This window comes from Kitasatospora sp. NPDC015120 (assembly GCF_043080305.1).
GTDB lineage: Bacteria > Actinomycetota > Actinomycetes > Streptomycetales > Streptomycetaceae > Kitasatospora.
On record NZ_JBIBVJ010000001.1, the window covers coordinates 308,996 to 364,642 of the forward strand.

Below are 55,647 nucleotides of genomic sequence, written 5' to 3' on the forward strand. Positions count from 1 at the left end.
GCTGGACGTCCGCGAGGTGCTCAAGGAGACGATGTTCGCCGCCACCGTCACCGGCAGCCCGGTGCAGAACGCCACCCGGGTGATCAAGCGCTACGAGCGCGACGGCCGCGGCTACTACTCCGGCGCGCTCGCCCTGATCGGCCGCTCGGCCAGCGGCGGCCAGCTGCTGGACTCGCCGATCTGCATCCGCACCGCCGACATCGACCCGGCCACCGGCTGGCTCGCCGTCCGGGTCGGCGCGACCCTGGTGCGCCACTCCGACCCGCTCTCCGAGGTCGCCGAGACCCACGCCAAGGCCGCCGGGGTGCTCACCGCGATCGGCGCCCGCCCGGCTCCCGCCCGCCCGGCCGGCCCGAGCGGCCCGCGGCTGGCCGACGACCACCGCGTCCAGGCCGCCCTGGACGCCCGGCGGGCCGGGCTCGCCCCGTTCTGGCTGCGGATGCAGCAGCCGGCCCGGGTCACCGAGGACCTGGAGACCCTGGTCGTCGACGGCGAGGACACCTTCACCGCGATGCTCGCCCACCTGCTGACCTCGCTCGGCCACCGGGTCACCGTGGTCCGCTACGACGCGCCGGGCCTGCGCGAGCGGGTCGCCGCCCACCGGGGCCCGCTGGTGCTCGGCCCCGGCCCGGGCGACCCGGCCGCCGGGGGCGATCCCAAGATGGCGGTGCTGCGCCCGGTCGTGGCCGACGCGCTGGCCGCCGTCCGCGCGGGCCGGCGCACCGCCCCGCTGCTCGCCGTCTGCCTCAGCCACCAGCTGCTGTCCGCCGCGCTCGGGCTGCCGCTGGTCCGCAAGGCGGTGCCGTACCAGGGCGCGCAGGAGGACATCGACCTGTTCGGGACGCGGCGCACGGTCGGCTTCTACAACGCCTTCACCGCCCGCTGCGACGACGCCGACGCCGCCCGGCTGGCCGCCGAGGGCGTCGAGGTGTCCCGCGACCCGCTGACCGGGGACGTCCACGCGCTGCGCGGGCCGGGCTTCGCCGGGCTGCAGTTCCACCCGGAGTCGGTGCTCACCCGGGAGGGCGTGGAGATCGTCGCCGGGCTGCTGCGCGAAGCCGTGGCCGTCCCCCGCTGAACCGCCGCGCCGGGCGGGGCGCCGCCGCGCTCCCCGCCCGGCCGTCAGATCCCGTCGTCCAGCCCCTGTTCGATCGCGTAGCGGACCAGCTCGACCCGGTTGTGCAGCTGGAGCTTGCCCAGGGTGTTCTGCACGTGGTTCTGCACCGTGCGGTGCGACAGCACCAGCCGGTCGGCGATCTGCTTGTAGGACAGGCCCTTGGCGACCATCCGCAGCACCTCGGTCTCCCGGGCGGTCAGCTGCGGGACCACCGGCGCGGCCGGGGCGGGCGGCTCGGCGGCCAGCCGGCGGAACTCGCCGAGCACCAGGCCGGCCAGACCGGGGGTGAACACCGCGTCGCCGACGGCGGTGCGCCGCACCGCGTCCAGCAGTTCCTCCCGCCCCGCCGACTTCACCAGGTAGCCGGTGGCGCCGGACTTCACCGCCTCCAGCACGTCCGCGTGCTCACCGCTGGCGGAGAGCACCAGGACGCGCACCGTCGGGTCGTGCGCGACCACCTGGCGGCAGACCTCGGCGCCGGACAGGGCGGGCAGGTTGAGGTCGAGCACCACGACCTGCGGGGAGCAGGCGCGGGCCCGGCGGACGGCCTCCTCGCCGTCGCCGGCGGTGGCCACCACGTCCAGCCCGGCCTCGGCGAGGTCGCGGGAGACGGCGTCGCGCCACATCGGGTGGTCGTCCACCACCATGACCCGCACCGGCCGCCCGGCGGGCGCCTGCTGGTCGATCGGCTGCTCGATCGGCTGCTCGGTGGTCATGCTCGGGGCCCTTTCAGGGGAGGGGTCGGCACGGAGGGGAGCTCAGCGGAGACCGGCCGGGGCGTCGGAGCCGGCGCGCGGGACCGTCAGTTCCACCTCGACGCCCTCACCGGGCGCCGAGTACAGCTCGGCGGTCCCGCCGAGGTCCCGCAGCCGGCCGCGGATCGACTGGGAGACGCCCAGCCGGCCGGCCCGCTCGGCCTCGCCGAGCCGACCGGGCGCGAAGCCGGGACCGTCGTCGCGGATCGAGACGGTGACCGCCTGCGGCTCGTCCTCCAGCAGGATCCAGGCGCGCGCCGCGGGACCGGCGTGCTTGCGGACGTTGTCCACCGCGGCGCCGACGGCCGCGGCGAGCTCGCCGGCGGCCGGGGCCGGCAGCAGCACCGGGGTGCCGGGGGCGGACAGCGTGACCCGCTCGTCCGCGTACCGGGCGAGCAGGGTGCGCAGGTCCTGCGGCCGCTGCGGCTGCTCCGGCTCACGCCGGCCGGGCAGCGGGCCGCCGCTCATCAGCGCCCGCAGCGCGCGCTCCTGCTCGCCCGCCAGCCGCCCCAGCTCGGCGAGGTCCGCGCCGTCGGCCGGGGCGGCGGCGCCGGGCGGGGCCCCGGCGCCCCGGCGCTGGACCAGGGCGAGCACCTGGAGCACGCCGTCGTGGATGTCGCGGGAGAGCCGCTCGCGCTCCCGGGTGGCCGCCTCGACCTGGAGCGCCCGGGTGAGCGTCGCCTCGCTGGCCCGGGCGAGCTCCATGACGTAGCCGATCGCGCAGCCGGCCAGCATCAGCAGGACGATGTTGTGGACGTTGTCGCCGGTCGGCCCGCCGTGGCCGAGGATGTTGGCCACCCCGATCACCGAGCCGGCGGCCGCCGCCCAGCGCCAGCCGCCCCGCCCGGCGAAGCCGAGCACGGTGCCGGCCGCCCAGATGGTGGGCAGCGTCGGCGCGCCGTGGCTGATCCGGGACGGCGCGTCGATCATGCCGCTCATCACGATGCCGGTGACGGCGAGGACGAGGTCGGCGGCGAGCACGTACCAGGTGCAGCGGTGCGGGCCGGAGAAGGCCCGGGTGGAGGCGAGCGTCCAGAGGGTCAGCGCGCCGAGGTAGATCCAGCCGGCGACCGGGTGGACGAACTGCAGGTAGGAGTCGAAGTACCGGAGCACCGCGTAGCAGAGCGCCAGCACCCGGAAGAAGGAGATGGCCCGCCACAGCGGCAGTTCGACGGACATGCCGCCCGCCGCCACCGCCGCGCCGACCGTGCCGGGCACGGGCCCGGTTCTGCCGCCGTCCGTCATCCCTGCCGTCCTCCCCCCGGCGACCGGCCGGCCCCTGCTCAGGCCTGCCCGGTCCCCTTCTCCTGCTGCTCCTGCTCGGCCTTCGCGGCCTCGGCGGCCCGCTCCGCCTCCGCCTTCTCCTCGGCCTTCTCGGCCTTGGCGGCGGCCTGCTCGGCCTTCTGGACGGCCTTGCGCTCGGCGTCGGCCTTCTTCTTGTCCTCGGAGATCTGGCGCTTGGCGGCCGTCGCGTAGATGTCCACGTACTCCTGGCCGGAGAGCCGCATGATCTCGTACATCACCTCGTCCGTCACCGAACGGAGGATGAAGCGGTCGTTCTCCATGCCGTGGTAGCGGGAGAAGTCCAGCGGGCGGCCGATCCGGATGCCCGGGCGGATGCCGAAGTTCGGGATCACCTGGCCGGGCGGCTGCACCTTCTCGGTGTCGATCATCGCGACCGGGATGACCGGCGCGCCGGTCGCCAGCGCGACGCGGGCCAGGCCGCCGACCTTGCCCCGGTAGAGCTTGCCGTCGGGCGAGCGGGTGCCCTCCGGGTAGACGCCGAACAGCTCGCCGCGGTCCAGCACGGCGATCGCCGAGCGGATCGCCGCCTCGCCGGCGCCGCGCACGCCCGAGCGGTCCACCGGGAGCTGGCCGACGCCCTTGAAGAAGGCCGCGGTCAGCCGGCCCTTGATGCCCGGCGTGGTGAAGTACTCGGCCTTGGCGATGAACGTCACCCGCCGCTTGATCAGCGCGGGGAAGAAGAAGGAGTCCGAGAAGGAGAGGTGGTTGCTCGCGATGATCGCGGCACCCTCGGCGGGGATGTTCTCCTCACCCTCGATCCACGGCCGGAAGAAGATCCGCAGCAGCGGCGCGACGATCATCTTCATCAGTCGGTAGAACAACCCGGGCCTCCTGTATTGCGGACCGGTCGATCCTAATGCCCCGTGGGGTCCGCCCGTGCCCCGCCCCGCCCCGACGGGGTGTCCGGCCCGCGGGTGACGGGGCGTCGGGCCGGGATCCGGGCGGGGGTGTACGGAGCGGGCGGGCCCGTGGGACGATGCGGATTCCGCAGCCTCCCGCACCGGCGCGCCCCGCACGCCCCCGTACGAACCAGCGCCACCCTCCAGCGTCCTCGCCCGCGAAGGAGTCCGCCATGCCGCTGCTGCCCGGCGCCGAACCGTACCGCCACCGCGGCGGACCGGTGGGCGTCCTGCTCTGCCACGGCTTCACCGGCTCGCCGCAGTCGCTGCGGCCGTGGGCGGAGGACCTCGCCGCCGCCGGGTACACCGTCTCGCTGCCGCTGCTGCCGGGCCACGGGACCCGCTGGCAGGACATGCAGCCGACCCGGTGGGAGGACTGGTACGCCGAGGTCGAGCGGGAGCTGCTGGACCTCACGGCGCGGTGCGAGCGGGTGTTCGTCCTCGGGCTGTCGATGGGCGGCGGGCTGGCGCTGCGGCTGGCCGCGGTGCACGGGTCCGCGGTCGCCGGCCTGGTGCTGGTCAACCCGTCGGTGCGCTCGGACAACCCCGCGAGTGTCATTCTGCCGGTGCTGCGGCACCTGCTCCCGAGCCTGCCCGGGGTCGCCAACGACATCGCCCGGCCCGGCGCGGTCGAGCTGGCCTACGACCGGACGCCGCTGCACGCCGCCTGGTCGCTGGCCCGGCTGTGGAAGGACGTCCAGGAGCGGCTGCCGCAGGTGACCCAGCCGGTGCTGCTCTTCCGCAGCCCGCAGGACCACGTGGTCTCCGCGGCCAACTCCGAGCTGGTGCTGGCCCGGATATCCTCGACCGACGTGACGGAGCGGCTGTGCCAGCGCAGCTACCACGTCGCGACGCTGGACCACGACGCGGCGGAAATATTCGCGACCGCCCAGGACTTCATCCGACGGCTGGCCCCCTCGCACGCGGCGGGCGTCACCCCGGCGAAATCCGACCACCACCAAGGCTGAAGGGCCGGAAGTGCACGAGAGCAGCACGGCGGGCGGCGAGGACGAGACGCCCCGCGAGGAGGGTGCGACCACCGGCGGCGCACGGCCGGGCGCCGGGCGGACGGACGGCGAGCAGACGGGCCGCGGGCCGGCGGGCGAGAAGGTGGCGGACGCTCCCGCCGCCGACGACGCCCCGGCGGGCGGCGCGTCCGGAGCTTCCGGGGCGGCGGGGCCGGGCGGGGCGACGGGGACGGCCGGCGAGGGGGCCGCGGGCACCGCGGCCGGACCGTCGTCCCGGGCCCGGCGCGCGCCCGAGCGCAGCCAGGCCGAGCAGGACGAGATCTTCGCGGCGCTGATCGCCCAGTTCGACGACCCGGTCGACCTCAACAACCCGAACTGGCCGGAGATCGAGAACCTCCGGGCGCGCGGCGAGCTCAAGGGCTTCAAGGAGCCCGACGGCCGCCCCGGCGAGCCCGGCGACCTCTCCGACCTGGCACCCCGGCCGCGCCCCCGCTCCGACCGGCCGGTCATGCCGGCCGCCGGTTCCGGCCCGCGCGACTTCGAGCTGGCCGAGGAGACCGACGACGGCCACTTCGAGCCGCCGGAGCCGCCGCCGCTGCCGCCGGCCGACACCACCGCCAAGTTCGCCTGGCTCGCGGTGCTCGGCGGTCCGGCGCTGCTGCTCTTCGACGCGGTCGTCTGGCGCGAGGTCTCCGGCTGGCCCGCCTGGGTCGGGGTGGCCGCCTTCCTCGGCGGCTTCGCCACGCTGGTGGTCCGGATGAAGGAGCGCGACGAGGACGAACCCGAGGACCCGCACGGCGGCGCGGTCGTCTGACCCTGCCGCCGGGGCGCGTCCCGTGGACGGTGTCGGCTCGGGCCGCGGCGTCCGGGGCGTGCATCGCACGGCGGGGGCGGGGGCACCTCCCGGCCGACGGCCGGGGGCGTGCGGGCCGGGCGTCGCGGCCCCGGCAAGGCTCCGGGAGACAGACCCTCAGGGACGGGTCTCGCCGGTGACGGGCAGTTGGAGGACGGCGAGCACCGGGAGGTGGTCGGTGGCGGCCCGCAGGTCGGTCTCGGTGACGCCGGGCAGTCCGTGCGGGACGCCGCAGGCGAGCACCTCGATGCCCGGCGTGGCGAAGACGGCGTCCAGCCGCTGGTAGGGGTTCTCCGGGACGGACGTCATCTCGCCGCCCCAGGGCGCCACCACGTGCCCGTCCTGGAGCCGGCCGGCCAGCGACCGCCAGCCCGGGCCGTCCGGGTGCTCGTTGAAGTCCCCGGCGATCACCCCGAGTTCGGCGTGCCGCAGCTGCCCGGCGAGCAGGTCGAACTGCCGCCGCCGCTCGTCGGTGTCCAGGCTGAGGTGACAGCTGGTGACGGTGAACGGCACCGCGCCGGGCACCTCCACCAGGGCGGTCGCGAAGCCGCGCGCGTGCAGCCCGCGGGTCTTCGGCAGCAGCCGGTCGTGGACGGCCAGCACCCGCACGCCGGGGCGGCCGAGCAGCAGCGGCCCGGCGGCGGCCCGGCCGCCGCCGGCGAGGACCACGGTGCCGGTCCGCCGGGCGAGCCCGCCGGCCTGCCCCTGGGGGCGCCAGTAGCGCGGTGACTCCTGGACGCAGACGAGGTCGGGCGCGCAGGCGCGGATCACCCGGGCCAGCGCGCGGCGGTCGTCGCGCAGCGAGCGGACGTTGTAGCTGAGCAGCCGCAGCCGGCCGGGCGCGGGCGGCGGCAGTTCGGCCGGTGCGGTGGTGGTCATCGCGGTGTCCTCCCCTGGGCGTCCCGGACGTCCTCGGCGTTCTCGGCGCCCTCGGCGTCCTCGGTGACGACCGTACGGCAGGACGGCACGCGACGCGGCCCGCCCCTCCGGGCGGAGGGGCGGGCCGCGGTGGAGCCGGGGCGGGCGGGTCAGACCGTGCGGGCCAGGTCGGCCGCGCCCGCGATGCCGGCGGCCGAGCCGGTCGAGGCGAGCACCACCTCGGCGCGCGGACGGTGCACCCCGCCGGTCAGGTAGTGCTCGAACGCCTTGGCGACCGGGTCGAGCAGCAGCCGGCCGGAGTCGGAGACCCCGCCGCCGAGCACGAAGACGCCCGGGTCGAAGAGCGCCGCGAGGTCGGCCATCCCCCGGCCCAGCCAGTCGGCCAGCTCGGCGTAGCACTCCAGGGCGAGCGGGTCGCCCTCCTCGGCGGCCTGGGTGATGTGGATGCCGCGGATCGTCTCGGCGACGCCGTCGTTGAGCTCCAGCATCCGCCTGCCGCGCAGCGGGTCGGCGGCGGCGCGCTCGCGGCCGTAGCGGCGCAGCGCCCGGCCGGAGCCGTACTGCTCCCAGCAGCCCTTGCCACCGCAGCCGCAGGGCAGGCCGTCCGGGACCATGTTGAGGTGGCCGATCTCGCCGGCCACGCCGAACCGGCCGCGGTGCAGCCGGCCGTCCAGGACGAGGCCGCCGCCGATGCCGGTGCCGACGGTGATCAGCACCATGTCCTCGTGGCCGGTGCCCGCGCCGAACCGGTACTCGGCCCAGGCGGCGCAGTTGGCGTCGTTCTCGATGACCGCGGGCAGGCCGGTGAGCTCCTCGATCCGGCCGCGCAGGGGCTCGTCCTCCCAGGCGATGTTGGGGGCGAAGATCACCGTCGAGCGGTTGCGGTCGACGAAGCCGGGGGCGCCGATGCCGGCCGCGGTCACGTCGGGGTACTGCTCCTTGAGCTCGCGCACGGCCTGCGCGATCGCGTCGACCGCCCACTGCGGGTCGGCCGGGGTGGGCACCCTGGTCCGGGCGAGGATCTCGCCGGCCTCGTCGACCACACCTGCCGCGATCTTGGTCCCGCCGACGTCGACGCCGATGGTCAGAGCCATGTGTCCCTCAGCTATTCACTCGTTCCCGCTGGACGGAACGGTACCGCCCAACCATGCCCCCGTACACACCGCCGCCTACATTAACCGAAGACAATACGGCGCCAACCGGGCCGAGCCCCTTCAAAAGTCGTACGTTTTCAGCCGTGGCGCCGCAGGGTGAAGCCAGAACGTGATCCGGAGGCAGTCAGGGGTTCACTGCTTGTCGGACGGGCCCTCAGGCGTGTCGTCCAGGTCCACCCGCTCGCTGCGGGCAGCGGCGCCCGCGGTCCAGCGGTGCTCGTGGCCGGCGACCGCGGCCCGGTAGGCCGCCAGCAGCTCGGAGCCGGCGGCGGCCAGACCGGTGCCGGCGGCGGCGAGGTGGCCGTAGACCTCGGGCTGCTTCTCGCGCAGGCGGTCGGCCAGCCCGGCCAGCGAGATCAGGGTCCCGGCACTCGCCTCCTGGGCCTTCTCGCCGACGGCGGAGGCGAACCGGCGCACCTCGTCCACCAGCGGGCCCAGCTCCGGGCCGAACGGGTGCGGGCTCCCGTCCTGCTCGGCGGTGGGCTCGGTCCGGTCCGTGGTGGTCATCTCGCGCACGCCTCCTCAGCAGCGGCGGCCGCACCCGCGGCCGCCCGCCCCGACGCTACCGGACCGGGCAGGGGCCGGACGGGCGAACGGGTGCGGGCTAACGGGGCCACAGGGCGGGGTCGGGGGTGAAGCGGACGGCGAGGACGCCGTCGTGCAGGCCCGCGCCGGCCACCGTGCAGCGGCGCAGCGCCGAGGGCAGGGTGAGCACCCGCCGGTGGGCGCCGAGGCCGACCACCAGTTCGTCGCCGCGCCGCACCAGGTCGAGGTCGGCGCGGTCGGCGCCGGGCAGGGTCAGGTGCCAGACGAGCAGGCCGTCGGCGGCCAGCCGGTCCTCGACGGTCCAGGGCCCGGCCGGGCGCGGCTCGGGGCCCGGACCGGTGCCGTAGAGGCGGTCGGCGACGGCCTCGGGGGTGGCCTCGGCGGGCCCGGTGGTGAGCACCGGGACGTCCTCGCAACCGGCGGCCAGCGCGGCCAGTTCGTCCTGCCGGCGGCGGGCCAGGGCGGCCAGCCAGGGGTCGGGCGAGCCGGTCGCGGCGTCCGGCAGCACGCCGTGCACCACCACGGCGTCCGGGTGGTGGCCGTGCAGGGCCAGTCCGGTGCGGATCCGGCGCAGTTCGTCGAAGGGGTGGGCGTCGGCGGAGGTGACCAGGCGGACGCTGGTGCCGGGCGCGGTGATCGCGGCGCGCGCGGCGGCGAGCGCGCCGGCCGCCTTGCCGCGCGCCTCGTACAGCCAGTCGGCGGGCATCGGCACCCCGGCGAGACCGGCCAGCAGCGGGCGCAGTGCCCGGGCGGCCTGGCGCTGCTCGGGGACGAGCCGGGCCAGGTAGCGCTCCAGCTGTTCGGGCAGCGCGAGGGTGGCGATGAGGTCGGCGGGCGGCGGGGCGAGCACCACCAGGACGTCCGCGTCGGCCGCGGGCAGCGCGCGCAGCAGGGCGAGCCGGGCGGTGCCGGGCAGGGAGGTGAGCTCCTCGGGGTCGAGCGGGTCGGCGCCGAGCAGGTCGAGCGCGGGCTTCAGCCGTCCGCCGATCTCGCCGAGCGCGCGCCGGAAGGCGGCCTGCTCGTCGGTCCGGGCGACGCTCAGGCCGGGCGCGTACGCGGCCGGTGCGGCCTCCAGCCGCACGCCGAGGGCGGCGTCCAGGGTGCGGTGGGGGTCGTCGGCGGCCAGCAGGACGGTGCGCCGGCCCCGGCGGGCGGCGTGCAGCGCGGTGGCGGCGGCCACCACGGGCGCCGCCCGGTCGCCGCTGACCAGGATGGTGCGAGTCGCCGTCATGCCGTGCCTCCCCCGTTCGTCCGTGCCGCCGCGCTCAGAGCGCCGGGCCGGCGGCGGTGTCCTCGACGCGCTTCTTCAGACCGGCCAGGGCCCGGTCGATGATGACCTTCTCGGCCTTGCGCTTGATCATGCCGAGCATCGGGATCTTGACGTCGACGGCGAGCTGGTAGGTGACCTCGGTGCGGTCGGCGCCCAGCGGGGCCAGGGTGTAGGAGCCGTCGAGCGAGCGGAGCATCTGGCTGCGCACCAGGGTCCAGGCGCACTCGCGGTCGCCGTCCCAGGTGTAGGCGAGCACGTGCTCGTCGCGGATGGCGCCGGCGTCGAGCACCAGCCGGACCTGGGCGGCGCGGCCGTCCGCCGCGGTCTCCAGGACCTCGATCTCCTTGACCTCACCGGTCCAGGCCGGGTAGGCGGCGAAGTCCGCGATCACGGCCATGACCGTCGCCGGGGTCGCGTCGATGGTGATGCTCGACCTGGTGTGCTCCGCCATGGAATGGCCCTCCGCGTCGTCCCTTGCTGCTGGTCCGGCCGAGCCTGCTCGGCCGGGTGCGCCCGGAGCAGGCTACCGCGCCGCGCGATCCGGCCCGTGCCGCGGTGCACCCCGGAAGGGGCCCGGGCTCCGGCGGCGGGCGGGCCGTGCGTGGCCCGCCCGCCGGCTACCGGCCGGTCACCTGCGGGCTGCCGTAGGGTGCCATTCGAACGACCCGGTCCCGACCTGGTCGGACGGGTCAAGGTGTGACACTTCGAACACCGGAGCCGACCCCCCTGGTCGAAGCTGCCTACCGGGCAGTAACGTCCTGCCGTCCCGCAGCGTCGCGAACGAGGAGCAGTCTTGCTCGACTTCAGCCTTCCGGCCCTCTACCAGGTACCGAGCGGCGGTAACCTCTCCGACCTCGTGGTCCAGAACGCCGAGCGGCACCCGGACGTCGCAGTGCTGAGCCGCAAGGTGGACGGCCGGTGGCAGGAGTTGACCGCCGCCCAGTTCCTGGTCGAGGTGCACGCCGCCGCGAAGGGTCTGATCGCCGCGGGGATCGGGCCGGGCGACCGGGTGGGCATCATGTCCCGCACCCGGTACGAGTGGACGCTGCTGGACTTCGCGATCTGGACGGCCGGCGCGATCACCGTGCCGGTGTACGAGACCTCCTCCGCCGAGCAGGTCGAGTGGATCCTCGGCGACTCCGGGGCGGTCGCCGTGTTCACCGAGGCCGCGACGCACAGCGCGGTGGTCGCCGAGGTCCGCGACCGCCTGCCGGGCCTGAAGCAGAGCTGGCAGATCGAGGGCACCGCGCTCGCCGCGCTGGCCGAGTCGGGCCGCGGGGTCGACGACGCGACCGTCACCGAGCGCCGCTCGACGGCCGGCCCGGACTCGATCGCCACCATCGTCTACACCTCGGGCACCACCGGGCGCCCGAAGGGCTGTCAGCTGACGCACGGCAACTTCCTGGCCGAGTGCGGCAACGTCGTGGAGCGGCTGGCGCCGCTGTTCCGCACCGGCGAGAGCTCCGTCCTGCTCTTCCTGCCGCTGGCCCACGTGCTCGCCCGGATCGCCGAGATCGCCCCGGCGATGGCCCCGATCAAGCTCGGCCACGTCTCCGACATCCGGGACGTCACGGCCGAGCTGGCCGCGTTCCGGCCGACCCTGATCCTGGGCGTGCCCCGGGTGTTCGAGAAGGTGTACAACACGGCGCGGGCCAAGGCGCAGGCCGACGGCAAGGGCAGGATCTTCGACAAGGCCGCCGACACCGCGATCGCCTACAGCCGGGCGCTGGACGCGGGCGGCGCCGGGCTGCTGCTCAGGCTCAGGCACGCCGTCTTCGACAAGCTGGTCTACAGCAAGCTGCGGGCCGCGCTCGGCGGCCGGGCCACCCACGCGATCTCCGGCGGCGCCCCGCTCGGCGAGCGGCTCGGCCACTTCTACCGGGGCATCGGCTTCACCGTGCTGGAGGGCTACGGCCTGACCGAGACCTGCGCGGCCACCGCCTTCAATCCGTGGGACAAGCCGAAGATCGGCACGGTCGGCCAGCCGGTCCCCGGCGCCTCGGTGCGGATCGCCGAGGACGGCGAGGTCTTCTTCAAGGGCCCGCACGTCTTCACCGGCTACTGGAACAACCCGCAGGCCACCGCCGAGACGCTCAAGGACGGCTGGATCGCCACCGGTGACCTCGGCTCGCTGGACGACGAGGGCTACCTCGCCATCACCGGCCGCAAGAAGGAGATCATCGTCACCGCGGGCGGCAAGAACGTCGCCCCGGCGGTGATCGAGGACCGGATCCGGGCGCACGCCCTGGTCGGCGAGGTCATGGTGGTCGGCGACCGCAAGCCCTTCGTGGCCTGCCTGATCACCGTCGACGAGGACTTCTTCCCCCAGTGGAAGGAGCTGAACGGCAAGCCCGCCGGCGCCACGGTGGCCGACCTGCGCGAGGACCCGGACCTGCTGGCCGCCCTGCAGACGGCGGTGGACGACGGCAACGCGGCCGTCTCGCACGCCGAGGCGGTGAAGAAGTTCCGTCTGCTCGACACCGTCTTCTCCGAGGAGAGCGGTCATCTGACGCCCTCGCTGAAGCTCAAGCGCAACGTCGTGCTGAAGGACTTCGCGGCCGACGTCGAGGCGATCTACCGGAAGTAGCCGCTCCCCCGAGCCGCCGGTGCGGCCCGCCCCCTGAACGGTGGGGCGGGCCGCACCGGTACACCCCCGGTACCGCCTCAGCCCGCCAGCAGGGAGGTCAGCCGCCCGGCGAGCAGGTCCCAGCGCCAGGAGCGGTCCACCCAGCGCCGCCCGGCCTCGCCCATCCGGCGGCGCAGCTCCTCGTCCTTCAGCAGCCGCACGATCCGCTCGGCCGCCGCCGCCGGCGTGCCGCCCGGCACCACGTAGCCGGTCTCGCCCTCCAGCACCGCGTCCGGCGCGCCGCCGGAGTCCCCCGCCACCACCGGCAGGCCGGTCGCCGAGGCCTCCAGGTAGACGATGCCGAGCCCCTCGACGTCCAGCCCGCCGCGCCGGGTGCGGCAGGGCATGGCGAAGACGTCCCCGGCGCCGTAGTGGGCCGGCAGCTCCTCCCACGGCACCGCGCCGGTGAACCGGACGGCGGAGCGCACGCCGCGGGCGTCCACCAGCTTCTCCAGGTCCGCCCGGTAGGGGCCGCCGCCGACGATCAGCAGCACGGCGTCCGGCACGTCGGCGAGGATCTGCGGCATCGCCTCGACGAGGGTGTCCTGGCCCTTGCGCGGCACCAGCCGGGAGACGCAGACCACCACCGGCCGGCCGGCCAGCCCGAGCCGCTCGCGCACGGCGGCGCCGCCGGAGTCCGGGTGGAAGGTCCGCTCGTCCACGCCGGGCGGCAGCTGCACCATCCGCGCGGCGGCCTCCGGGCCGACCGCGGCGGCGATCCGGGAGCGGGTGTACTCGCCGAGGTAGGTGAGCACGTCGGTGCCGGTGCCGATCCGGCGCAGCAGCTGCCGGGCCGCCGGGAGCTGGGCCCAGGCGGCCTCGTGGCCGTGGGTCATGCCGAGCAGCCGCCCGGCACCGGCCCGGCGCAGCGCGGGGGCCATCAGCCCGAGCGGGGCGGCGGCGCCGAACCAGACCGAGTCGCAGCGCTCGGCCCGCAGGATCTCGGCGGCCCGCCGGGTGACCCGGGGTGTGGGAACCATCACCTTCGTCCGGTCGCGGATCACCGGGAACGGCTGCTCGGCGTCGAAACGCGCCACCTCGGTGCCGTCGCGCCAGGTGGAGGCGTACACCACCACGCTCCCTGCGGGCTGACGGACGGCCATGTTGTGGACGAAGGCCTGGATGCCGCCGGGCCTCGGCGGGAAGTCGTTGGTCACGATCAAGGTCTTGTGCATCAGGCCACGGCTCGCTCGGTCGGGGGGTGCTCGGTGTACCGCTGGGTGATCCGTACGATAGGTCAACACCACGACCCGCCGGGAACGGATCCACGCACGGCAACCGTTCCACCCCCGGGTCTGTCCTAGGACCCGGGCGGTCGGCGTGGCCGGTCCGGCCCCGTGACGGCGGCCCGGCGCCGAGCCGCCCGGACCGCCGGGCGTCTGTCGCGCGGCGCCGCCGACGGGACGTCCGAGACGAACGAGGGAGCGCAGTGGAGTTGGCCCCGGCCACCGAGTCCGGTACATCCAGCGGCGCCGAGGGCTCCGGCACGGCGCTCGCCGTCCGCCGCGAGCCGGCGCAGAGCACCACGCGCCCCTCCGGACGCTCGGGCGCGCTCCTGGCGCTCGGAGCGAGCTGGGTGGCCACCCGGACGCTCCTGCTGCTGCTGGTGACCGGCGTGCTGCGGATGCCCGGCGGGGACATCACCGCCGACGTCTGGCTGATCTACCACGGCTGGTACGGCGTGCTGCAGACCGGCACCTTCCCGCTGGACGACGTCACCTGGCAGTACCCGCCCGGCGCCGCCCTGGTGATCCTGCTGCCGGGCCTGCTGCCCTGGTCGTACCTGGTGTCGTTCTGGGTGATCTGCGGGATCGCCGACGCGGCCGCGATGGCCCTGCTGGTCCGCACGGGCCTGCGCAAGGGCCGGGCGCTGACCGGCGCCTGGGTCTGGGTGGCCGGCGTCCCGCTGCTCGGCCCGATGATCTACAACCGCTACGACGTGATCGTCACCGCGATCGCGGTGGCCGGCCTGCTGGCGCTGGTCCGCCGCCCGGCGATCGGCGGCCTGCTGCTGGGCCTCGGCGGCATCGTCAAGATCTGGCCGCTGCTCGGTCTCATCGGCACCCCCTCCGGCCGGCGCACCCGCCGCTCCTGGACGGCCGCGGCCGCCGCGACCGCCGCGATCGGCTTCCTGCTGGCGGCCGGGATGAACGGCGCCTTCGAGTTCCTGACGTTCCAGAAGGACCGCGGCATCGAGGTGGAGTCGGTCGGCGCGCTGCCGATCCACCTCGCCCGGATCACCGGGGCCTGGGACGGCAAGGTGATGATGAACTACGGCTCGGTCGAGATGCTCGGGCCGTGGGTGGACGTGGTCAGCAAGGTGATGCTGGCCGGCACCGTGCTCGGCTTCGGCTGGCTGCTGCTGTGGCGCTTCACCGCCAAGCGGCGCAACGCGGCCACCATGTACGACGCGGCGCTCGCCGCGCTGCTGATCTTCACCGTGACCAGCCGGGTGATCAGCCCGCAGTACCTGGTCTGGCTGGTCGGCGTGGCGGCGGTCTGCCTGACCGTGCGCGGCACCAGCCAGCGGCCGGTGGCGCTGTTGATCCTGGCCGCGACCCCGCTGACCCTGGCGGAGTTCCCGCTGCTCTTCGGCGACGTGGTCGCCAGCCGGCCGGGGGCGATCGCGGTGCTGGCCGTGCGCAACCTGCTGCTGCTGGCCGCCACCGGGCTCTCCTGCGTCCGGCTCTGGCGCTCCACCCGGCGCGCCGAGCGGCTCCCGGAGACCGTGGTGCTGACCCGCCCCGAGCCGGTGCCGGCGGCCGCCTTCTCGGTGCGCCCGGGCATCGCCTACGAGCAGGACCTGCTGGACGGCATCGAGCGGCCGCGGACCTCCCCCGGCGAGCGCCGCCAGGGCGTCCGGCCCTCGGCCCGGCCCTCCGCCCGGCCGTAGAACGGCCGTAGAGCGGCCGAGAACGGCCGAGAACGGCCGAGAACGGCTCCGGGACGGCCCTCAGGGGGCCAGCGTGCGGACCTCGGCCAGCCAGTGGCGGGTGAACTCGGCCAGGCCCGGGCCGAGCCGCTCCCGCAGCAGCCCGTCCAGCCAGGCCGTCCGGTCCGGGCCCGGAGCCGCCGCGCCGACCGCCCGGTAGAGGGCCACCAGCCGCTGCGGCCCGAACCGGCGGGCGATCAGGTCACAGGCCAGCCAGGCCTGCTCGTAGACCTGGGCGAGGCCCTCCCCGCCGGCCGTGAAGGCGGCGTCCTCGGGGAGCGCGGAGGGCAGCCGCCCGGCGGCGACGTCCCGGGCCAGCTCCGGGGCGATCTGCCGGGGCGTGCGGCCCGAGTCGTGGTAGCCGGTCCAGTCGGCGGCGCCCTCGGAGAGCCAGAGCGGCGTCCAGGCGCGGGTGTCGGCCCGGGTCGCCACGTGCGCCGCCTCATGGGTGACGACCACCTGCCGGCCGAAGTCGCTCAGCCCCGCGAAGGTCTCCGGGTTGACCAGGATCCGGTCGGCCGGGGCGTTCAACGGCGCGCCGGGCGCCGCCACGGTGACCGCGGCCATGCCGGACCAGCCGGGCCGGTCGTCCGCCACCAGGCGGGCGAACTGCTCCCCGGTGGCGGGCAGTTCGAGCAGCAGCCGGCCCGCCCAGGCGGTGCCCCAGAGCGCTTCGACGGCCGCCGCCGCCCGGTCGCCGACGGCGGCGAGTCCGGCGGAGGAGGACCCGGCGGAGGAGGACCCGGCGGAGGCGGGAGCGCCCCCGGCGTCCACCCCGAGCACCAGGCAGCGCGCGCCCGCCTCGGCCCGGACGGCGCCGAGGTCCCACAGCGGCGGCGGCCCGCCCGCGCCCTCCTCCCGTTCGACCCGCCAGCCGGCCGCGGAGCGGACCAGCGCCAGCCGGCGCGGGTGCACCACCGGCTGCCGGTCGTACCCGGTCACCTCGACGGTCAGCTCGGCGGTGGCGGCGCACCGCCCGTCCCGGCCCACCGGGCCGAGCAGCAGGTTGCGGTAGCCGGCCCGTACCGGCAGCGCGGGCGGCCCGGCGCTCAGCGCCCGGGCCCGCGCGCCGAGCAGCGCCAGGACCTCGGCGTGCTCGTCCGCGGCCGCGGCGGCGGGCCGCGCCGGGGCGGCCCCCGGCAGCGACAGCTGGACCAGCCCGCCGGCCGCGAGCAGCAGGGCGGTGCGCCGCGAGGGCCGGCGGCCGGCGGCGGGATCCGGGCGGCTCAGAGCCGGATCACCCCCGAGACGGGCATCGCGTTGACGGCCTCGTAGCGGACCTTGGCGCCCGGGTAGGGGGCGTGCACGATCACCCCGCCGCCGGCGTACATCCCGACGTGGTGCATGTCCCGGTAGAAGATCACCAGGTCTCCCGGCCGCGCTTCGGAGAGGCTGACCCGCCGCCCGGCGTACGCCTGGGCCTGCGAGGTGCGCGGCAGGGTCACTCCGGCCTGCCGCCAGCTCCAGTACATCAGACCGGAGCAGTCGAAGGCCTTGGGCCCGGTGGATCCGTAGACGTAGGGCGCGCCGATCATCCGCACCGCGGCGGCCAGCGCGGCGGCGCCGCGCTCCGAGGCGGCCGGGGCGGTGCCGAAGTCCAGCCGGTCGGTGCCGCGGGTGGCCCGCTGCTCCGCCTCGCGGGCGTCCTGGGCGGCGAGCCGGGCGCGTTCGGCGGAGCCGAGGCTGTTGAGCAGCCGCTGCGCCGCGGCGAGCCGCTGCTGGATCTGCTGCTTGCTCTCGGCCAGCGCCTTGCGGGTCTGCTCCAGCTCGGCCAGCTTGGCGGTGGTCTCGGCCCGGCGCTGGTCGAGCACCCGCTGACGGCCCCGCAGCTCGTGCAGGGCCTCGTTCTGCCGCTCGGCGCTCTGGTCGAGGGCCCGGGCGCGGGAGAGGTAGGCCTCCGGGTCGGTGGAGAGCATCAGCTGGACGGTCCGGGTCATCCCGCCGCCGCGGTACTCGGCGCCGGCCACGGTGGCGAGTTCGCCGCGCAGCCGGTTGAGCTCGTCCTGGGAGACGGCGATCTGCTGCTGCAGCGTGCCGGTCTCGTGCTGGAGCCGCTGCTGGGCCTCCTGGGCGGCGTTGTAGCGCTCGGAGGCCTGCTCGGCCTCGTCGTAGAGCTGCTCCACCTGGGCCTTGACGTCCTTGCGGTCGGCCGGGGCGTCCGGCGGGCCGGGCACGGCCCGGGCACTGCCGCCGGCCGTCACGCCCAACGCGGTGGCGGCCGCCGCGGTGAGCACCAGCGCCCGGGCGAGCACGTGCGCACCTGACAGCGGGGAACGGCGGTGCACGGCCATGCGACGTCGGCTCCGATCCTGGCCCGGCCCGCCGCCGCACCGGGGCGGGCGGCTGTCGAAGCGGGCGTCCGGTGGCAGACGTTAGCGAGTCGGGGCAACCGATTCCAAACCCCTCCGAACCCGAATATTCGGACACTCGTCGGACGTCAGATCGGTTCGCGGACCGAGCGTCCCGGCGGGCCGGGGAATGCCGCGGGCCCGGTCCCCCCGTGCGGGGGAACCGGGCCCGGCGGAGCCTGCCGACCGTGGGTCAGAGGCGCACGATGGTGTTGACCGGCATGTTGGACGCGGCCTCGTAGCGGACCGACGCGCCCGGCTTCGGGGCGTGGATGACCTGGCCGCCGCCGACGTAGATGCCCACGTGGTGGCGGTCGCCGTAGAAGATCACCAGGTCGCCGGGCTGGGCCTTGGAGATGTCCGAGCCGATCTGGGTGCCGGCGGTGGCCTGCGCCTGCGAGGTGCGCGGCAGCGACACGCCCGCCTGGGCGTACGCCCAGCCGGTGAGGCCCGAGCAGTCGAAGGAGTTCGGGCCGGTGGCGCCGTACACGTACGGGGAGCCGAGCTTGCTCTCCGCGGCGGCGATCGCGGCGGCGGCGCGCGAGCTGTTGGCGGCGGGCGCCGCCGGGGCGGCCGGCTTGGCGGCGGCCGGGGCCTGGGCCGGGGCCGGGGCCGGGGCGGCCGTGGACGGCGCGCTCGGGTTGCTGCGGTTGGCGTCGCGGGAGGCGCGCTCGGCGTCGGCCTTCTCCTTGGCGGCCTTGGCGGCCTCGGCCTTGGCGGCGTCCGCCTTGGCCTTGGCCTCGGCGGCGGCCTTCTCCTCGGCCGCGCGCAGGGCCTGGCGCTCCTGCTCGGTGAGCGTGTTGAGCAGGTCCTGGGCCTTCTGCAGCTTGCCCTGGACGTCCTCCTTGGAGGACTTCAGCTGCTGGGTGGTGGCCTCCAGCTCGGCGAGCTTGGCCTGGGTCTCGGTGCGGTCCTGGTCGAGCCTGCGCTGCTGCTCCTGGAGCTCCTTCAGCGCGCCGGACTGCGTGGAACCGGCCTGGTTCAGGGCGTCGGCCTGGCTGAGGAAGTTGTCCGGGCTGGCGGAGAGCATCAGCTGGACGGTCTGCGAGATGCCGCCCGTGCGGTACTGCTCACCGGCGATCTCGGCGAGGCCGCCCTGCGCCTCGGTGACCGAGGCCTGCTGACGGGCCACCTTGTCCTGCAGCTCGGCGACCTGCTTCTGCAGCTCCTGCTGCTTGGCCTGGGCGCCGTTGTACTTCTCGGTGGCGACCTCGGCCTGCTCGTTGAGCTGGTCGACCTGCTCCTTGACCTGGTCCTTGGTCGGCGTCGGGTCGGCGTGGGCGCCGGACTGCGCGGAGAGGGCGACGGCAGCGGCGGCGACACCGGTCAGGATCGAGACACGGGCGCGGCCGGCGGGCTTGGGACGACGATGGGACGCCACGAAGGCGGACTCCTTCTTCCTCATCCGCCTACCGGGTGAGCTGACGGGTTCGGGCGGAAGCGTGCCCTACGACGCCTCACCCGCCGCTCGCGCGGCCGGCCTGGCGCCGATTCACCCCAGAGGAACGTGGTTCCCCGGCTCCGCTCCACAGCGGACCCCCGACTGCTGGGCCCTCACTCGGAGGGATGACCCGAAGGCCCCCTCCCGCTGCTTCACGAACTCGGCGGCGAACCCCGCCGCCACCCAGGCTGGGTGATCGACTGTGCGTGGTTCGAGGCACGACCCTAGTAACAGATCCGTGATCCGTTCAAATCCTTGTCAGAAAAAAGTCGGAAGAATACCCAAGTTCCCTTGTGAAAATGACGGAACGTGATCACACCCCCACGTCGGGCTGATCATTCCCCGTCAGCCGGTCGAATGCGCGGCCGAAACGTCAGCGCCACCCCCGAGTGGAGGTGGCGCTGATCACAGGAGCCGGGACGGGCCACCCGGGCGTGTCGTGGCGACCCGTCAGACCGGCCGGCCGTCAGACCCGGCGGATCGTGTTGATCTTCATGGCGTCGGCCTTCATCACCTTCACCACGTCACCGGTGCGCGGCGCGTGCACCACCATGCCGTTGCCGATGTACATGCCGACGTGGCTGCGGTCGTCGCGGTAGATGACCAGGTCGCCCGGCTGGGCCTCGGCCAGGGAGGGCACCCGGGTGCCGTAGTTGCCCTGGGCCTGCGAGGTGCGCGGCAGCGAGACGCCGGCCTTGCCGTACGCCCAGACCATCAGGCCGGAGCAGTCGAAGGTGTTCGGGCCGGAATCGCCCCAGCCGTAGGGCGAGCCCTGCTTGCTCATCGCGAGGGCGACCGCGGAGCCCGCCTTGCCGCTCGCCTGCGGCAGGCTGCCCAGGTCGGTGCGCTCCGAGCCGCGGGAGGCGCGGTCGGCCTGCTGCTGGGCCGCCTTCAGGGCCGCGCGGTCGGCGGCGCTGAGCGAGTTCAGCAGCTCCTGGGCCTCCCGGAGCTTCTTGTTGACCTCGGCCTTGGTCTGGTTCAGGTCCTTGGTGGTGCTGTCCAGCGAGGCCAGCACGGCGGCGGCCTCGGCCTTCTGCTGGTCGAGCCGGCGCTGCTGGTCCTGCAGGCCCTTGAGCGCCTCGGCCTGGCTGGAGCTGGCCTGCTGGACGCTGGAGGCCTTGTCCAGGTAGCCGGACGGGTCGGAGGTGAGCATCAGCTGCACGGACGGGTCGATGCCGCCGGTGCGGTACTGCTCGCCCGCCACCTCGGCCAGCCCGGCCTGAAGCTGGGTCATCTGCTCCTGGCCGCGGGCCACCTGGTCCTGCAGCTGGTCCGCCTGCTTGCGCAGTTGGTCCGCGCGCTCCTTGGCGCCGTTGTACTTCTCGGTGGCCTGCTCGGCCTCTTCCTGCAACTGGTCGATCTGCGCCTTGACGTCGTCCTTCTTGGGCGACGGACTGGGCGCGGCGTGGGCGGCGACCTGGGCGGAGAGGGCGACCGCGGTCGCAGCGGCAGCGGTGAGCACGGAGACCCGCGCGCGGCTCGGCTGCTTGGGACGGCGGTGGGAGGCCAAGGGACCGGCTCCTTCTTCCAATGGCCCCACCCGAACGGGTGAGAATCCGGAAAATAGGTTTGACGCCAGACCCTAGTGAAGATCCACGCTTCGCGCCACTCCCCCGTTCGCGTGAACCCGAACCGCCCATCTGACTTCACAGAATTCGCACATCACGGCAATCCCGGCGCTGACCAGCCGTCATACCGGCCGGGCCGCCCCGGGAGCGGCTACGGCCGGGCCAGCCGGTTCAGCAGCAGCACCGACGCGACGGGGCGCGCACCGGCCTTCCGCACGCCCTCCGCGACCTCCCGGTCGGTGGAGACCACCACCACCGGGCGCCCCTGCGGCTCGGCCCGGACCAGCCGGCGGATCAGCTCGTCCGCCGTCTCCCCGGTCCGGCTGAACCGCACCCGCACCCCGCGCGGCGGCGCCATGATCACCGGCACGTCCAGGTCCTGGCCGTCGAACACACAGGTGACCTCCGCCTGGGTGCGCTGGGCCAGCATCGCCAGCCCGCCCAGCAACCGGATCCGCTGCTGCTCCAGCGGCAGCGTCGGATAGCCCGTCTTGGTCACGTTGTAGCCGTCCACCACCAGATGGACCTGCGGGATCGCCAGCAGCTGGTCCAGCAGCGCCGGATCGTCCTCGGCCAGGCCGCGGCGCGCCACGTCGTGCGGCGAGGCCGCCCCCGGCACCACCGCCTCCACCAGGTCCGCCGGGCGGATCTGGGACACCGGCAGCGCCAGCTCCCGCTGCAGCCCCTGCGCCGACTGCAGCACGGTGTCCAGCAGCAGCCGCAGCCGCATGTCCTCGACGCTGCGCCCCTCGCGGGCCGACCGGCGGCCCTGCTCGGCGGCGTTCTCCAGCTCCGTGATCCGGTGCCGCAGCCGGCGCGCCTCGGTCTCCGCCGCGCTCCGCTCGGCCGCCGCCTGCGCCCGGAGCGCCTCCAGCTCGCCCGTCACCTTGCGGGTCTCCGCCTGCGCCCGGCGGGTGTCGCTCTCCAGCGACCGCAGCCGGCGGCGCAGCGAGTCGGCCTCCCGCCGGACGTCCTCCGACTCGGCCCGCTGGCGCTCCAGGTCGCTGCGCGCCGCGGCGCGCAGCTCGGCCAGCTCGGCCTGCAGCTTCTCCACCAGCCGGGCCGCCTCGGCCGCCGCACCCTCGGCGCCCGCCCGCTCGGCCTCCTCGCCGACCGCGGCCACCAGCCGGCTCCACCCGGCGGAGCGCACCAGATAGGCGGCCGCCGCCACGTCCATCGGGTCGGCGGCGCCCGGCACGGTGCCCGACTCCAGCGCCTTGACGAGGTCCGGCTGGCCCAGCCGCAGCCGCTCCGCTATCCGCGACCGGAAGGCCGGCTCCGCCTCCAGCGCCGCCGCCAGCGCGGTCGCCGCGTACTTGGCCCGGCGCGCGGGGGTGAACTTGGCGTACTGGCGCAGCGACTGGGGCAGCTCCCCGAGCGGCAGCCCGCCGAGCGCGTCGGAGGCGAGACCCACCACGCGCCGGCGCACGCCCTCGGGCAGCGGCCGGTCCAGCGTCTCGGCGCTGCCCGCCGCGCCGGCCCCGGCGTCCGCCGTCCGCGGCGCCCGCCCGTCGACGGCTGCCGCCGGGTCGTCACCGCCGCCGGACTCCTCGCCGGCGGCCGGGGCGTCGGTGCCGGAGGGGGCGGCCCCTGCCGCGTCCGGCGCCTGCGCGTCCACAGCGGGCTGCCGCCCCTGCGGCCCGGCGGGCTCCTTCGCTGCGTCCACCACGTCCTCGGCTCCGATCCTGGTCCAGCGGGGTACGGCCCCCGGCCGCCGCCCCCGTCGCACTCCGTGCGTTCTCTCTGTATTGTCCCGTGCGGCGAGCGGCCACGCCCCGCACCGCCCGCCGCACGGATCAGGCGGTCAGGCCTGCTCGACGGCCTCGGCGCCGTCGGCCGCGCCCGGGCGGGCGACCAGCTCGACCTGGTCCACCGCGTTGCACCAGCGACAGCGCACCGACTCGACGGTCTCGCTGTGCACCTGGGTCTCCTCGACCTTGGACTCGCCGGCCAGGTCGAAGTGGAGGAACTCGGTGACCCGGGCGGTCCGGGTCACGTCGAAACGGGTCAGGTTGCCGCAGAGCGTGCAGCGCCAGCGCGTCTCGGCGGTCAGAGCGGGGACGGTCATCGGGGGTCCTCTCGGGTGGTCCCTGAACGGGCTCAGGCGCTCCCCCCGGAGCCCCGGCGTCGGCGGCGGGAGGCGGGAATGCCCGCCCCAAGCCTATTGCCTGGGGCAACCTTCACGGCCACCGGCCGACCCACCGCCACCGGGTAGCCCACCTGCCGCAACCACGCGGTGCCCGCCCCGTCCCGGGGGGATGCTGGGGCTCATGGCGCTCCCGGTCCTGCCCGCCCCTGCCGGCACCCGCCGCGGCCGGCCGGCCGCCGGCGCCCCGGCCGTCTGCTACGCCCTGATCGCGCTCAACACCGCGGTGTTCCTGCTCGGACCGGCCGCCGGGCTCAACCCGCTCTACGGCCGCGGCCAGGCCCGGGTCTGCGCGGAGCAGCGCTACGAGCAGCGCTGGGGGGCCGTCCCCGCCGAGCTGCTGACCGGACACCCGCTGACCGCCGGCCAGCTCGCCGAGGCCCCCGACCCGGTGCCGGGCTGCCCGGCCGCGCCCACCCCGGGCAAGCACCCGGCGCTGTCGGTGCTCAGCGCGCTCTTCCTGCACGCCGGCTGGCTGCACCTGCTCGGCAACCTGCTCTTCCTGCACGTCTTCGGCCCGGCCGTGGAGCGGCGGCTGGGGCGCGCCCGGTTCCTCCTCTTCTACCTGGCGTCCGGGGCGCTCACCACCTACGGCTTCGCCCTGGCCGAGGCGCACTCGGCGGACGCGACCAGGGTGCTGATCGGCGCGTCCGGGGCGATCTCCGCCGCGCTCGGCGCCTATCTGCGCCTCCACCCGCGGGCTCGGGTCACCACCCTCGTGCCGCTGCTGCTCTTCCTGCCGCTGCGCTTCCCGGCGTGGCTGGTGCTGGGGCTCTGGTTCGCCCTCCAGTGGTGGTCGGTGCACTCCGCCGGGCCCGGGGTCGCGTACCTGGTGCACGTCATCGGGTTCGCGTCCGGTTTCCTCTACGCCTGCACCCTCACCGGGCGCCGTCCCCGCGCCACCCGCCCCCGCGACGGCACCGGCGGCGCCCGATACGCTGGCGGCACCTCACAAAGGAGTACGCCACCGTGATCACCGCCATCGTCCTGATCAAGACCAGCGTCGACCGCATCCCGGAGATCGCCGAGGCGATCGCCGCCATCGAGGGCGTCAGCGAGGTCTACTCGGTGACCGGCGGCTACGACCTGGTCGCGATGGTGCGGGTGGGCCGGCACGACGACCTCGCCGAGGTGATCCCCGGCCGGCTCAACAAGGTCCCGGGCGTGGCCCACACCGAGACCCAGATCGCCTTCCGCACCTACTCCCAGCACGACCTGGAGGCCGCGTTCGCGATCGGCCTGGACGAGTAGGACCGCACGGGCGGGCCGGGGCGGCGGGCCCGGAGGCCGGGCCCCCGCTCAGCCCTCCCGGCGGGTGTCCGCGACGCAGCGGCCGCCCTCGTTGCGGTAGGTCCAGGCCGCGCCGTCCGTGACCAGCTCGCGGACGGCCTTCAGGAAGCGGTCCACGTGCTCGTCCGGGGTGCCGGCGCCGAAGCTCACCCGGATCGCGTTCAGGCTGCGCTCGCCGGGCAGCGAGGGCTCCGGGGCTCCGCACTCCGAGGGCGCGGCCTCCTCGTCGCCGAGCAGGGTGCGCACCAGCGGGTGGGCGCAGAACAGGCCGTCGCGGACCCCGATGCCGTACTCGGCGGACAGCGCGGCCGAGAAGTGCGAGCTGTTCCAGCCCCGGACGACGAAGGAGAGCACGCCCACCCGGTCCGAGTCGGCGCCGAACAGGTTCAGCACCCGCACCTCGGGGATCTCGGCCAGCCCGGCCTTCAGCCGCGCGACCAGCGCGCGCTCGCGGGCCTCCAGGGCGTCGAAGCCGGCCTCGGTGAGCGCCCGGCAGGCCGAGGCGATCGCGTAGACGCCGATGACGTTGGGCGAACCGGCCTCGTGCCGGGCCGGACCGGTGTGCCACTGCACGGCGACCGAACCGTCGGCCTCCCGGGCCACCGTGCGGGTGGCGCCGCCGCCGGCCAGGTAGGGGTCGGCGGCGTCCAGCCAGTCGGCCCGGCCGGCCAGCACCCCGGCGCCGAACGGGGCGTACAGCTTGTGGCCGGAGAAGGCGATCCAGTCGACGTCCAGCTCGCGCACCGAGACCCGGTGGTGCGGGGCCAGCTGCGCGGCGTCCAGCACCACCCGGGCGCCGTGGCGGTGGGCGGTGCGGGTCAGCTCGGCGACCGGCCAGAGCTCGCCGGTGACGTTGGAGGCACCGGTGACGCAGAGCAGCTTCGGGCCCTCGGGCGCCTGCGCCAGCGCGGCGTCGAAGGCGGCGACCGCCTCGGCGTGCGAGCGGGGGGCGCGCAGGTAGGTGACCGGCAGGCCGGCGTGCGCCCAGGGCAGCAGCGAGGCGTGGTGCTCGGTCTCGAAGGCGAACACCTGCGTCCCGGCCGGGACGGCGCCGGCCAGCAGGTTGAGCGAGTCGGTGGTGGCGCGGGTGAAGACCACCTGGTCGCCCTCGCGCAGGTCGAGGAACTCGGCGACGGTGCGGCGGCTCTGCTCGAACAGGTCGGTGGAGAGCTGCGACAGGTAGCCGGCGCCGCGGTGCACGCTGCCGTAGTAGGGGGCGTAGGCGGCGACGTCGTCCCAGACCCGCTGGAGCGCCGGGGAGCTGGCGGCGTAGTCGAGCGCCGCGTAGTCGACCTTCTCGCCGTTGGCCAGCGGGACCTGGACGTCGTGACCGAGGACGGCGAGGGGGGCGCAGAGGGAGGTCGAGAGGGACATGGGGATGCACTCCTGTACGGGTCAGGGACCCCGGGAGTGCGATCGGTCCGGCGTCCGCGCTTGCCACGCGGACCAATCGCCACGTGACCCGGTCCTCACCCAGGGCACCCCGCCACGGACGGAGGGTTGCCGGACAGCCAGCTGGGGCTTGACGCTGTCGCTCATGACCTGACGAAGACTTTAGGTCGCGTCCCTCCCGTGGTCAAACGGGCGTCCGCATCCCGGACATGCGCCGGGGCCCGCCGGGGAGAACCCCCGGCGGGCCCCGACTGCCGTGTCACGCCCGGGCGGTGGCCTCGGACCAGTGCTTCAGCAGGTCCTGCGCGGCACCCGAGTCGATGGCCGCCGCGGTGCGCCGCATCGCCGCCCCGAGCTGCTCGGCGAGCGGCGCGCCGCTCAGGTCGAGGGCCACCAGCGCGGCCGCCGAGTTCAGCACCACCGCGTCGCGCACCGGACCGCGCTCCCCCGCCAGCAGCCGGCGCGCGACGTCCGCGTTGTACACCGGGTCCCCGCCGCGCAGCGCCTCGATGCCGACCGGCTCGATGCCGACCTCGCGCGGGTCGAAGGAGGTCTCGGTGACCGCCCCGTCCCGGACGATCCAGACCCGCGAGGTGGTGGTGATGGTCAGCTCGTCCAGCCCGTCGTCGCCCCGGAAGACCAGTGCGCTGGCTCCGCGCTGCGCCAGCACCCCGGCGATCAGCCCGGCGAGCCGGGTGTCGAAGCAGCCGACGGCGTGCGCCGTCACCCGGGCCGGGTTGGTGAGCGGGCCGAGGATGTTGAAGGCGGTCGGCACCCCGAGCTCGCTGCGGGCCGGGCCGGCGTACCGCATCGACGGGTGGAAGGTCGCCGCGAAGCAGAAGGTGAGCCCGACCTCCTCGGCCACCTCGGCGACCCGGCGCGGCCGCAGGTTCAGGCTGATGCCCAGCTTCTCCAGCACGTCCGAGGAGCCGCTGGCCGAGGAGGCGGCCCGGTTGCCGTGCTTGACCACCTTGGCGCCGGCCGCCGCGGCCACGATCGCCGACATCGTCGAGATGTTGACGGTCTTGGCCCGGTCGCCGCCGGTGCCGACGATGTCCACCGCCGGGCCGGGGATGGTCAGCGGCTCGGCGTGCGCGTACATCGAGTCGACCAGTCCGGAGATCTCGTCGACCGTCTCGCCCTTGGCCCGCAGCGCCACCATGAAGCCGGCGATCTGCACCGGGGAGGCCTCCCCGCTCATGATCCGGTCCATCGCCCACGCGGTGGCCGCGCGGTCGAGGTCCTCCCCCCTCAGCAGCGCCGACAGGATGTCCGGCCAGGTGCGGACCACCTGCGCGGGCTCGCTACCGCCGTTCGCAGGGTGCACGTTCACCATGGCTGACTCCAGCTCTCGCTCCCCGCGGACGGGGAAGGACGTAGGGACGTCAGTCAGCCTATCGAGCGGCGGGGTGCCGGGGCCCCGCCGTTCACCCTTCTTCTCTGGTGGTGAGACGCCGCAGCGGGACGCCGGGGCGGACCTCCGGGTCGCCGCCTAGCGCGCGGCGGGCGCCCGCTTGGCCATCCGGGCCCGCAGCAGGGTCGCGACGGCCTCCGCCAGCGCCACCGGGTCCACCGGCTGGGAGATCGCGGCGTCGGCCCGGCTCCAGGCCGCCAGCCAGGAGTCCTGCGGCCGGCCGATCAGCACCAGCAGCGGCGGGCAGCCGTAGATCTCGTCCTTCAGCTGCCGGGCGAGCCCGAGCCCGCCGGCCGGCACCGCCTCGCCGTCCAGGACGCAGAGGTCGATGCCGCCCTTCTCCAGCGCCTTGAGCACCGCCGGAGTGGTCGCGCACTCCAGGTACGCCAGCTCCGGAAGGTCCTCCGCGGGCCGCCGGCCGAGAGCGGTCAGCACCTGCTCGCGGGTGGTGCGGTCGTGGCTGTAGACCAGAACGGTCAACGTCTCGTCGGTCGTGTACGCCATGGGCCTGCTCCCTCACGTGTGATCCGGACCACGTTCGCCTCTCCCCGGATGCTACTCCCGATCACCCGCCGCCGAACCCTTCCCGCGAGATCCCTCCCGACCCGCCGCGCCCGCGACTGGTCCGGGCGGAGCACGCCGCGTCACCCCCGCCCGCCCGGACCACCCGTACGGCGGACGAACGGTCTCTCCCCTTACTACCGACGGCCCCGCGAGGCCGCCGCGACACGCCGCCAGAGGCCCCGAAGGGCCCCTTCGAGGAACCGTCAGAAAAGGGACACCGGGCTGCTCAGCAGGGGTACGGACGGCCGTTCGGGTGCCAGGGGGGCATACCGCACGCACCGGACACTCCGAGGGACACCCCCCGGCGTGAAGACGGAATAAGGGACCGACATAATGTCCGTCGTGGCGACAGCAACAGCAGTAGAAACCGGGCACGCGCACGGATCGGTCAACCGGCCGAACATGGTCAGCGTCGGAACGATCGTCTGGCTCAGTTCCGAGTTGATGTTCTTCGCGGCCCTCTTCGCGATGTACTTCACGCTCCGCTCCGTCAAGGGGCCGGAGTTCTGGACCGAGAAGGCGCACGCCCTCAACGTGCCCTTCTCCTCGGTCAACACCACGATCCTGGTGCTCTCCTCGCTCACCTGCCAGCTCGGCGTCTTCGCCGCCGAGCGCGGGGACGTGAAGAAGCTCCGCTCGTGGTTCGTCCTGACCTTCGTGATGGGCGCGATCTTCATCGGCGGCCAGATCTTCGAGTACACCGAGCTGGTCAAGAAGGACGGCCTCTCGCTGTCCTCGGACCCGTACGGCACGGTGTTCTACCTGACCACCGGCTTCCACGGTCTGCACGTGACGGGTGGTCTGATCGCCTTCCTGCTGGTCCTGGGACGGACGTACGCAGCCAAGCGCTTCACTCACGAGCAGGCCACCGCCGCCATCGTGGTGTCGTACTACTGGCACTTCGTCGACGTCGTGTGGATCGGCCTGTTCGCGACCATCTACCTGATCAAGTAACCAGCTGATCAGGTCGCTGGCCACCGGCCTCGGGTCCCGCCCTCACCGGCGACGGCCCGATTTCGCCGGTGCCGACGCTCCCACCGACCGACCGCGCGCGCAGCCCTAGACAGGCAGCCTCGTGCCGGCCAGACCGGCCGCCGGGTGCACCCACCAGTCGACCAGATCCTGACACCGGGGTTATTCCGTGAAAAAGCTCTCCGCACGACGGCGCCACCCACTGGCGGCGCTGGTCGTCCTACTTCTCGCCCTGGCGGCAACCGGGGGGCTGTACGCCGCGTTCGCGCCCGCCGACAAGGCGCAGGCCGACGTCGCCGCGCAGTCGCTCGCGATCGACGAGGGCAAGAAGCTCTTCGCCGTGGGCTGCTCCTCCTGCCACGGCCTGAACGGCCAGGGGTCCAGCGACGGTCCGAGCCTGGTCGGCGTCGGTTCCGCCGCGGTGGACTTCCAGGTGGGCACCGGCCGCATGCCGGCCCAGCAGCCCGGCGCCCAGGTGCCGCGCAAGCCGAACATCTACTCGCAGGCGGAGATCGACCAGCTCGCCGCCTTCGTCGCCTCGCTCGGCCCCGGCCCGGTGACGCCGACCGATGAGCAGCTCACCTCGACCAACCCCGAGGACCTCGCCAAGGGTGGCGAGCTGTTCCGCACCAACTGCGCCCAGTGCCACAACTTCTCCGGCCAGGGCGGTGCCCTCACCCAGGGCAAGTACGCCCCGTCGCTGGAGGGCGTGGACGCCAAGCACATCTACGAGGCCATGCAGACCGGCCCGCAGAACATGCCGTCGTTCCCGGACAGCACCATGCCCGAGGAGCAGAAGAAGCAGATCGTGGCCTTCGTCCGCCACACCACCAACGATGAGCCCAACCCCGGCGGTCTCACGCTCGGCAGCCTCGGTCCGGTGACCGAGGGCCTGTTCGGCTGGATCTTCGGTCTCGGCGCGCTCATCCTGGTCGCGATCTGGGTCGCCGCCCACACCACCAAGGCCAAGAAGTCATGAGCCACGACATGTCAGAAGAGAAGCTCCCGGAGTCGCACGGCTCCGCCGGGCACCACGAGGTGGCCGCCCACGGCGACCCGTTCGCCGACCCCGGTCTGCCGGCCCACGAGCCGCGCCGCACCGACATCGACGAGCGGGCCGCCAAGCGGGCCGAGCGCCAGGTGTCGCTGATGTTCGTCGTGTCGATGATCGCCACCGTCGGCTTCATCGCCTCGTACGTGGCCATCGACCCGGACAAGATCGTCTACATCTGGCCGCTGGGCCACGTCAGCGCGCTGAACTTCGCGCTCGGCATGACCCTGGGCCTCGCGCTGTTCCTCATCGGTGCCGGTGCGGTCCACTGGGCCCGCACCCTGATGTCGGACCACGAGATCCCGGCCGAGCGTCACCCGATCGAGGCCGACGACGAGGTCCGCGCGGACGTCATCGAGCAGTTCAAGACCGGTGCCGCGGAGTCCGGCTTCGGCCGCCGCAAGATGATCCGCAACACCCTCATCGGTTCGATGGCGCTGGTCCCGCTCTCCGGCGTGGTCCTGCTCCGCGACCTGGGCCCGCTGCCCGAGGACAAGCTGCAGCACACCGGCTGGGACGAGGCCACCGAGGCCAAGCCGCTGCAGCTGATCAACATGAACACCAACCTGCCGATGAAGGCCGAGGACATCATCCAGGGGTCGCTGACCTTCGCGATGCCCGAGGGCCTGACCACGCACTCCGAGGACTTCCAGGTTCGCATCGCGAAGGACGCCCTCATGCTGGTGCGCATCGCGCCGGAGGACATCAAGGACGAGAAGTCCAAGGAGAAGGGTTTCGAGGGCATCCTCGCCTACTCCAAGATCTGCACCCACGTCGGCTGCCCGATCAGCCTGTACGAGCAGCAGACCCACCACGCGCTCTGCCCCTGCCACCAGTCGACCTTCGACCTGGCGGACGGCGCGCGCGTCATCTTCGGCCCGGCCGGCCACCCGCTGCCGCAGCTGAAGATCACCACTGACGAGAAGGGCTTCCTGGTCGCCCACGGCGACTTCGACGAAGCCGTCGGCCCGAGCTTCTGGGAGCGTGCTCGATGAGCAGTGCGAGCAGCACCACCTCCGGCGCCGCCAAGCCCGCCAGCACGCGCGCCAAGCCCGCGAACAAGTGGGAGCAGGCAGCGGACTGGACGGACGGCCGGCTGGGGATCTACTCCCTCGCCAAGGCCAACCTGCGGAAGATCTTCCCGGACCACTGGTCCTTCATGCTGGGCGAGATCTGCCTCTACACCTTCATCATCATCATCCTGACCGGCGTCTACCTGACGCTGTTCTTCAAGCCCTCGATGGGCGAGGTCATCTACGACGGCTCCTACGTGCCGCTCAAGGGCCTCCCGATGTCCGAGGCCTACGCCTCGACGGTCGACATCAGCTTCGAGGTGCGCGGCGGTCTGCTGGTCCGCCAGATCCACCACTGGGCCGCCCTGGTCTTCGTGGCGGCGATGCTCGTGCACATGATGCGGGTCTTCTTCACCGGCGCGTTCCGCAAGCCGCGCGAGATCAACTGGGTCTTCGGCTTCCTGCTGCTGGTCCTGGGCATGTTCGACGGCTTCTTCGGCTACTCGCTGCCCGACGACCTGCTCTCCGGCACCGGCATCCGCTTCATGGAAGGCGCGATCCTCGCCGTCCCGCTGGTGGGCACCTACATCCAGATGTTCCTGTTCGGCGGCGAGTTCCCCGGCACCGACATCGTGCCGCGGTTCTTCACCATCCACGTGCTGCTGATCCCGGGCATCATGCTGGGCCTGCTGGTCGCCCACCTGATCCTGGTCTTCTACCACAAGCACACCCAGTGGGCGGGCCCGGGCAAGACCGAGAAGAACGTCGTCGGCATGCCGCTGATGCCGGTCTACATGGCCAAGGCCGGTGGCTTCTTCTTCCTGGTGTTCGGCCTCATCGCCGTCATCTCGGCGATCGCCACGATCAACCCGGTCTGGTCGGTCGGCCCGTACCGCGCGGACCAGGTGTCCACCGACGCCCAGCCCGACTGGTACATGGGCTTCTCCGAGGGTCTGATCCGCCTCATGCCGGGCTGGGAGATCGGGCTGTGGGGCCACACCCTCAACCTGGGTGTCCTGGTTCCGCTGGCGATCTTCCCGCTGGTCCTGGTCTCGATCGCGGTCTACCCGTTCATCGAGGGCTGGATCACCGGCGACAAGCGCGAGCACCACATCCTGGACCGTCCGCGCAACGCCCCGGTCCGCACCGCGCTGGGCGCCGCCTGGATCAGCCTCTACCTGATCCTGCTGGTGGCCGGTGGCAACGACCTGTTCGCCACCCACCTCCACCTGTCGATCAACTCGGTCACCTACGCCGTCCGCGTCGGCTTCTTCGTCGTCCCGGTCGTGGTCTTCATCATCACCAAGCGCTGGTGCCTCGGCCTCCAGCGCCGTGACAAGGAGAAGGTGCTGCACGGCCGCGAGACCGGCGTCATCAAGCGCCTGCCGCACGGCGAGTTCATCGAGGTGCACGCCCAGCTGCCGCAGCAGGACCTGCACAAGCTCACCGCGCACGAGCAGGTGCAGCCGTTCGAGCTGCCGGCCCCGACGGACGAGAACGGCGTGGCCCGCAAGGCCGGCGTCCTCACCCGGACCCGGGCGAAGCTCTCCCGCGGCTTCTACGGCGAGGGCAGCCAGATCCCCAAGCCGACCGCCGAGGAGCATCACGAGATCACCAGCGGCCACGGCCACCACTGATCCCGTACGCACCCCCGCGTCGCACCCGAGGGCCGCTGACCAGAGTTCTTCTGGTCGGCGGCCCTCGGGCTTTGCCGTACCCGCCTCCCGTCCCCCGCACCGTCCCCCGTCCCCCGTCCCCCGTCCCCCGCACCGTCCGTCAGGAGTCCCCCGTGCAGCTGTCCGTCGACCCGGCCTCCGCCACTCCCCCGTACGAGCAGATCCGCGCCCAGATCGCCGAGCAGGCCCGCAGCGGCGAGCTGGCCACCGGGCTGCGGCTGCCCACCGTCCGCGCGCTGGCCGAGCGGCTCGGGCTGGCCGCCGGGACGGTCGCCCGCGCCTACCGGGAGCTGGAGGCGGACGGCGTGGTGGAGACCCACGGCCGGCGCGGCACCCTGATCGCCGCGACCGGCGACTCCGCGCACCGGCTGGCCGCGGCGGCCGCCGCCGAGTACGCCGAGCGGGCCCGGCGCCTCGGAGTGCCGCCGGCGGACGCCCTGCGCGTCGTGGAGGGCGCCCTGCGGGTGGCGTACCGGGACGACTCCGCGGCGGGCTGAGCGGCCCTCAGAGCTGCGGGGCGATCATTCCGGTGGCCGGCGCCCGGGTGGTCGGGGCGGTGGTGCTGACGGGCCCGCCCAGGGCGCTGTGCTTGACCCACTCGTTCCAGGCGACGTTCCAGTCGCCGAAGCCGTTGCCGAACGGCTCCATCGGCTTGCCGCGGCTGTTCACCACCGTCACCAGGTCCCCCACCCTGGTGTTCTGGTAGAACCAGCGGGCGTTGTCGGTGCTCATCCCGGTGCAGCCGTGGCTGACGTTCTCCACCCCCTGGGAGCCCACCGACCAGGGCGCGGCGTGCACGTACTCGCCGCTCCAGGTCACCCGGGTGGCCCACTCGACGTCGAGGTCGTAGGACTCCTGGCTGCCGGCCGCTATCCCGATCGTCTCGCCGCTCATCCGGACCTTGCGCTCCTGGCCCAGCACCACCTTGACGCCGTTGCGGGTGTCGAAGCCGGGCTTGCCGGTGGTCACCGGTATCGTCCGGACCACCTGGCCGTCACGCTTGAGGGTGAGCTCGTGGGCGGCCGCGTCCACCACGGTCTCGACGCGCTCGCCGATCCGCAGCGCCAGGGCGGCCCGGTCGCCGCCGTACAGGCCGTCGGAGATCCGGCTGCCGGTGGCCTCGAAGGCCAGGCTGACGGTGGTGCCGGTCGGCCAGTAGTCCTCGGGGCGGAAGTGCACGTTCTTGTCGTCCACCCAGTACCAGCCGCCGGTGACGGCCGGCTGCGAGACCACCGTCAGCGCGCGCTCGACCTCCTGGCGGGCCTGCGGGTCCTTCACGGCCTCGGAGAGCTGGACGGTGAGCGGCTGGCCCACGCCGTAGACGCCGGTGCCGGAGGAGTCCGGGCCGAGCTTGGCGGTCAGCAGGTGCTGGGCGGCCAGGGTGGAGAAGCCGGCCGTGGTCTCGCCGCGCCCGCCGAGGCCGTCGGCGGCGGCGATCCGCACCGTGTAGGCGGTGGCGGCCTTGAGCCGGCCGGTGGTCTGCCAGCTGCTCTGATCGTCCGAGAGCCTCCCGGCGACCACCCGGCCGTCCGGGCCGACCACGGTGACGTCGGTCAGCCGGCTGCCCGGCACGGCGGTCACCGTGAGCGGCTGGGAGGGGTCGGCCCCCTCGGTGGCGGACAGGTGCACCAGCTCCGCGGCGTCGACCTTGCGCACCACCTCGGCCGTGCCCCCGCCGCCGGAGGTGCAGCCGGCCAGCGGGACCAGTACGACGAGGGCCAGCGTGATGCCGCCGAGACCCGCTATTCCGCGTCTGTCGGCCATGACCGCCTCCCGGGGGTTTCGCACGATTGGTCAGATCGTAGGAACCGCGTCCGCCGGAGCGACAACCGAACGGGGCGCCGTTGGGCCGCGGGGGTGAGGCCGTCACTCCGGGGACGCAACAGGGCCGGGCATCCCGTGCGGGATGCCCGGCCCTGTGCCAGGGGGAACCGGTGCCTACTGGTTCTGGTTCTCGCCCCGGTAGAACTCGAAGACCCAACCGAACAGACCGATCAGGATGATCGGCAGCGACCAGAACATCAGCCACCAGCCGAAGATCACGCCGAGGAAGGCGAGCGCGCCGCCGATGGCCAGCGAGAGCGGCTGCCAGCTGTGCGGGGCGAAGAAGCCCAGCTCGCCGGAGTCGTCCGCGACCTCGGCCTCGGGGTTGTCACCCGCGCCGCTGTCCACCCGGCGGGCGGTGAAGGCGAGGTAGTAGCCGATGAAGGCGCACAGACCGAAGGCGAGGAAGAGCGCGGTGGTGCCCGCGGCCTCGATGCCGTGGTCGGAGTTGTTGGTCCACAGGCCGTAGGTGATCGCCATGGCCAGCACGAAGACCGAAAGGCCCAGGAAGATCTTGCCCTGTTCCTTCATCAGACGTCACCCTCCTTCTTGCCCTTGCCCAGCTGCGGGGCGTCGTACTTCGCCGGGGTCACACCGGCGAGGTGCTTGGCCGGCTCGCCGTGGTTCTCCAGGTAGTCCAGCGCGGCGATCTCCGGGTAGTGGAGGTCGAAGGCCGGGGATTCGGAGCGGATCCGGGGCAGGGTGAGGAAGTTGTGCCGCGGCGGCGGGCAGGAGGTCGCCCACTCCAGCGAACGGCCGTAGCCCCACGGGTCGTCGACCTCGATCTTCTCGCCGTACTTGGCGGTCTTCCAGACGTTGTAGAGGAACGGCAGGATCGACAGGCCGAGCAGGAACGAGCCGATGGTCGAGACGGTGTTCAGGGTGGTGAAACCGTCGGCGGCCAGGTAGTCGGCGTAGCGGCGGGGCATGCCCTCCGCGCCGAGCCAGTGCTGCACCAGGAAGGTGGTGTGGAAGCCGAAGAACAGCGTCCAGAAGGTGATCTTGCCGAGGCGCTCGTCCAGCATCTTGCCGGTCATCTTCGGCCACCAGAAGTGGAAGCCGGCGAACATCGCGAAGACGACGGTGCCGAAGACCACGTAGTGGAAGTGGGCGACGACGAAGTACGAGTCCGAGACGTGGAAGTCGATCGGCGGGGAGGCCAGCAGGACACCGGTCAGACCACCGAAGAGGAAGGTGACCAGGAAGCCGACGGTCCACAGCATCGGGGTCTCGAAGCTGAGCGAGCCCTTCCACATGGTGCCGACCCAGTTGAAGAACTTCACACCGGTCGGGACCGCGATCAGGAAGGTCATGAAGGAGAAGAAGGGCAGCAGCACCTGGCCGGTGACGTACATGTGGTGGGCCCACACCGTCACGGACAGACCGGCGATCGCGATGGTGGCCGCGATCAGGCCGGAGTAGCCGAACATCGGCTTGCGGCTGAAGACCGGGATAATCTCCGACACGATGCCGAAGAACGGCAGCGCGATGATGTAGACCTCGGGGTGGCCGAAGAACCAGAACAGGTGCTGCCAGAGCAGCGCACCGCCGTTGGCCGGGTCGAAGACGTGCGCCCCGAACTTGCGGTCCGCCTCCAGGGCGAACAGCGCGGCGGCCAGGACCGGGAAGGCCAGCAGGATCAGCACCGCGGTCAGCAGGACGTTCCAGGTGAAGATCGACATCCGGAACATCGTCAGGCCGGGGGCCCGCATGCAGATGATCGTGGTGATGAAGTTGACCGCACCCAGGATGGTGCCGAAGCCGGAGAAGGCCAGACCCATGATCCACATGTCGGCGCCGATGCCCGGCGAGCGGACCGCGTCCGACAGCGGCGCGTAGGCGAACCAGCCGAAGTCGGCGGCGCCCTGCGGGGTGAGGAAGCCGGCGACCGCGATCAGCGAGCCGAACAGGTACAGCCAGTAGGCGAACATGTTCAGACGCGGGAACGCGACGTCCGGGGCGCCGATCTGCAGCGGCATGATCCAGTTCGCGAAACCGGCGAAGAGCGGCGTCGCGAACATCAGCAGCATGACCGTGCCGTGCATCGTGAACGCCTGGTTGAACTGCTCGTTCGACAGGATCTGGGTCCCGGGACGAGCCAGCTCGGCGCGCATGACCAGCGCCAGGATGCCGCCGATCAGGAAGAACGCGAACGACGTCGCCAGGTACAGCGTGCCGATCGTCTTGTGGTCAGTGGTGGTGAGCCACTTGATGATGGTGGAACCCGGCTTCCGGGTCCGCTGCGCCCCGACCGTGACGGCCCCGGCGCCCCCGCCGGCCGCGGCGGGCTCGTTGAGGATGGTCACTTCTCTTCACTTCCCATGGTCGTGATGCCGGAGGGCACCGCGCCGGTCTGACCCTTGGCCCGCAGGTCCTTCAGGTGCTGGTCGTACTCGGCACGGTCGACGACCTTCACGTTGAACAGCATGCGCGAGTGGTCGACGCCGCAGAGCTCGGCGCACTTGCCCATGTACTCACCCTTGACGGTCGGGGTGACCTCGAACTTGTTGACCACACCCGGCACGACGTCCATCTTCATCATGAAGTTGATCGGCCAGAAGTCGTGGATCACGTCACGAGAGGTGAGGCGGAACTGCACCGTCTCGTCGACCGGCAGGTACAGCGTCGGCGGCTCGCCGGGGGTACCCACCTCGTACGCGGCCACCTGGCTGGTCGGGTCCGGGTTCTCGGTGTTCTCGTAGTTGAACGCCCAGCTCCACTGGAAGCCCACCACGTTGACGGTGTGCTGCGGCTTCTCGGAGACGGCGGTCAGCTTCGACTCGTCGCGGGCGACGAAGTAGAAGAGGACCGACACGATGATGATCGGGACCGCGGTGTAGAGCGCCTCGATGGGCACGTTGTACCGGGTCTGCGGGGGGACCTGCACGCCGGTGCGGCTGCGCCGGTGGAAGATCACGCTCCAGATGATCAGACCCCACATCAGTACGCCGACCACCAGCGCCGCGATCCAGGAGCCCTGCCACATGTGGAGGACCATCGGCCCTTCCTTGGTGACGGGGCTCGGGAGGCCAAGCCTGGGGAGGTCGTTGGCCGAGCAGCCGGTGGCGGTCGCGATGACGAGGCCCAGTGCCAGCGCCTGAGGCAGCTTCCGCCGCATCGTGCGCCGCGGCGAGCGGTCGGAGCCGTTGGGACTCACGTAGCGCCTTCCCGAAGTCTCGCCCGCCTTCGCGTCGCCCCGGGGAGGTTTCCCCTCCTCGGCGACCCGTCCACGGGCACGGTTTGAATGCTTATGCGGGCCAAACCCTACTCCAGCCTTATGCGCTGCTGACGGGCAGGTCCCGGTAACGCGCCGCCCGAGCACCCGATCAGGCCCGGCAGGGGCTGCGCCGCAGGTCATCCTAGGCATTCGGGGTCCGTACGCCCGATCGGGGGATGACCTCGGACAACGGGTGTGACGCCCCGTCGGACGCGGACGATCCGGACATTCGGGGTGATCGACTGACGGCCGGTGAGGTGCCGCCGGAGCCCGGAACGCACCCGGGAGTGTCGTTAAATGTGACCGTGTACTTCGATGTGGCCTCCACCGCACCGCTCCACCCCGTCGCCCGGCAGGCGCTGACCGCCGCCCTCGACGAAGGGTGGGCCGACCCCGCCCGGCTCTACCGCTCCGGGCGGCAGGCCCGGATGCTGCTCGACGCCGCCCGGGAGACGGTGGCCGAGGTGCTCGGCTGCCGGGCCGACGAGATCTCCTTCACCGCCAGCGGCACCCAGGCCGTCCAGCTCGGCGTGCTGGGCGCGCTGCACGGCAACCGGCGGCGCGGCCGGCACCTGGTGCACTCCGCCGTCGAGCACTCCAGCGTGCTGCACACCGCGGAGCGGCACGAGGCAGCGGGCGGCGAGGTCACCGCGGTGCCGGTGGACCGGCTCGGCCGGGTCGACCCGGCGGCGTTCGCCGCGGCGCTGCGGCCGGACACCGCGCTCGCCGTGCTGCAGTCCGCCAACCACGAGGTGGGCACGGTGCAGCCGGTCGCCGGGACGGCCGCGCTCTGCGGGGAGGTGCCGCTGCTGGTGGACGCCGCGCAGAGCGCCGGGCGCACGGACGTGCCGGCCGGCTGGTCGCTGCTGACCGCCAGCGCGCACAAGTGGGGCGGCCCGGCCGGGGTCGGGGTGCTCGCGGTGCGCAAGGGCGTGCGGTACGCCTCGCCGCTGCCCGCCGACGAGCGCGAGGGCGGCCGGGTGCCGGGCTTCGTCAACGTCCCGGCGATCGTCGCGGCGGCGGCCTCGCTGCGGGCGGTGCGGGCCGAGGCGGAGCGGGAGAACGCGCGGCTGCACGAGCTGGTCGAGCGGATCCGGGCGCGGGTGCCGCAGCTGGTGCCCGAGGTCGAGGTGGTCGGCGACCCGGTGCGGCGGCTGCCGCACCTCGTCACCTTCTCCTGCCTGTACGTGGACGGCGAGGTGCTGCTGGGCGAGCTGGACCGGGCCGGGTTCGCCGTCTCCTCCGGCTCCTCCTGCACCTCCTCCACGCTGACCCCGAGCCATGTGCTGGCGGCGATGGGCGTGCTCACCGAGGGCAACGTCCGGGTCTCGCTGCCGTTCGGCACCGCCGAGGCGGACGTCGAACGGTTCCTCGCCGTCCTGCCGGAGGTGGTGGCCGGGGTCCGCGCGCCGCTGGGGCTGGACCTGGCCCTGCCGCCGGCCGCCGGGGAGGCGTCCGGCGGGGCGCTCACCGTCGACGCGCTGGGCAAGAGGTGCCCGCTGCCGGTGATCGAGCTGGCGAAGCGGATCGGCGAGGTGCCGGTGGGCGGCACGATCGCGGTGCTGGCCGACGACGAGGCGGCCCGGCTGGACGTCCCGGCCTGGTGCGCGATGCGCGGGCAGGAGTACCTCGGGGAGGCCCCGGCCGCCGAGTACGGCGGCGACCGGGGCTCGGCGTACCTGGTGCGGCGGCTCAGCTGACCAGGTGCGCGCGGAGCTCGGCGCCGGCCTCCTCGCCGTAGGCGGCGGTGAAGCGCTGCAGGAAGTCGTGCGGGCGCAGCTCGTACTCCTGGGTGCCGACGGTCTCGATCACCAGGGTGGCGAGCATGCAGCCGAGCTGGGCGGCGCGCTCCAGCTCCAGGTCCCAGGAGAGGCCGGCCAGGAAGCCGGCCCGGAAGGCGTCGCCGACGCCGGTCGGGTCCACCTTGGCGGTCTCCGGGGCGCAGCCGACCTGCACCGGGGTCTCGCCCTTGCGGTCGATCCGGACGCCCTTGCTGCCCAGGGTGGTGATCCGGGTGCCGACCCGGGAGAGGATCTCGTCGGAGTCCCAGCCGGTCTTGGACTCGATCAGCGCGGCCTCGTACTCGTTGGTGAAGAGGTAGGCGGCGCCGTCGACGATCTGGCGGATGTCGTGGCCGTCGAGGCGGGCCAGCTGCTGGGACGGGTCGGCGGCGAAGGCGTAGCCGCGGGTGCGGCACTCCTGGGTGTGGCGGACCATCGCCTGCGGGTCGTCGGCGCCGATCAGCACCAGGTCGAGGCCGCCGACGCGGTCGGCGATCGGCTTGAGCTCGATGTTGCGGGCCTCGGCCATGGCGCCGGTGTAGAACGAGGCGATCTGGTTGTGGTCCTCGTCGGTGGTGCACATGAAGCGCGCGGTGTGCCGGGTCTCGGAGATGTGGACGGAGCGGCAGTCCACGTTGTTGCGCTCCAGCCAGCTGCGGTACTCGGCGAAGTCCGCGCCGGCCGCGCCGACCAGGACCGGGCGCAGGCCCAGGACGCCCATGCCGAAGGCGATGTTGGGCGCGACGCCGCCGCGGCGGATGTCGAGGGTGTCGACCAGGAAGGACAGCGACACGGTGTGCAGCTGCTCGGCGACCAGCTGGTCGGCGAACCGGCCGGGGAAGGTCATCAGGTGGTCGGTCGCGATCGAGCCGGCGACGGCGATACGCACGGGGTCTCCTCAGGATGGCGGCGGGGCCATGGGACTACGGGGGTGGAACCCACCCACGGTACCCGGCGCGGGCGGGACACCAGCAAGACCGCACGCGTGCCGGTGCCCGTCCGTTGTCACCCGTCGTCCCCGAACGTGTACTACCCAGTGGTAGCCCTGGTCGGCTCCGGCCCGCCCGGCCTAGGTCCTCTCTTTCGGATCACGTCGGACGAGCGGGCGTCGTTGATGGGCCCCTCCTGCCCGTGGGCGGGCAAGGAGGGAGCGTGCATCGGCGGTGCGGAGGAGGGAGTCCATGCGGTGGGGGCACCTCCCGGCCGGAGGCTGGGGGCCATCGGCGACCGACGACAAGCCGGCGAGGTGCGTGCTCCGGCGGCGACCGCCTGGCGTGATCCGAAAGAGAGGGCCTAGGGTCGGCAGCAGGGGGCCCGGCCGGCCCCCGCCCAGGTCCGCGGCGACGCTGCCGCGGCGATGGTGGATCGGAGTGATGGCCGATGATGCCCAGTCACCACCCGCTGCGGGTTCCGCCCGCCCTGCGCGGAGACGCGGACGGCGAGTCGCTGGAGGCGCTGGTGGATTCCTCGCGCCGGCTGCGGCGGTTCTGGCCGCTGCTGGCGACCGGCCGGCAGGAGAGCGCGCCGGCCGGGCCGGGCATCCGCGTCCCCTCCGGGGCCCAGCGGCTGGTCGCGGGGATGCCCGAGTACGGTCCCTGACCCCGGGGCGCGGGTTCCAGGGGCGGCTCCGGGGGCCGGTTCCGGGGCCGGAGGGAACCGGGAGCGTCCGGGGCACGTCACATCCGCGCGGTGCGGCCGCAACGGCGCGCCGCCGAACCCTCGGGAGGATGTGCAGATGGATCTGGAGACCATGCCCCGGCGTTCCGGCCGGGCGCGGGCGACGGCACTGGCGGGCCTGGCGCTGGCGATGGTGACCGTGCTGGCCGGGTGCGGCGGCGGGGCCGAGGCGCATTCGGACGCCGCGCCCTCCGGCACGGAGCGGGCGGCGGCGAGCGCGTCCGCCGCGCCGGACCCGGCGGCCACGGCCCCGGCCCCGGCGGCGACGTCCGTCCCGTCCGCGCCGGCCGACCCGGCCGCCCCGGCTCCGGTCACCACGCCGCCGGCCGACCCGTCGGCCACCGCCCCGGACCCGCGGCCGGCCGCCACCGGCCCGGCGCTGACGCCGACCCCTGCGCCCACTCCCCCGGGCGCGGGCGGCAACGGCATCGCGGTGGGCGAGCCGGCGCCGAACGGGCCCGGGAGCGGCTCGCCGGTGCACCCGGCGGTCACCTACCGGGTGGACGGCACCCGGCTGACCGTCTGGTTCTACGGCGGGGTCTGCCAGCGGTACGCGCTCAAGGCGGACGAGTCCAAGCCGGGCCGGGTGGACATCCGGGTGACCACGGCCGCGCCGGTACCGGCCGGGGAGGACTGCGTCGCGCTCGCCCAGCGGCAGACGGTCGCGGCCGAGCTGAAGGAGCCGCTGCGGGGCCGGACGGTGACCGACGTGGCCACCGGGCAGGAGGTGCCGCTGGAGGCGGACCCGCAGGCCGGCCCGGACCCGGCGGCCCCGGACGTCCCGGGCGCCCCGTGACGGCGTGAGCCCCGCCCGGACACGACGAAGGCGGCCCCGGGGATCCGGGGCCGCCTCCGCGTCGACGCCTAGCTGAACGAGTCGCCGCAGGCGCAGGAGCCGGTGGCGTTCGGGTTGTCGATCGTGAAGCCCTGCTTCTCGATGGTGTCGACGAAGTCGACGGTGGCGCCGCCCAGGTACGGGGCGCTCATCCGGTCGGTGACGACCTTGACGCCGTCGAAGTCCTTGACCACGTCGCCGTCGAGCGAGCGCTCGTCGAAGAACAGCTGGTAACGCAGGCCGGAGCAGCCGCCGGGCTGGACGGCGACCCGCAGCGCGAGGTCGTCCCGGCCTTCCTGCTCCAGCAGGGCCTTGACCTTGCCCGCGGCGGCATCGGTGAGGAGGATGCCACCCTCTACGGTGGTCTCGTCCTTGACGGTCATCTGCTTTCTCCCGGTCTTGACGACGGTCTGCCGCCAGTGCCAACCGACGGCCGCCCGGTTTCATTTCCCGGACGGCCGGCTGATTTCGGCGGCCTCGTGACGGCGTGATTCCGTGGGCCGGGCGTGCACCCGCTCCCGCTACGCTCCCCATGCTCGCACACCGGCGGACGGCGGTCACCGCCCGAGCGGACCGATCGGGGCGAACCGGCCACGCGGCGGCGCCCGGACGGCCAGGATGGTGGGCATGATCCTGCGCCCGGTCCAGGACACCGCCGCCGACGCGGAGGCCGTCCAGTCGCTCGCCCGTGCCGCGTTCGCCTCGCTCCCCGACGCCCCGGCCGTGAGCGGGCCGCCCCGGCCGTCCGTCTACCAGCTGGCCCGGACCAGACACCTGGCGCGCACCGATCCGCAGGGCTGCTGGATCGCCGAGCTCGACGGCGAGCCGGTCGGGGCGGTGCTGGCGCTGCGCCGCGAGGGCGTCTGGGTGCTGGCGCTGCTGGTGGTGGTGCCGCGGGCGCAGGGCAAGGGGGTCGGCCGGCTGCTGCTGGAGCGGGCGCTCGCGTACGGGCGCGGGTGCCTGCGCGGGATGCTGTGCGCCTCGCCGTCCCCGGCGGCCGTGCGCCGCTACCGGCTGGCCGGCTTCACCCTGTACCCGGCGATGCAGCTGACCGGGCGGGTGGACCGCTCGGGGCTGGTCGACCCGGGGGACATCCCGGTGCACCCGGGCAACGTGACGCACCTGCACCTGCTGGACTCGGTGGACCGGCGGCTGCGCGGCTCGGCGCACGGGCCGGACCACGGGCTGCTGATCGCCCACTGCGAGGAGCTGCTGATCGCGGACTCGCTGGCGGGCAGCGGCTACTGCTACCGGGACGGCGGCGAGGTGAAGCTGCTGGCGGCCACCTCCAAGCGGATCGCCACCCGGCTGCTGCGCGAGGCGCTGGCCCGGGTGCCGGAGGGGGTGGAGGCGCGGGTGGAGGCGCTGACCGCGGAGCAGGAGTGGGCGCTGGACGTCGGCCTCGAAGTGGGGCTGACCGTGGAGACCCGCGGCTACCTGGGCCTGCGCGGGATGCGCCCGCCGGCGCCGTACGTGCCGAACGGCGGGCTGCTGTAGCCCGCGCTCCTCGCGCGCCACGCGCGCCGTGCGCCCCTCGCGACGACGGACCCCCGCCGGGCCGGGGCCGGGCGGGGGTCCGTCGTCGCGGGTGGCTCACGCCATGGTGTCGAGGATCTCGCGGACCATCTCCATGGTGGTGCCCGGGTGCAGGAAGGCGAAGCGGGCGACGGTCTCGCCGTCCCAGCCGGTCGGGGTGACGAAGCCGATCTGGTCCGCGAGCAGCTGCTGCGACCAGCGGTAGTAGTCGTCGTTGGTCCAGCCCGTGCGCTTGAAGCAGACCGCGGAGAGCTGCGGGTCGAACAGCAGCTCCAGGTGGTCGGTGTCGCGGATCAGCTGCGCGGTCTCCCGGGCGAGCGTGAGGCCGGCCTCGATGGCGTCGGTGTAGGCCTGGACGCCGTTCACGGCGAGCGAGAACCACAGCGGCAGGCCGCGGGCGCGCCGGGTCAGGTGGTAGGCGTAGTCGGTGGGGTTCCACTCGTCGCCCTCGGTGTGCAGGACGTCCAGGTAGGCGGCGTCCTGGGTGTGCACGGCGCGGGCGAGCTGGGGGTTGCGGTAGAGCAGCGCGGCGCAGTCGAACGGCGCGAAGAGCCACTTGTGCGGGTCGACGACGAAGGAGTCGGCGTGCTCGATGCCGTTGTAGCGCTCCCGGACGGAGGGGGCGAACAGGCCCGCGCCGCCGTAGGCGCCGTCGACGTGGAACCAGAGGTCGCGCTCGCGGGCGACCTCGGCCAGGCCCTGGAGGTCGTCGACGATGCCCTCGTTGGTGGTGCCGGCGGTGCCGACGACGGCGATGACGGTCTCCGGGTCCGGGTCGGCCGCCAGCGCGGCGCGCAGCGCCTCGCCGGTGAAGCGGCGGTCCACGGTCGGCACCTTGAACGCCTCGACGCCGATGATGTTGAAGGTGTTCTTGACCGAGGAGTGCACCTGGTCGGCGACCGCGATCCGCAGCCGGGCCTGCGGCCCGACGCCCAGGCGGCGGCGGGCGGTGTCGCGGGCGACCACCAGCGCGGAGAGGTTGCCGGCCGAGCCGCCGGAGACGAAGACGCCGCCGGCCGAGTCCGGCAGGCCCGCGCGGTCCGCTATCAGCCGCAGCACCTGGTTCTCGGCGGCGATCGCGCCGGCCGCCTCCAGCCAGGAGATGCCCTGGAGCGAGGCGCAGGAGACGACCATGTCGAAGAGCAGCGCGGCCTTGGTGGGGGCGCACGGGATGAAGGACAGGTAGCGCGGGCTGTCGGCGGAGATCACCGCGCGGGACAGCTCGTGGTCGTAGAGCTTGAGCACGTCGGCCGGGCTGTTGCCGTGCTGGTTGAGCAGGCCGGACAGCTGGGCGCGCAGGTGCTCGCCGTCGCCGGGGTGGTCCAGCGGGACGGGGTCGTACTGCAGCCGCTCGCGCATGTAGTCGAAAACCAGGTCGACCAGGTCGCTGTCGGGCCGGTGCATGCGGTCGGGGGCTGCGGACACGGGTGTCCCTCTCGGCTGTGGGGTGTCGGGGAGGGTCCGGCGGGGCGGGGGGTTGGCACCGCACGGCCGGACGTGATCAGCGTAGGCAGCGACGGGCCCCGCCCGCGCGTCGGAACGCGGCCGGTCGGGCAGCTTTCCGGCGTCTTCCGCGGGCCCCGCGCAGGATTCCTGCGCGGGGCCCCGGAGGGGTCAGCCGATGAGCTGGGAGAGGACGACGGAGGAGCGGCTGCGCTGGACGCCGGGCTCGCGGCGGATGCGTTCGATGACCGCCTCCAGGTGCCGCATGTCGGCGGCCCGCAGGTGGACCAGCGCGTCCGGGTCGCCGGTGACCGTCCAGGCGGCGATCACCTCGGGGAACTGCCGCAGGCTGGCGAGGATCTCCTCGGGGGCGGTCCGCTCGCGGCAGTAGACCTCGACGAAGGCCTCGGTCTGCCAGCCGAGCACCGAGGGGTCGAGCACCACGGTGAAGCCGCGGACCACCCCGCGCGCCCGCAGCCGGTCGATCCGGCGGCGCACGGCGGTGGCGGAGAGGTTCACCTGGACCCCGATCTCCGCGTAGGAGGCACGGCCGTCCCCGGCCAGCCGGGCGAGGAGGAGGCGGTCGGTCTCGTCCAGGGAGGCCCCGACCGTCTCGTGCGCGCGGCTGCTGGTCATCGGTGCGGGGCTCCACGGGTCGTGCGGCGTCGGGGGCGGGATCGGTGGCGGTGGGGCGGGACCGCTGCGGCCCGCCGAAACGGTTCGGCACCCATTCTGGCGGATGTCAGGAGTGAGTCCACCTCTGACGGATGACGGGACGGGCGCCGGGACGGGCGCCGGGACGGGGGCAGGGCGGCGGCGGGGCGGCGGCGGGGCCGGGCCGGGGCTCAGCCGGTGAGGAGGACGATCTTGCCCCGGGTGCGCCCCTCCGCCACCAGCGCCTGCGCCGAGGCGGCCTGGGCGAGCGGGAAGGTGGAGGCGACGGTCACCGTCAGCCGGCCCTCGTCGGCGAGTGCGGCCAGCTCGGCCAGCCCGGCGGCGTCCGGACGGACCCAGACGTACCGGCCGCCGAGCGCCCGGACCCCGAAGTCGGCGACCGAGGCGATCCGCGCGGGGTCGCCGACCAGTCCGGCCGAGACCGCGACGGCGTCGCCGCCGACCAGGTCCAGCGCGGCGTCCACCCCCTGCGGGGCGAGCGCCCGGACCCGGTCGGCCAGGCCCTCGCCGTAGCGGACCGGCTCGGCCCCCAGCGAGCGCAGGTAGTCGTGGTTGCGCTCGCCGGCGGTGCCGATCACCCGGGCGCCGAAGGCCCCGGCCAGCTGGACCGCCAGGTGGCCCACCCCGCCGGCGGCGGCGTGCACCAGCACGGTGTCCCCGGCGCCCACGCCCACCGCCCGCAGCGACTGGAGGGCGGTGAGCCCGGCCAGCGGCAGCCCGCCGGCCTGCGCCCAGTCCAGCGCGGCCGGTCTGCGGGCCAGCGTGCGCACCGGCGCGGCGACCAGCTCCGCGTAGGTGCCGTGCTCCACCGCGTCCTTGCGCACGTAGCCGTAGACCTCGTCGCCGGGGGCGAACTCGGTGACCCCGCCGCCCACCGCGCGCACCACCCCCGCGGCGTCCCAGCCCATCACCAGCGGGAAGTGCGCGTCGAGCAGGCCGTCCAGACGCCCCTCCCGCACCTTCCAGTCGACCGGGTTCACCCCGGCCGCCCTGACCTGCACCAGGACCGAGTCCGGGCCGACCTTCGGATCGGGCAGGTCGGTGTACTCGACCACCTCGGGGCCGCCGTAGCGGTGGATCGCGATTGCCTTCATGGGACCAGCGAAACCCGGACCGGCCGGGATCCCGTTCCGGCCACGCCGCACACGGCCGGGAAGGCTCCGAACCGGCGAGCGGTTCTCGTCACATCGACAGGATGGCCATCGTCACTCTGACGCTAACCGGTTATCATAGATTGCGTCAGATAGACGAAAAGGCTTCACCGCTTGATCGGCCGCACAGAAGGGCACCCGCCCGTGACCACCACCATCACCGAGACCTACGGCGTCGACCCCACCCCGACGCCGCTCGCTCTGCTGCTGCTCGGCCGTGAGGCCGATCCGAACAGCGAGCGCGGCGTCGAGTGCCCCGGCGACCTCCCGCCGGCCTCCGACCCGGACCTCGTCGAGCGCGCCCGGGCGGCCAAGGCCGCGCTCGGCGACCGCGTCTTCATCCTGGGCCACCACTACCAGCGCGACGAGGTGATCGAGTTCGCCGACGTCACCGGCGACTCCTTCAAGCTCGCCCGCGACGCGGCGGCCCGCCCGGAGGCCGAGTACATCGTCTTCTGCGGTGTGCACTTCATGGCCGAGTCGGCCGACATCCTCACCGGGGACGCCCAGAAGGTCGTCCTCCCGGACCTCGCGGCCGGCTGTTCGATGGCCGACATGGCCACCGCCGAGCAGGTCGCCGAGTGCTGGGACGTGCTGACCGAGGCCGGCATAGCCGACGTCACCGTCCCGGTCTCGTACATGAACTCCTCCGCCGACATCAAGGCCTTCACCGGCCGGCACGGCGGCACCATCTGCACCTCCTCCAACGCCCGCCGGGCGCTGGAGTGGGCCTTCGAGCAGGGCCAGAAGGTGCTGTTCCTGCCCGACCAGCACCTCGGCCGTAACACCGCCGTGCGCGACATGGGCTTCTCGCTGGACGACTGCGTGGTCTACAACCCGCACAGGCCGAACGGCGGCCTGACCGCCGAGCAGCTGCGGGACGCGAAGATGATCCTGTGGCGCGGCCACTGCTCGGTGCACGGCCGGTTCACCCTGGACTCGGTGAACGACGTGCGCGAGCGGATCCCCGGCGTCACCGTCCTGGTGCACCCGGAGTGCCGGCACGAGGTCGTCGCGGCCGCCGACATGGTGGGCTCGACCGAGTACATCATCAAGGCGCTGGACGCCGCCGAGCCCGGCTCCAGGTGGGCCATCGGCACCGAACTGAACCTGGTCCGCCGGCTCGCCAAGGCGCACCCGGACAAGGAGATCGTCTTCCTGGACCGGGCGGTCTGCTTCTGCTCGACCATGAACCGGATCGACCTGCCACACCTGGTCTGGGCGCTGGAGTCGCTGGTCGAGGGCCGGGTGCCGAACGTCATCACCGTCGACTCGGAGACCGAGAAGTACGCCAAGGCCGCGCTGGACCGGATGCTGGCGCTGCCGTAGCGGCCCGCCGCCCGGCGGCACGGACGACCAAGGGCGGGCCCCCTCCCCGGTGGGAGGGGGCCCGCCCTCGTGTCTGGCCGAGACGGCGGCTACTCGGGAACGCCCGGGATGAGACCGTCGCCCTCGGACCGCAGCAGTTCGCGGACCTGGTCGATGGTGGCCTCGGCGTCCGGCAGGATCAGGTCGGACGGCTCCAGCGAGTCGTCCGCCAGCGGGGTGCCGAACTGCTTCACGGCGCCGAGCAGCTCGCCGAGCGCCCGGCGGAAGTGGTCCTCGTCCCCCGACTCCAGTGCGGTGAGGAGTTCGTCGTCCAGCTCGTTGAGCCGGTTCAGATGGGCCTCGCCCACCTCGAACTGCCCCTCACCCATGACCCTCATGATCATGCCGTCGGTCTCCCTGTTCCTGGGGATGTCTCGCGGAGGTGCTCCGGAACGGAGCCGGGATCACTTGTTGTAGTTGATCCTCGGGGTGTCCTGCTGCTGCGGTGCGGCGTCCTGCGGGCGGCCCTGCTCGATCGCCTGCGGGCCGGAGGCCGGGGAGCCGCCGGTCAGCTCGGCCTTCATGCGGGCCAGCTCCAGCTCGACGTCCGAACCGCCGGCCACCCGCTCCAGCTCGGCCTCGATGTCGTCCTTGCGGCCGAGGCCGCTGGCGTCGTCGAGCGCACCGGAGGCCAGCAGCTCGTCGATCGCGCCGGCCCGGGCCTGCATCTGCGCGGTCTTGTCCTCGGCCCGCTGGATCGCGAGGCCGACGTCGCCCATCTCCTCCGAGATGCCGGAGAAGGACTCGGCGATCCGGGTCTGCGCCTGAGCCGCGGTGTAGGTGGCCTTGATGGTCTCCTTCTTGGTGCGGAAGGCGTCGACCTTGGCCTGCAGCCGCTGGGAGGCGAGCGTGAGCTTCTCCTCCTCGGCCTGGAGCTGCTGGTACTGCACCTGCAGGTCGTTGATCTGGGACTGCATGTTCGACTTGCGGGTCAGGGCCTCGCGGGCGAGGTCCTCCCGGCCGAGCGAGAGCGCCTTGCGGCCCTGGTCCTCGTACTTCGCCGACTGCTGCTGCAGCTGGGTCAGCTGGAGCTCCAGACGCTTGCGCGAGGTGGCCACGTCCGCGACGCCCCGACGCACCTTCTGCAGCAGCTCCAGCTGCTTCTGGTACGAATAATCCAGCGTCTCACGCGGGTCTTCCGCCCGGTCCAGGGCCTTGTTCGCCTTGGAGCGGAAGATCAGCCCCATACGCTTCATGATTCCGTCGCTCATGGGCCTGGGTGCCCCCTTCTCCGGCCTGCGGTCTCTGTCTCGTTACCAGACACGACGAGTGTATGTGCAGCGAGCGCGTCGCCGCAGTGCACCTGCCTGCAACAAGCCTGCTACAGGTCGGTCCCGCAAAGCCTCATCCGCGGGGTGGATCCCGCTCTCGTTCCACCCGCCGGTCAGCAGAGTGATCCCCTACGGGGAACCCCGGGGAACCCCGAAGCCGGCGGCCCGGGACGCGATCGATATGCGTTTGGTTCCCGGGGGACCCGAGAACGGCGTCCCGCACCCCGTACGCTGGTGGTGTGTTCCGACGCCGTTCAGATGATGCCGCTGCCTCCGCCGCCGTGCTGGAGAAGCAGGACGAGACGACCCAGCCCCGCGACCCGCAGGCGAAGAAGGGCCGGCCCACGCCCAAGCGCAGTGAGGCCGAGGCCAACCGGCGGACCCGGGTGAGCGTGCCCAAGGACCGCAAGGAGGCCACCCGCCAGGCCCGCGAACGGATGCGTTCCGAGCGCGAGAAGCAGCGCACCGCGCTGCTGGAGGGCGACGAGCGCCACCTGCCGGCCCGTGACAAGGGCCCGGTGCGCAAGTTCGCCCGCGACTACGTGGACGCCCGCTGGTCGCTGGCCGAGTTCTTCCTCCCGGCCGCCGTCCTCATCCTGGTGCTCAGCATCGTCAAGGTGCCGGCCCTCCAGCTGCTCTCCACGCTGCTGTTCCTCACCTTCTTCGTCCTGGTGGTCCTGGACTTCGTCCGGCTCGGCTTCGGCCTGCGCAAGCAGCTCGCCGAGCGTTTCGCCGGGCAGAACACCCGCGGCGCGGTCGCCTACGGCCTGATGCGCATCCTGCAGATGCGCCGGCTGCGACTGCCCAAGCCGCAGGTGCGGCGCGGGGAGAAGCCCTGACCGCCGAACCGGTGGACTCCGGCTGGGCCCCTCCCGTCTGGGACGGGCCCGGCCTCTACGCGCTCCCCGGCCAGGGCGGCGGCGGCCACGACCGGGGCGCCCAGGAGCGCGGCGGGTACGACCGCGGGTACGAGCTGACCGGCTACGACCGGCGGCTGCCCTCGCGCAGCGGCTCCTTCGCCGGCGGCGCCGGCCCCTCCCCCGGGCGGCCCGGCTCGCTGCGCAACCTCGTCCGGCAGGAGATGGTCGCCCGGCAGCTCGCCGAGCAGCTCACCGGCCGCACCGGGCAGCGGGTCCTCGACATCGGCTGCGGGCAGGGCACCCAGGCCCTGCGGCTGGCCCGGGCCGGGCACTACGTCACCGGCATCGACTCCGACCCGGCCGCGCTCGGCACCGCCCAGGAGGTGCTCGCCGAGGAGCCCGGGGCGGTGCGGGAACGGGTCCAGCTGCTGATCGGCGACGGTCACCAGTGCGGGCGCTGGTTCGGCGCGCGCAGCTTCGACGTCGTGCTCTGCCACGGCGTGCTGATGTACCTGCCGGACCCCGATCCGATGATCGCCTCGCTGGCCCGGCTGCTCGCCCCCGGCGGGCTGCTCTCGCTGGTGGTGCGCAACCGCGACGCGCTCGCCCTGCGCCCGGCCGCGGCCGGCGACTGGCGGGCCGCGCTGGAGGCCTTCGAGAGCGACCGGTACTACAACCGGCTCGGACTGGCGGCCCGCGCCGACCGGATCGGCGACCTCGCCGTCACCCTCTCCGAGGTGTCCGTGCCGCTGCGGCGCTGGTACGGCGTGCGGGTCTTCACCGACCACGCCCCCGACGACGCGCCGCCGGTCGACGGCCGGCAGCTCGCCCAGCTGCTGGAGGCCGAGGAGCGGGCCGGACGCACCGACCCGTACCGGCAGGTCGCCGCGCTGCTGCACGTCGTCGGGATGAAGTAGCCCCGGAGCCGGGCCGGCCCCGGGGCCACCGCCCGGCGGCTCAGTCCTCGTGCAGGCTCATCGTGTAGACCTCGCGGCCGTCGTCCAGCAGCACCGCGCGGTCCACCCCGTCCTCGGCCAGCTGCTTCCAGTTCTCCCCGATCCAGGTCTCCGCGTCCCCCTGGCCGGCGAACTCCTCCGCCTGGCCGCCGTCCGGGGCCACCACGGTGCCGTCCGCCTTCTCGTACCGCCACGTCCAGACCATGCCCGGCTCCTCCCGCCGACGATCAGCGATGCGCTGTGAGCGCACCCTAAGCCCTCAGGTTGCCCGGCCGGATCTTCGGTATGCGCGGTGCGCGAGGATGGGACGCATGACAGCTGACGCCCCGCTCCCCCGCACCCTGCTCCTCGGCGGCGCCCGGTCCGGCAAGTCGACCAGGGCCGAGCAGCTGCTCGCCCACCACCGGGACGTGCTCTACGTCGCCACCGGCGGCACCCGGGACGGCGACGCCGAATGGGCGCAGCGGGTCGCGCTGCACCGCGAGCGGCGCCCGGCGAGCTGGCGCACCGCCGAGACCTGCGACCTGGAGGCGGTGCTGGCCGACACCGCCGACCCGGCGCCGGTGCTGGTCGACTGCCTGGGGCTGTGGCTGACCGCGGTCATGGACGAGTGCGGTGCCTGGGACGACGCGCTCTGGGCGGACGGCGGCGAGGCCGCGGTGCAGCGGCGCTGCGCGGCGCTGGCGGCGGCCTGGGCCGGCACCCGGCGGCCGGCGGTCGCGGTCAGCAACGAGGTGGGCATGGGCGTCGTCCCGGCGACCGCGGCCGGCCGCCGGTTCCGCGACACCCTGGGCCGGCTCAACATGGCGGTCGCCGACGCCTCCGAGCGGGTGCTGCTGGTCGTGGCGGGGCAGGTGCTCACGGTCAAGCCCGCCGCCGGCTGAACGGCGGCCCGGCCCTTCCCGCCTTTCGGCGCCGGCGCCCCTCCGGTGAACACCCGCGGCGTGTAGCCTTCCGGACGATGGACACGACCGTGGATCTCGATACGTTCTCCTCGCTCGTCGAGCGCCCCGACGAGAGCGCCCGGCGCGCCGCCGAGGAGCGGTGGCAGGAGCTGGACCGGCCGCGCAACGGCCTCGGCAAGCTGGAGGAGCTGGGCGCCTGGCTGTCGTCCGTGCAGGGGCGTTCCCCGGTGCGGCCGCTGTCGGCGCCCAAGGTGGTGCTGTTCGCCGCCGACCACGGGGTGGCCCGCCTCGGGGTGTCCCGGCTGCCCGCGCAGGGCGGCACGGCGGCACGGGTGCGCTCGGTGCTCGACGGCACCGCGCCGGTCGCGCTGCTCGCCCGCCGCTTCGGCGCCGGGGTGCGGGTGGTGGACGTCGCGGTCGACGCCGATGCCGCGGAGTTCCCCGCCGAGGTGACGGCGCACCGGGTGCGGCGCGGCTCCGGGCGGATCGACGTCGAGGACGCGCTGACCCCCGAGGAGACCGCCCGGGCGTTCCGGGCCGGTATGGCGGTGGCCGACGAGGAGGCCGACGCCGGGACGGACCTGGTGGTGCTGGGCGACCTCGGGGTCGGCTCGACCACGGTGGCGGCGGTGCTGGTCGGCGCGCTCTGCGGGACGGACGCGGCGGCGGTCACCGGGCGCGGGTCGGGCATCGACGACCGGGTGTGGATGGTCAAGTGTGCGACGGTGCGGGACTCGCTGCGCCGGGCCCGGCCGGTGCTGGGCGACCAGCTGGCGCTGCTGGGGGCCACCGGCGGCGCGGACTTCGCGGCGGTCACCGGGTTCCTGCTGCAGGCCGCGGTGCGCAAGCTGCCGGTGGTGCTGGACGGGGTGGTCTCGGCGGCCTGCGCGCTGGTCGCGCAGCGGATCGCGTTCCGGGCACCGGAGTGGTGGCGGGCCGGGCAGACCAGCGGTGAGCCGGCGCAGGCGAAGGCGTACGACCGGCTGACCCTGACGCCGTTGCAGGAGCAGGGCATCACCATGGGCGAGGGGGTCGGCGCGCTGATGGCGCTGCCGCTGCTCCAGGCGGCGGCGGACACGCTGGCCGAGGAGGTGCCGGAGGTGTTCGTCCCGGCCGCGCCCAAGGAGCCGGCCCGGCTGCCGACGGCGGCGGAGCTGCTGGGGAAGCTGTAGCGGGAGTCCGGGGGCCCGGGCCGCGTCGGTGACGACGGGTCCGGGCCCTTTCGTCGTGTCCGAGTGGTCGGTGGGTGGTTGGTGTGCGGGACGGGCTGCGGTTCGCGTTCGGGACCCTGTCGGTGCTGCCGGTGCGGGTGCGGCGCTGGGACCGGGAGGCCGGGGGGCGGGCGATGGTGCTCGCACCGCTGGTCGGGGTGGTGCTGGGGGCGGTCGCGGCGGCGGCGGGGGCGCTGGTCGCCTGGCGCGCGGGCGGGGCGCTCGGCGCGGTGGCGGCGGTCGGGGCGCTCGCGGTGCTCACCCGGGGGCTGCACCTGGACGGGCTCGCGGACGTCGCGGACGGCCTGGGCAGCGGGAAGCCCGCCGAGGACGCGCTGCGGATCATGAAGCAGTCGGACATCGGCCCGTTCGGGGTGCTCACCCTCGTCCTCGTGCTGCTGGCGCAGGTGGCCGCGCTGGCCGGGCAGTTCGCCGTCTCCCCGCTGCGCGGCGCGCTCGCGGTGCTCGCGGCGGCGGTGGCGGCGCGGTGCGCGCTCGCCTGGGGGTGCCTGCGGTCGGTGCCGGCGGCCCGGCCGGGCGGGTTGGGCGCGATGGTGGCGAGCGCGGTGGCGCCGGGTGCGGCTCTCGTCTCGACGGGCGGCGCGGCCGCTCTGCTCGCTCTCGCCGGGTCGGCCGACGGTGCGTCAACTCTGCTTCTCCCGCTGGCCGTTGCGCTGGGCACTGGCGGAGCCCTGCTGCTGCGGCGGCGCTGTGTGCGACGGTTCGGCGGGATCACCGGGGACGTGCTCGGGGCGATGGCGGAGGCCGCCGCGACCGGCACGCTGCTGGTCCTCGCGCTGCTGCGCTGAGGGAGGACGCCAAAGCCCGTGCGCCGAAAGGCGGTACACCGGGCGGCGCGTGATCCCACCATGCGGACTACCATGCGGGGAGCACCGCAGCCCTGCACCGTCGCAGGTCCTGCCCGTCCGGCGCGCGTTGGGGCGCCGGGGCCTCTGGTGTGCGCGACCGCCGCGGCGGTGGGCGCGCGCAGCCAGGGGTCCCGGGTCCGGCGGACACCGGCCGGTCGGCCTGGCCGGCGGTCCCGGGCTGCGCCGGTGCGGCACCAGCGCCGCGACCGGTCGTGGACCGCGAAAGAACAGGACGTTTTACGTGACTGCATTGTCTGTGAGCACCTCCGCCGCCGCCTCGCTGCGTGCGGACGCCCTGGTGATCGGCGTGGCGAAGGGCCCCAAGGGCATCGCGCTGGCCCCCGGCGCCGAGGCCGTGGCCGAGGCGTTCGAGGGCAAGCTGGCCGAGGTGCTCAGCACGCTGGGCGCCACCGGCGCCGAGGGCGAGACCGTCAAGGTCCCCTCCCCCGCCGGTCTGAAGGCCGCGCTCGTGCTCGCGGTCGGTCTCGGTGACGCCGCCGAGGGCGGGTACGAGCTGGAGGCCCTGCGCCGCGCCGCCGGTGTCGCCGCCCGCACCCTGGCCGGTGCCAAGAAGGCCGCGCTGGCCCTGCCGGCCGAGTCGGCCGACGAGATCGAGGCGGTCGCGCTGGGCGCCCTGCTCGGTTCGTACGCGTTCGGCACCTACAAGAACAACGGTGGCAAGGAGCCGGTCGGCGAGCTGGTGCTGCTGTCGACCCGCAAGGGCAGCAAGGAGGCCAAGGCCGCGGTCGAGCGCGCCCTGGTCGTCGGCGAGGAGATGAACCGCGCCCGCGACCTGGTCAACACCGCCCCCAACGACCTGAACCCGAAGTCCTTCGCCGCGCTCGCCCAGGCGGCCGGCAAGGAGCACGGCCTCAAGGTCGAGGTGCTGGACGAGAAGGCGCTGCTCAAGGGCGGCTTCGGCGGCCTGCTCGGCGTCGGCAACGGCTCGGTCAACCCGCCGCGTCTGGTGAAGGTCGCGTACACCCACCCGAAGGCGAGGGCCAGCCTGGCGTTCGTCGGCAAGGGCATCACCTACGACTCGGGCGGCATCTCGCTGAAGCCGGCCGGCCACAACGAGACCATGAAGTGCGACATGGCCGGCGCGGCCGCGGTGTTCGCCGCCGTCGTCTCCGCCAAGCGTCTCGGCCTGCAGGTCAACGTCACCGCCTGGCTGGCGCTGGCGGAGAACATGCCGTCCGGCTCGGCCACCCGCCCGGGCGACGTGCTGCGGATGTACGGCGGCAAGACCGTCGAGGTGCTGAACACCGACGCCGAGGGCCGCCTGGTGCTGGCCGACGCCATCGTGCGCGCCGGCGAGGAGAACCCGGACGTGATCGTCGACGTCGCGACCCTGACCGGCGCGATGATGATGGCGCTGGGCAGCCGCACCTTCGGGGTGATGGCGAACGCCGACGAGCTGCGCGACAGCCTGCACACGGCCGCCGGCGAGGTGGGCGAGCAGTCCTGGCCGATGCCGCTGCCGGCCGAGCTGCGCAAGGGCATGACCGAGTCGACCGTCGCCGACCTGGCCAACATGGGCGAGCGGATGGGCGGCGGCCTGGTGGCCGGCCTGTTCCTGAAGGAGTTCGTGGCCGAGGGCATCGACTGGGCCCACCTGGACATCGCGGGCCCGGCGTTCCACGAGGGCGCGCCGTTCGGCTACACCCCCAAGGGCGGCACCGCCTCCGCGGTGCGCACCCTGGTCCGCTTCGCCGAGCAGAAGGCGGCGGGCGGCAAGGCCTGACGGCCGGGGACGACCGAGGGACGGGGTCCGGCGCACGGCGCGCCGGGCCCCGTCCGGCTTCCCGGGGGCCGGTTACCTGTCGGTAGGGGACGCCGGGCGGCCACCGCACCCCTGTTCGCTGCGGGCGAAACTTTGTTCCGCAGTG

Annotated in this window: 52 protein-coding genes, 1 pseudogene and 2 riboswitches (1 of these 55 running past the window's edge); of the genes and pseudogenes, 23 read left to right on the forward strand and 30 right to left on the reverse strand. The window is 74.0% G+C overall.

Translation table 11 applies throughout. From position 1 onward, the window contains the following. A protein-coding gene (locus ACF1AK_RS01340) for an anthranilate synthase family protein (protein WP_391496713.1) crosses the window boundary here: on the forward strand, positions 1-1,078 show its 3' portion. The gene continues 905 nt to the left of window position 1, outside the view; only the last 1,078 of its 1,983 coding nucleotides appear in the window; its start codon lies off the left edge, out of view; its stop codon occupies positions 1,076-1,078. Between the two features lie 44 nt (positions 1,079-1,122). Here ACF1AK_RS01340 and ACF1AK_RS01345 read toward each other — a convergent pair whose 3' ends face one another. The 3 genes from ACF1AK_RS01345 to ACF1AK_RS01355 form a co-directional block, all read right to left on the reverse strand. Further along, positions 1,123-1,833: a response regulator gene (locus ACF1AK_RS01345; RefSeq protein ID WP_391496714.1), complete on the reverse strand. Its 711-nt coding sequence runs from the start codon at positions 1,831-1,833 to the stop codon at positions 1,123-1,125. Positions 1,834-1,875: 42 nt separating this feature from the next. Beyond that, a complete protein-coding gene (gene macS / locus ACF1AK_RS01350; protein WP_391497335.1) occupies positions 1,876-3,051 on the reverse strand; it encodes a MacS family sensor histidine kinase in 1,176 nt (391 codons plus the stop codon). Positions 3,052-3,155: 104 nt separating this feature from the next. Further along, a complete protein-coding gene (locus ACF1AK_RS01355) occupies positions 3,156-3,998 on the reverse strand; it encodes a lysophospholipid acyltransferase family protein (RefSeq protein WP_391496715.1) in 843 nt (280 codons plus the stop codon). Positions 3,999-4,249: 251 nt separating this feature from the next. On the opposite strand from ACF1AK_RS01355, the gene ACF1AK_RS01360 reads away from it, so the two are divergent. Together ACF1AK_RS01360 and ACF1AK_RS01365 are read left to right on the forward strand one after the other, a co-directional pair. Continuing rightward, positions 4,250-5,044, forward strand: coding sequence for an alpha/beta hydrolase (locus ACF1AK_RS01360; RefSeq protein WP_391496716.1), 795 nt, complete (start codon positions 4,250-4,252; stop codon positions 5,042-5,044). Positions 5,045-5,054: 10 nt separating this feature from the next. Next, positions 5,055-5,858 carry a hypothetical protein gene (locus ACF1AK_RS01365; RefSeq protein ID WP_391496717.1) on the forward strand — a complete coding sequence of 268 codons (804 nt, stop codon included), beginning with the start codon at positions 5,055-5,057 and terminating at the stop codon, positions 5,856-5,858. 156 nt (positions 5,859-6,014) lie between these two features. On the opposite strand, the gene ACF1AK_RS01370 is transcribed toward ACF1AK_RS01365, so the two are convergent. The 5 genes from ACF1AK_RS01370 to ACF1AK_RS01390 form a co-directional block, all read right to left on the reverse strand. After that, entirely contained in the window at positions 6,015-6,776 is a 762-nt protein-coding gene (locus tag ACF1AK_RS01370; RefSeq protein WP_391496718.1) for an endonuclease/exonuclease/phosphatase family protein, read from the reverse strand. A 149-nt stretch (positions 6,777-6,925) separates the two neighbouring features. Then, positions 6,926-7,870, reverse strand: a complete 945-nt coding sequence (locus ACF1AK_RS01375) for an ROK family glucokinase (RefSeq protein ID WP_391496719.1) — start codon at positions 7,868-7,870, stop codon at positions 6,926-6,928. Positions 7,871-8,062: 192 nt separating this feature from the next. Next, positions 8,063-8,437 carry a DUF5304 family protein gene (locus ACF1AK_RS01380; RefSeq protein WP_391496720.1) on the reverse strand — a complete coding sequence of 125 codons (375 nt, stop codon included), beginning with the start codon at positions 8,435-8,437 and terminating at the stop codon, positions 8,063-8,065. 97 nt (positions 8,438-8,534) lie between these two features. Next, positions 8,535-9,707 carry an ArsA family ATPase gene (locus ACF1AK_RS01385; protein WP_391496721.1) on the reverse strand — a complete coding sequence of 391 codons (1,173 nt, stop codon included), beginning with the start codon at positions 9,705-9,707 and terminating at the stop codon, positions 8,535-8,537. A 34-nt stretch (positions 9,708-9,741) separates the two neighbouring features. Further along, the gene (locus ACF1AK_RS01390; RefSeq protein ID WP_391496722.1) at positions 9,742-10,197 is read right to left on the reverse strand and encodes an SRPBCC family protein; all 456 of its coding nucleotides are present in this window, start codon (positions 10,195-10,197) and stop codon (positions 9,742-9,744) included. 342 nt (positions 10,198-10,539) lie between these two features. Between ACF1AK_RS01390 and ACF1AK_RS01395 the strand changes: the two genes are divergently transcribed. Then, complete coding sequence (locus ACF1AK_RS01395; protein ID WP_391496723.1) at positions 10,540-12,333, forward strand: AMP-dependent synthetase/ligase; 1,794 nt, start codon at positions 10,540-10,542, stop codon at positions 12,331-12,333. Positions 12,334-12,410: 77 nt separating this feature from the next. Here the strand turns inward: ACF1AK_RS01395 and ACF1AK_RS01400 are convergent, their stop codons facing one another. After that, positions 12,411-13,547 carry a glycosyltransferase family 4 protein gene (locus ACF1AK_RS01400; RefSeq protein ID WP_391496724.1) on the reverse strand — a complete coding sequence of 379 codons (1,137 nt, stop codon included), beginning with the start codon at positions 13,545-13,547 and terminating at the stop codon, positions 12,411-12,413. 254 nt (positions 13,548-13,801) lie between these two features. Here ACF1AK_RS01400 and ACF1AK_RS01405 point away from each other — a divergent pair, with 254 nt between their 5' ends. Continuing rightward, positions 13,802-15,265 (forward strand): glycosyltransferase 87 family protein, encoded by a 1,464-nt coding sequence (locus ACF1AK_RS01405; protein WP_391496725.1) that lies wholly within the window; start codon positions 13,802-13,804, stop codon positions 15,263-15,265. Between the two features lie 60 nt (positions 15,266-15,325). Here ACF1AK_RS01405 and ACF1AK_RS01410 read toward each other — a convergent pair whose 3' ends face one another. The 6 genes from ACF1AK_RS01410 to ACF1AK_RS01435 form a co-directional block, all read right to left on the reverse strand. After that, positions 15,326-16,294, reverse strand: coding sequence for a hypothetical protein (locus tag ACF1AK_RS01410; RefSeq protein WP_391496726.1), 969 nt, complete (start codon positions 16,292-16,294; stop codon positions 15,326-15,328). A 236-nt stretch (positions 16,295-16,530) separates the two neighbouring features. Next, the gene (locus tag ACF1AK_RS01415; RefSeq protein ID WP_391496727.1) at positions 16,531-17,595 is read right to left on the reverse strand and encodes an NlpC/P60 family protein; all 1,065 of its coding nucleotides are present in this window, start codon (positions 17,593-17,595) and stop codon (positions 16,531-16,533) included. A 250-nt stretch (positions 17,596-17,845) separates the two neighbouring features. After that, positions 17,846-19,033, reverse strand: a complete 1,188-nt coding sequence (locus ACF1AK_RS01420; protein WP_391496728.1) for an NlpC/P60 family protein — start codon at positions 19,031-19,033, stop codon at positions 17,846-17,848. Positions 19,034-19,043: 10 nt separating this feature from the next. Beyond that, positions 19,044-19,196, reverse strand: a riboswitch (cyclic di-AMP (ydaO/yuaA leader). A gap of 363 nt (positions 19,197-19,559) precedes the next feature. After that, entirely contained in the window at positions 19,560-20,603 is a 1,044-nt protein-coding gene (locus ACF1AK_RS01425; protein ID WP_391496729.1) for an NlpC/P60 family protein, read from the reverse strand. A gap of 209 nt (positions 20,604-20,812) precedes the next feature. Then, on the reverse strand, positions 20,813-22,330 hold the full coding sequence (locus ACF1AK_RS01430; RefSeq protein ID WP_391496730.1) for an NYN domain-containing protein: 1,518 nt from the start codon (positions 22,328-22,330) through the stop codon (positions 20,813-20,815). 135 nt (positions 22,331-22,465) lie between these two features. Beyond that, positions 22,466-22,729 (reverse strand): hypothetical protein, encoded by a 264-nt coding sequence (locus tag ACF1AK_RS01435; RefSeq protein ID WP_380294384.1) that lies wholly within the window; start codon positions 22,727-22,729, stop codon positions 22,466-22,468. A gap of 202 nt (positions 22,730-22,931) precedes the next feature. On the opposite strand from ACF1AK_RS01435, the gene ACF1AK_RS01440 reads away from it, so the two are divergent. Further along, positions 22,932-23,780 (forward strand): rhomboid family intramembrane serine protease, encoded by an 849-nt coding sequence (locus ACF1AK_RS01440; protein ID WP_391496731.1) that lies wholly within the window; start codon positions 22,932-22,934, stop codon positions 23,778-23,780. Next, positions 23,777-24,058: an Lrp/AsnC ligand binding domain-containing protein gene (locus tag ACF1AK_RS01445; protein WP_350566755.1), complete on the forward strand. Its 282-nt coding sequence runs from the start codon at positions 23,777-23,779 to the stop codon at positions 24,056-24,058. The genes ACF1AK_RS01440 and ACF1AK_RS01445 overlap by 4 nt, the downstream gene beginning before the upstream one ends. 48 nt (positions 24,059-24,106) lie before the next feature. Here ACF1AK_RS01445 and ACF1AK_RS01450 read toward each other — a convergent pair whose 3' ends face one another. The 3 genes from ACF1AK_RS01450 to ACF1AK_RS01460 form a co-directional block, all read right to left on the reverse strand. Continuing rightward, on the reverse strand, positions 24,107-25,471 hold the full coding sequence (locus ACF1AK_RS01450) for an aminotransferase class V-fold PLP-dependent enzyme (RefSeq protein WP_391496732.1): 1,365 nt from the start codon (positions 25,469-25,471) through the stop codon (positions 24,107-24,109). A 51-nt stretch (positions 25,472-25,522) separates the two neighbouring features. Then, positions 25,523-25,640, reverse strand: a riboswitch (SAM riboswitch). A 108-nt stretch (positions 25,641-25,748) separates the two neighbouring features. Beyond that, positions 25,749-26,825, reverse strand: a complete 1,077-nt coding sequence (gene trpD, locus ACF1AK_RS01455; protein ID WP_391496733.1) for an anthranilate phosphoribosyltransferase — start codon at positions 26,823-26,825, stop codon at positions 25,749-25,751. Between the two features lie 156 nt (positions 26,826-26,981). Continuing rightward, positions 26,982-27,407, reverse strand: a complete 426-nt coding sequence (locus tag ACF1AK_RS01460; protein WP_380294388.1) for a hypothetical protein — start codon at positions 27,405-27,407, stop codon at positions 26,982-26,984. Between the two features lie 393 nt (positions 27,408-27,800). On the opposite strand from ACF1AK_RS01460, the gene ACF1AK_RS01465 reads away from it, so the two are divergent. From ACF1AK_RS01465 to ACF1AK_RS01485, 5 genes are all read left to right on the forward strand, one after another. Further along, the gene (locus ACF1AK_RS01465; protein ID WP_380284790.1) at positions 27,801-28,421 is read left to right on the forward strand and encodes a heme-copper oxidase subunit III; all 621 of its coding nucleotides are present in this window, start codon (positions 27,801-27,803) and stop codon (positions 28,419-28,421) included. Between the two features lie 187 nt (positions 28,422-28,608). After that, positions 28,609-29,418, forward strand: coding sequence for a c-type cytochrome (locus ACF1AK_RS01470; RefSeq protein WP_380294390.1), 810 nt, complete (start codon positions 28,609-28,611; stop codon positions 29,416-29,418). Positions 29,419-29,426: 8 nt separating this feature from the next. Beyond that, complete coding sequence (locus ACF1AK_RS01475) at positions 29,427-30,485, forward strand: Rieske 2Fe-2S domain-containing protein (RefSeq protein ID WP_391496734.1); 1,059 nt, start codon at positions 29,427-29,429, stop codon at positions 30,483-30,485. After that, a complete protein-coding gene (locus ACF1AK_RS01480) occupies positions 30,482-32,140 on the forward strand; it encodes a cytochrome bc complex cytochrome b subunit (protein ID WP_391496735.1) in 1,659 nt (552 codons plus the stop codon). The genes ACF1AK_RS01475 and ACF1AK_RS01480 overlap by 4 nt, the downstream gene beginning before the upstream one ends. 152 nt (positions 32,141-32,292) lie before the next feature. Continuing rightward, the gene (locus tag ACF1AK_RS01485; RefSeq protein ID WP_391496736.1) at positions 32,293-32,676 is read left to right on the forward strand and encodes a GntR family transcriptional regulator; all 384 of its coding nucleotides are present in this window, start codon (positions 32,293-32,295) and stop codon (positions 32,674-32,676) included. A gap of 7 nt (positions 32,677-32,683) precedes the next feature. Here ACF1AK_RS01485 and ACF1AK_RS01490 read toward each other — a convergent pair whose 3' ends face one another. The 4 genes from ACF1AK_RS01490 to coxB form a co-directional block, all read right to left on the reverse strand. After that, complete coding sequence (locus tag ACF1AK_RS01490; protein ID WP_391496737.1) at positions 32,684-33,943, reverse strand: Ig-like domain-containing protein; 1,260 nt, start codon at positions 33,941-33,943, stop codon at positions 32,684-32,686. A 174-nt stretch (positions 33,944-34,117) separates the two neighbouring features. Then, positions 34,118-34,534, reverse strand: a complete 417-nt coding sequence (locus ACF1AK_RS01495; protein ID WP_391496738.1) for a cytochrome c oxidase subunit 4 — start codon at positions 34,532-34,534, stop codon at positions 34,118-34,120. Then, on the reverse strand, positions 34,534-36,309 hold the full coding sequence (gene ctaD, locus ACF1AK_RS01500) for a cytochrome c oxidase subunit I (RefSeq protein ID WP_391496739.1): 1,776 nt from the start codon (positions 36,307-36,309) through the stop codon (positions 34,534-34,536). Before ctaD ends, ACF1AK_RS01495 begins: the two co-directional genes overlap by 1 nt. Beyond that, on the reverse strand, positions 36,306-37,160 hold the full coding sequence (coxB, locus tag ACF1AK_RS01505; protein WP_380294396.1) for a cytochrome c oxidase subunit II: 855 nt from the start codon (positions 37,158-37,160) through the stop codon (positions 36,306-36,308). The genes ctaD and coxB overlap by 4 nt, the downstream gene beginning before the upstream one ends. Positions 37,161-37,525: 365 nt before the next feature. Here coxB and ACF1AK_RS01510 point away from each other — a divergent pair, with 365 nt between their 5' ends. Then, a complete protein-coding gene (locus tag ACF1AK_RS01510; RefSeq protein WP_391496740.1) occupies positions 37,526-38,920 on the forward strand; it encodes a cysteine desulfurase/sulfurtransferase TusA family protein in 1,395 nt (464 codons plus the stop codon). On the opposite strand, the gene ACF1AK_RS01515 is transcribed toward ACF1AK_RS01510, so the two are convergent. Beyond that, positions 38,913-39,890: a carbohydrate kinase family protein gene (locus ACF1AK_RS01515; RefSeq protein ID WP_391496741.1), complete on the reverse strand. Its 978-nt coding sequence runs from the start codon at positions 39,888-39,890 to the stop codon at positions 38,913-38,915. The two genes, ACF1AK_RS01510 and ACF1AK_RS01515, sit on opposite strands and share 8 nt — an antisense overlap. 491 nt (positions 39,891-40,381) lie before the next feature. Here ACF1AK_RS01515 and ACF1AK_RS01520 point away from each other — a divergent pair, with 491 nt between their 5' ends. After that, positions 40,382-40,600 carry a hypothetical protein gene (locus tag ACF1AK_RS01520; protein WP_391496742.1) on the forward strand — a complete coding sequence of 73 codons (219 nt, stop codon included), beginning with the start codon at positions 40,382-40,384 and terminating at the stop codon, positions 40,598-40,600. A gap of 136 nt (positions 40,601-40,736) precedes the next feature. Then, positions 40,737-41,474, forward strand: coding sequence for a hypothetical protein (locus ACF1AK_RS01525; RefSeq protein ID WP_391496743.1), 738 nt, complete (start codon positions 40,737-40,739; stop codon positions 41,472-41,474). 68 nt (positions 41,475-41,542) lie between these two features. Here ACF1AK_RS01525 and ACF1AK_RS01530 read toward each other — a convergent pair whose 3' ends face one another. Continuing rightward, on the reverse strand, positions 41,543-41,896 hold the full coding sequence (locus ACF1AK_RS01530) for an iron-sulfur cluster assembly accessory protein (protein ID WP_350549538.1): 354 nt from the start codon (positions 41,894-41,896) through the stop codon (positions 41,543-41,545). A gap of 244 nt (positions 41,897-42,140) precedes the next feature. Here ACF1AK_RS01530 and ACF1AK_RS01535 point away from each other — a divergent pair, with 244 nt between their 5' ends. Continuing rightward, complete coding sequence (locus ACF1AK_RS01535; protein ID WP_391496744.1) at positions 42,141-43,010, forward strand: GNAT family N-acetyltransferase; 870 nt, start codon at positions 42,141-42,143, stop codon at positions 43,008-43,010. Between the two features lie 96 nt (positions 43,011-43,106). Here the strand turns inward: ACF1AK_RS01535 and ACF1AK_RS01540 are convergent, their stop codons facing one another. The 3 genes from ACF1AK_RS01540 to ACF1AK_RS01550 all read right to left on the reverse strand — a co-directional run bounded on the left by ACF1AK_RS01540 (position 43,107) and on the right by ACF1AK_RS01550 (position 46,261). After that, positions 43,107-44,474: a pyridoxal phosphate-dependent decarboxylase family protein gene (locus tag ACF1AK_RS01540; RefSeq protein ID WP_391496745.1), complete on the reverse strand. Its 1,368-nt coding sequence runs from the start codon at positions 44,472-44,474 to the stop codon at positions 43,107-43,109. Positions 44,475-44,663: 189 nt separating this feature from the next. Continuing rightward, positions 44,664-45,128 carry an Lrp/AsnC family transcriptional regulator gene (locus ACF1AK_RS01545; RefSeq protein WP_380295808.1) on the reverse strand — a complete coding sequence of 155 codons (465 nt, stop codon included), beginning with the start codon at positions 45,126-45,128 and terminating at the stop codon, positions 44,664-44,666. 209 nt (positions 45,129-45,337) lie between these two features. Next, positions 45,338-46,261, reverse strand: coding sequence for an NADP-dependent oxidoreductase (locus tag ACF1AK_RS01550; RefSeq protein ID WP_391496746.1), 924 nt, complete (start codon positions 46,259-46,261; stop codon positions 45,338-45,340). A 201-nt stretch (positions 46,262-46,462) separates the two neighbouring features. Here ACF1AK_RS01550 and nadA point away from each other — a divergent pair, with 201 nt between their 5' ends. Next, the gene (gene nadA / locus ACF1AK_RS01555) at positions 46,463-47,647 is read left to right on the forward strand and encodes a quinolinate synthase NadA (RefSeq protein ID WP_391496747.1); all 1,185 of its coding nucleotides are present in this window, start codon (positions 46,463-46,465) and stop codon (positions 47,645-47,647) included. An 89-nt stretch (positions 47,648-47,736) separates the two neighbouring features. Here nadA and ACF1AK_RS01560 read toward each other — a convergent pair whose 3' ends face one another. Beyond that, on the reverse strand, positions 47,737-48,030 hold the full coding sequence (locus ACF1AK_RS01560; protein ID WP_391496748.1) for a hypothetical protein: 294 nt from the start codon (positions 48,028-48,030) through the stop codon (positions 47,737-47,739). A 60-nt stretch (positions 48,031-48,090) separates the two neighbouring features. Next, entirely contained in the window at positions 48,091-48,897 is an 807-nt protein-coding gene (locus ACF1AK_RS01565) for a PspA/IM30 family protein (protein WP_391496749.1), read from the reverse strand. A 299-nt stretch (positions 48,898-49,196) separates the two neighbouring features. Here ACF1AK_RS01565 and ACF1AK_RS01570 point away from each other — a divergent pair, with 299 nt between their 5' ends. Continuing rightward, positions 49,197-49,796, forward strand: coding sequence for a DUF3043 domain-containing protein (locus ACF1AK_RS01570; RefSeq protein ID WP_391496750.1), 600 nt, complete (start codon positions 49,197-49,199; stop codon positions 49,794-49,796). A gap of 242 nt (positions 49,797-50,038) precedes the next feature. Next, on the forward strand, positions 50,039-50,734 hold the full coding sequence (locus tag ACF1AK_RS01575; RefSeq protein WP_391497336.1) for a class I SAM-dependent methyltransferase: 696 nt from the start codon (positions 50,039-50,041) through the stop codon (positions 50,732-50,734). A gap of 40 nt (positions 50,735-50,774) precedes the next feature. Here ACF1AK_RS01575 and ACF1AK_RS01580 read toward each other — a convergent pair whose 3' ends face one another. Next, a complete protein-coding gene (locus ACF1AK_RS01580; RefSeq protein WP_391496751.1) occupies positions 50,775-50,978 on the reverse strand; it encodes a hypothetical protein in 204 nt (67 codons plus the stop codon). 112 nt (positions 50,979-51,090) lie between these two features. Between ACF1AK_RS01580 and cobU the strand changes: the two are divergent. The 4 genes and pseudogenes from cobU to ACF1AK_RS01600 form a co-directional block, all read left to right on the forward strand. Then, positions 51,091-51,657 (forward strand): annotated as a pseudogene (gene cobU, locus ACF1AK_RS01585) (bifunctional adenosylcobinamide kinase/adenosylcobinamide-phosphate guanylyltransferase); the annotation flags it as partial. Positions 51,658-51,734: 77 nt separating this feature from the next. Continuing rightward, positions 51,735-52,850, forward strand: a complete 1,116-nt coding sequence (locus ACF1AK_RS01590) for a nicotinate-nucleotide--dimethylbenzimidazole phosphoribosyltransferase (protein ID WP_391496752.1) — start codon at positions 51,735-51,737, stop codon at positions 52,848-52,850. Between the two features lie 83 nt (positions 52,851-52,933). Beyond that, on the forward strand, positions 52,934-53,698 hold the full coding sequence (locus ACF1AK_RS01595; protein WP_391496753.1) for an adenosylcobinamide-GDP ribazoletransferase: 765 nt from the start codon (positions 52,934-52,936) through the stop codon (positions 53,696-53,698). A gap of 301 nt (positions 53,699-53,999) precedes the next feature. Next, on the forward strand, positions 54,000-55,502 hold the full coding sequence (locus ACF1AK_RS01600) for a leucyl aminopeptidase (RefSeq protein WP_391496754.1): 1,503 nt from the start codon (positions 54,000-54,002) through the stop codon (positions 55,500-55,502). Positions 55,503-55,647: the final 145 nt, after the last annotated feature.

Bases quoted from the DNA above. Each gene is read 5' to 3' on its own strand.
- ACF1AK_RS01345 (WP_391496714.1), bottom strand. From the start codon at position 1,833: ATGACCACCGAGCAGCCGATCGAGCAGCCGATCGACCAGCAGGCGCCC.
- macS (WP_391497335.1), bottom strand. From the start codon at position 3,051: ATGTCCGTCGAACTGCCGCTGTGGCGGGCCATCTCCTTCTTCCGGGTG.
- ACF1AK_RS01360 (WP_391496716.1), top strand. From the start codon at position 4,250: ATGCCGCTGCTGCCCGGCGCCGAACCGTACCGCCACCGCGGCGGACCG.
- ACF1AK_RS01370 (WP_391496718.1), bottom strand. From the start codon at position 6,776: ATGACCACCACCGCACCGGCCGAACTGCCGCCGCCCGCGCCCGGCCGG.
- ACF1AK_RS01375 (WP_391496719.1), bottom strand. From the start codon at position 7,870: ATGGCTCTGACCATCGGCGTCGACGTCGGCGGGACCAAGATCGCGGCA.
- ACF1AK_RS01380 (WP_391496720.1), bottom strand. From the start codon at position 8,437: ATGACCACCACGGACCGGACCGAGCCCACCGCCGAGCAGGACGGGAGC.
- ACF1AK_RS01385 (WP_391496721.1), bottom strand. From the start codon at position 9,707: ATGACGGCGACTCGCACCATCCTGGTCAGCGGCGACCGGGCGGCGCCC.
- ACF1AK_RS01390 (WP_391496722.1), bottom strand. From the start codon at position 10,197: ATGGCGGAGCACACCAGGTCGAGCATCACCATCGACGCGACCCCGGCG.
- ACF1AK_RS01400 (WP_391496724.1), bottom strand. From the start codon at position 13,547: ATGCACAAGACCTTGATCGTGACCAACGACTTCCCGCCGAGGCCCGGC.
- ACF1AK_RS01415 (WP_391496727.1), bottom strand. From the start codon at position 17,595: ATGGCCGTGCACCGCCGTTCCCCGCTGTCAGGTGCGCACGTGCTCGCC.
- ACF1AK_RS01435 (WP_380294384.1), bottom strand. From the start codon at position 22,729: ATGACCGTCCCCGCTCTGACCGCCGAGACGCGCTGGCGCTGCACGCTC.
- ACF1AK_RS01440 (WP_391496731.1), top strand. From the start codon at position 22,932: ATGGCGCTCCCGGTCCTGCCCGCCCCTGCCGGCACCCGCCGCGGCCGG.
- ACF1AK_RS01450 (WP_391496732.1), bottom strand. From the start codon at position 25,471: ATGTCCCTCTCGACCTCCCTCTGCGCCCCCCTCGCCGTCCTCGGTCAC.
- trpD (WP_391496733.1), bottom strand. From the start codon at position 26,825: ATGGTGAACGTGCACCCTGCGAACGGCGGTAGCGAGCCCGCGCAGGTG.
- ACF1AK_RS01460 (WP_380294388.1), bottom strand. From the start codon at position 27,407: ATGGCGTACACGACCGACGAGACGTTGACCGTTCTGGTCTACAGCCAC.
- ACF1AK_RS01465 (WP_380284790.1), top strand. From the start codon at position 27,801: ATGTCCGTCGTGGCGACAGCAACAGCAGTAGAAACCGGGCACGCGCAC.
- ACF1AK_RS01475 (WP_391496734.1), top strand. From the start codon at position 29,427: ATGTCAGAAGAGAAGCTCCCGGAGTCGCACGGCTCCGCCGGGCACCAC.
- ACF1AK_RS01480 (WP_391496735.1), top strand. From the start codon at position 30,482: ATGAGCAGTGCGAGCAGCACCACCTCCGGCGCCGCCAAGCCCGCCAGC.
- ACF1AK_RS01490 (WP_391496737.1), bottom strand. From the start codon at position 33,943: ATGGCCGACAGACGCGGAATAGCGGGTCTCGGCGGCATCACGCTGGCC.
- ACF1AK_RS01495 (WP_391496738.1), bottom strand. From the start codon at position 34,534: ATGAAGGAACAGGGCAAGATCTTCCTGGGCCTTTCGGTCTTCGTGCTG.
- ACF1AK_RS01520 (WP_391496742.1), top strand. From the start codon at position 40,382: ATGATGCCCAGTCACCACCCGCTGCGGGTTCCGCCCGCCCTGCGCGGA.
- ACF1AK_RS01525 (WP_391496743.1), top strand. From the start codon at position 40,737: ATGGATCTGGAGACCATGCCCCGGCGTTCCGGCCGGGCGCGGGCGACG.
- ACF1AK_RS01530 (WP_350549538.1), bottom strand. From the start codon at position 41,896: ATGACCGTCAAGGACGAGACCACCGTAGAGGGTGGCATCCTCCTCACC.
- ACF1AK_RS01535 (WP_391496744.1), top strand. From the start codon at position 42,141: ATGATCCTGCGCCCGGTCCAGGACACCGCCGCCGACGCGGAGGCCGTC.
- ACF1AK_RS01545 (WP_380295808.1), bottom strand. From the start codon at position 45,128: ATGACCAGCAGCCGCGCGCACGAGACGGTCGGGGCCTCCCTGGACGAG.
- ACF1AK_RS01550 (WP_391496746.1), bottom strand. From the start codon at position 46,261: ATGAAGGCAATCGCGATCCACCGCTACGGCGGCCCCGAGGTGGTCGAG.
- ACF1AK_RS01560 (WP_391496748.1), bottom strand. From the start codon at position 48,030: ATGATCATGAGGGTCATGGGTGAGGGGCAGTTCGAGGTGGGCGAGGCC.
- ACF1AK_RS01565 (WP_391496749.1), bottom strand. From the start codon at position 48,897: ATGAGCGACGGAATCATGAAGCGTATGGGGCTGATCTTCCGCTCCAAG.
- ACF1AK_RS01575 (WP_391497336.1), top strand. From the start codon at position 50,039: ATGGTCGCCCGGCAGCTCGCCGAGCAGCTCACCGGCCGCACCGGGCAG.
- ACF1AK_RS01580 (WP_391496751.1), bottom strand. From the start codon at position 50,978: ATGGTCTGGACGTGGCGGTACGAGAAGGCGGACGGCACCGTGGTGGCC.
- ACF1AK_RS01590 (WP_391496752.1), top strand. From the start codon at position 51,735: ATGGACACGACCGTGGATCTCGATACGTTCTCCTCGCTCGTCGAGCGC.